Consider the following 57,671-nt stretch of genomic DNA (forward strand, 5'->3'; position numbering starts at 1 on the left):
GTTCTACTCACTGTTGTTACATATAATACTTTTTTCAAATTCCCCACCTCGTTAGTTCTTAATTAATCATTTATATTAAAAGCATTGTTTGCTTATTTCAACTTGTAATCTGTCACTAATTAGTTGTAAGTTGTAACTCCTTAATAACCTTTGCTGGAACTCCAACTGCTGTACAATATGGTTCAATATCATTTATAACCACAGCTCCAGCCCCTATAATCGCTCCTTGACCTATTATCTTGCCTTGAATTACTGTTGAGCCTGATCCCATAGTTACACCTTCTTCGATTAAGTCATTTCCTGAAACATTAACATTCCATAATAATGAAGCGTAATCTTTAACTACCGAATCATGTCCTATTCCGCATTTAGGACTTACAATTACATGTTTTCCTATTTCAATATTTGATGTTAATATAACACCTTCATAAACTATTGACCCTTCCCCTAATGTCATAAAGTCATGTATCCATACTCTTGGATGAACTATTGTTGCAAATTTATATTTTCCATTTAATTTACTTACTATTCTTTTTTTAACCTTATAATTTGCTATAGCTATTACTACATAAGTATCTTCAGAAAAGAATCCTAATGAATCTAGGCCTCCAATAACTGAATATCCATTAATAACTTTTCCCCAATTATCAACGTTATCATCTATAAATCCAATCATATTCCAGGTTGGCTCTAGCTCATTTATTTGTTGTATCATTAAGGAAACTTCTCTACCTACACCACCTGCTCCTATAATAATTAAGTTCTTCATATTATCTACCTTGCTATTCTAAACTTCTTTTTGCTACTCTCAGAATAATGTTTGTAATATCCATATTTTTCCTTAAAATCAGAGCCATTTAATATACTTCCTATAATATTAGCTCTAACTTTTTCAAGCTCATTATATGCATGCTTTATATACTTTCCTTTAGTTTTTTTTGCTCTTACAACTAATATAGTTCCATCACATTTTGCCGCTAATAACTGTGCATCAGTAACAGCCATCACAGGTGGTGTATCTATCACTATATAGTCATACCTTACAGACATTTCATCTATAAATTTTTTCAACATATTTGATCCTATAACTTCTGCTGGATTAGGTGGCAAAGTTCCAGCTGTAATTAAATCTACTCCTTCCCCTACTGATATTATTACCTCTTTTTCTGTACATTTATCTACTAATAAATCTGTTATTCCTACCTCATTAGAGACTTTAAATTTTTTATGGAGAGAAGGCTTTCTTAAATCACAATCAATTATAAGTACCTTATTCTTATTTTCACTTAAAACATAAGCTAAATTTCCTGAAACTGTAGACTTTCCTTCTCCTGCTATTGAACTTGTAACTACTAGAGTTTTGATTCTTTTGTCAACAGAAGAATAATTAATGCTAGTTCTTATTGATCTATACGATTCAGCCGATATTGACCTTGGCATTTTGTTTGCTATGAACATAATTATCCTCCTTTACGAATTCTTTTTCATGTTTAGGTATATCTCCTAATACTGGTATTGGTAACAATTTTTCTAAATCTTGTTTATTTTTTAATGTATCATCTAAGTAATCTATAACTAAGATTAGCCCAATAGATGCTATTATTCCAAATACTACTCCAACTTGAACAACCCTAACTTTGTTAGGAACACTCATACTTTCGTAAGCATTATTTACTATTCTTGGACTTAAATTTGGTATTATCTCCTGTAATCTTTTAATAAATTCCTCTGCTACAACATCAAGAGTTTTTGCATTTCCACTTGTAACTCCTCCGTAATATCTCATAGTTACTATAGGAGAATCCTCTGAAGATTGAACAGATATGGAACCCATGACTTGACCTGGATCTTTATCTATATTATTTTTTTTAAGCACATCTGCTAAAAACTCTTCTGTCATAACCATATCTTTTAGAGTTTGAATATTTTTCCCATAAAAATTCATTTCTTGCATTATTGAATAATCCAATCCTTCTTCTTCTACTCCCATAAAAACACTTAGCATAGCACTATATGACGGTTGCATTTTAGAAGCTTTTAAATATGATACTCCAGTTGTTATCATCGTAATAACTATAATTATCCAAAACTTCTTTTTAAATAAAGTAAATAACGATTCAACATCAATTAACTTATCGTCCATACTAATCCTCCTCTAGCCTTTGTATACCACTTTATTAGCCTAATTGTTGCCATTAAAATATTCCATTGTAATGCTTTCATTTTGATTTATTCCATCTCTCTTCACAACCTTATATATCGTTAAAAAAAGTATCTTTAAATCAAGTAAAAATGATCTATTATCTACATACCAAACATCTAGTTCAAACTTTTCATTCCACGTTAATGAATTTCTTCCATTTACCTGAGCCAATCCTGTAATACCAGGCAATACATCATGCCTTCTAATTTGCTCATCATTATATATACTTAAATATTGTTTAAGTAATGGTCTTGGACCAACTAAACTCATCTCTCCCTTTATTACATTTATTAATTCCGGAAGCTCATCTAAGCTTGTAGCTCTTAAAAATGAACCTAGCCTTGTGACCCTGTCAAAGTCAGGCAAGTCATCTCCATACTTATCTTTTACATCCTTCATTGTTCTAAACTTTATTATCTTAAATACCTCATTATCTTTCCCTACCCTTTCTTGAAGAAATAGCACCGGAGTTCCTAGGCTTATTTTTACCAAAAAGTAAATAATTAACATTATAGGTGATAAAAAAAATAATAATACCGTTGAAATCAAAATATCAAATACTCTTTTAATAAACATATCTTAAATCTCTCTAAATAAATCTTTTATAATTTCTATTACGTATTCTTGCTCTTCTATAGTCATCTTTGTATCTGAAGGTAAACATACTCCTCTATTAAATACGTCTTCTGATACACTTGTTTCATCTTCTTCATTATGCTTAAAGAATCTATATTCTTCAAAATAAGGTTGAAGGTGCATAGGCTTCCAAACTGGCCTTGATTCTATATTTTCTTCTTCTAAAGCTAAAATTATATCAATAGGTTTTACCTTTGAATCATTAGATAAAATAATAACACTTAACCAATAATTAGGTTCACCATAATTTCTTACTGTCGCCATTTCTATATCTTCTATTTCAATAAAGCTACTTTTGTAAAATTCATATATTTCTTTTTTCTTTTTTATCCTATCTTCTATAACCTTTAGTTGTCCTCTTCCTATTCCAGCTACAACATTACTCATCCTATAGTTATATCCAAGCTCACTATGTTGATAATATCTTGTATTATCTCTTGATTGAGTTGCCCAAAATTTTGCCTTTTGAAGTCCATCTATATTATTTGATACAAGCATACCTCCACCAGAAGTAGTTATTATCTTATTTCCATTAAAAGAATAAATACCATATTTACCTATAGTCCCTGTTTGAACTCCCTTATAAGTTGCACCTAAACTCTCTGCTGCATCCTCAATAACTGGAACATTATATCTATTACAAATTTCCATTATTGGATCCATATCTGCACTTTGTCCATAAAGATGCACCACTATAACAGCCTTTGGCGATTTACCCAATTCTTCATAATATTTAAAGGCATTTTCTAAAGCTATAGGTGACATATTTAAACTTCCTGGTTCCGAGTCAATAAATACTGGTTCAGCGCCTTCATAAATTATTGGATTGCATGTTGCTACAAATGTTAAACTTGAACAAAATACAATGTTTCCTTTAGTTACATCTAATAATTTTACAGCCATATGAACTGCTGCAGTTCCTGATGATAATGCTAGTCCTCCCCCTGAACCAACATAATCTGATAATTCTTGTTCAAAGCTTTCGACATTTGGTCCTAACGGAGCTATCCAATTGCTCAAAAATGCTTCATCTATAAACTTTCTTTCATACTTTCCCATATGTGGTGATGATAAAAATATTCTCTTATCGATCTTAGGCTTAATCCTTCTGCGCGTTAACTCCATTATCTTCCCCCCTAAAGATAGGATAATCCCACCTCTCTACTAAAATTATTATTTAAATATACTTTAATCTTCACCCTATAGTATTCTTATGTTTTATATTTTACCATTTATTTACACAATACAAGAGAACTTTTTGTCGTCTTTTTCTTACTCTAATCTTCTATATTTTTAATATTTTTAGCACTTTAAAAAATATTTATTGAATTTCTTCTAATCTTGTCTTTATAAAATAATTTTTTCATAAATTTTAAGAATATAATTATACTTTTCATTTAAATATTACTTTTTTTTAATTACTTTAGTAGGAGATTATATTTTCTGAGAAATTTTCTCTATAATTTGAGTTTTTTCTTAACATAATAAATAATTGTTTAATCCAAATGTCTAGCCATAGATTAAATAGTTATTTTTATATGACCTACAAAATAAAAAAAGACAGACTTCTACGTCTATCTTTCTAAATCATCTAAATTATTTACTATTCTCAGACCTTTTATCACATTTTATTTATTATATCTTTAAATTAAACATCTATTTATACCGATGTAAATACCAATAATTATAACTAATGGCACTATCCAAGATAAGCTTCTCTTATTCTATCATCCTTGAGTAATACCTCTGCTTTCCCATCAATAACTATAGTTCCTGTTTCAAGTACATAAGCCCTATCAGCTATTGAAAGTGCCATATTAGCATTTTGTTCTACAAGCAACACCGTAGTACCTGATTTATTTATTTCAACAATAGTATTAAATATATCTTTTACTACCATAGGAGCTAATCCCATCGAAGGCTCATCAAGTAAAAGCATCTTAGGCTTACTCATTAAAGCTCTTCCTATAGCAAGCATCTGTTGCTCCCCCCCTGATAATGTTCCAGCACTTTGATTCTTTCTTTCCTTTAATCTTGGAAACTTTTCAAAGACCATTTCATAATCCTTTTTAACTTGTGCCTTATCCTTTCTTAAATATGCCCCAAGCTCTAAGTTTTCCATAACTGTAAGGTTGCCAAATATCTTTCTACCTTCAGGTACATGACTTAATCCCTTTGATACCAACTTATTTGCACTAACTCCATTTATATTTTCACCATAAAAATATACTTCACCTGATTTAACCTTTTCTAATGAAGATATTGCTCTTAAAGTTGAAGTTTTGCCAGCTCCATTTGCTCCAATAAGAGTTATTATCTCTCCTTCATTAACATTCAAGCTTATTCCCTTTAAAGCATGAATTCCACCATAAAAAAGATTAAGATCTTTAATTTCTAAAACACTCTTTCCCAATATTTAAGCCCCCTTTCATTTCTAACGAAAAAAATTGCTTCATTAATATATGTAATTTATTAAACCAATTTAACTTTAATTCATTATATATAAAATACTAATTTTTATATAAATACATATCTCCTCTTAATATAGTAATAAGTCTTAATTAACACCCATGAACCGATAAAAATTCATGAGTATTAATTAAGCTAATATATTAAGTGGGAGAAAACTTATTCTAGTTAAGAGTTAAGAGTGAATAGTTAACAGCGATTTTAAAAAAATTATAAATCATCCTTGCTTCAGCAAAACTATCCCTGTGCCATCAAGCACCCAAATATGCTTCTATAACTCTCTTATCTGTTTTTATATCTTCTGGAACTCCTTCTGCAATCTTCTTTCCATAATCTAATACAGAAATCCTATCACATATTCCCATAACAAGCTTCATATCATGCTCTATTAATAAAATTGATATATTAAACTTGTCCCTTATATTCTTAATTAATTCTGATAATTGCATTGTTTCTTGTGGATTCATACCAGCTGCAGGTTCATCTAAAAGAAGTAGCTTTGGACTTGTTGCAAGTGCTCTTGCAATTTCAAGTCTTCTCTGTTCTCCATAAGAAAGATTTCCCGCTTTTTCATTTGCCTTATCTAATAGATTGAAGGTATCCAATATATTTCTTACCTCTTCATCCATTTTATTTTCAATCTTTCTAAATTTCTTTGTTCTAAATATAGCATCAAAATAACTATATTTAACTCTATAATCATAGGATATCTTTACATTATCCATAACTGTCATCTTTTCAAATAATCTTATATTTTGAAATGTTCTTGCTAACTTTTTTGAAGTAACAACATAAGGCTTTAACCCATGAATAGGTTCCCCAAGATAGCTTATAGTACCTTCTGTTGGTGCATAAACTCCTGTTAGCATATTAAATATTGTAGTTTTTCCTGCTCCATTAGGGCCAATCAGTCCTACGACTTCCTTGTCCCCTATTTCAATAGAAAAATCTGAAACAGCAACTAATCCACCGAATCTAATTGTAAGCTTGTCAGCCCTTAACATATTCCCTCCTTGCTCATGTTAGTATTATTGAAAATATATATTTGCTTTAGCACCGATTCATTTCGTATATAATTTCTATTATTCCTTCCATTAAAATTACTAAGGTTTAATAACTCGTACCTCAAACAATTAAACCTCTTAACGCAATTTTAATTCCAGAAATAATGAAATTATAGTTACTCATTTATATGTGCTTCCACAAATATATATTTTCAATCTTACTACTAACATAATCTTTTAATTTTTTACCATACTGAATGATGAAACTACTACGTACTTTCTAAAAAATAAATTTTCAAAACCATATCTGCTGATTTTTTAATTATTACTTATCGCTTGTCATTTGAACTTTATCGTATTTCTTGATCTTTTTATTTTTAAATTTTGCTATAATATCTGTAATTTCTAGTGTTCCAAATAGGCCTTGTGGTCTAAATATCATTAATATAACTAATGTTATTGAATAAAATATCATTCTTAAATCTGCGAATTCTCTTAATGCTTCCGGTAAGATTGTTAGAACTATTGCTGCTATTACTGAACCTGTTATTGATCCCATTCCTCCTAATACTACAAAGGTTACTATTTCTATAGATTTTAAGAAGTTAAAGGTTGTTGGTTGAATAAATGCTGTATAGTGTGCAAATAACCCTCCTGCAAATCCTGCTATTAGCGCTGATATAAAGAATGCTACCACCTTGTATTTTGTTGTATTAACCCCCATAGCCTCTGCTGCAATTTCATTTTCTCTTATTGCAAGCATTGCCCTACCTTTTGTAGATTTGACTATGTTCACCACAACTACTATTACAAGAACTACTGCAAAGTAAGCTATTGTAAATGTAGTCTTTTTAGGTATTCCGGTGAAGCCTCTAGCCCCACCTACTATGTCCATATTGGTTATTAAAACTCTTATTATTTCACACACTCCTAATGTAGTTATTGCAAAATAGTCTCCTTTTAATTTTAATGTTGGAATACCTACAATTACCGACATAGCAGCTGCTGTCACTGATCCAGCTATTAAAGATACAACAAATGGCATCCCTAAATTTACTGAAAAGAATGCTGAAACATAAGCTCCAATTGCCATAAATGCTGCATTTCCTAAACTTAATTGACCTGTTATCCCTGTAATTAAGTTTAATGAAATGGCTAAAATTATATTAATACAGCTAAGTATCATTAGCCTTGTGATATATCTATTTATTATATTTGCCCCAATAAGTGAATTAATGATGATGAAGGCTCCAAATACTAGTGCTATGGTAATTATCTGATTTCTATATTTTTTCATCTTCATCACCTACACTTTCTCATTTACTTTCTTCCCTAATAAACCTGTTGGCTTAACAAGAAGAATTATTATAAGAATTCCAAACACTATTGCATCTGATAAAGTTGTAGATATATATGCCTTTGTCAATGTTTCTGTAAGTCCTATTAATAAACCTCCAACTAATGCTCCTGGTATACTACCTATCCCTCCTAAAACAGCTGCAATAAATGCTTTTAATCCTGGAATTGTACCCATATAAGGTTCTACTACTGTAAATGCTAAGGATACAAGTACCCCTGCTGCCCCTGCAAGAGCTGATCCTATAGCAAAGGTAAGTGAAATTATATTGTCAACATTTATCCCCATAAGAGATGCTGCTTCAATATCATGAGAAGCTCCTCTCATCGCCTTACCTACCTTAGTTTTATATACAATAATTTGAAGGAGAAGAACTAAGACTATTGATACAGCAAGCATTAATATTTTTGATGTTTCTATAGATAAAGCCCCTATTTTTATTACTTCCTTGCTTAATAACTTTGGAAATGCCTTAGGTGAAGGTCCCATTAACAACCTCATCCCGTTTTGTAATAATAACGATACCCCAATCGCTGTTATTAATAATGTTATTCTTGGTGAATTTCTTAATGGCTTGTAAGCTATTTTTTCAATAATTACTCCTACCAATGCTGCCCCAAGCATTGATACTATTAATGTTGGAATAAGAGATAATTTCAAAGTTGACCCACAGTACAATCCTACAAAAGCCCCAATCATGTAGATGTCTCCATGAGCAAAATTTATTAATTTAATAATTCCATAAACCATGGTATACCCCAAAGCTATAAGTGCATAAATAGACCCCAATGATAATCCATTTATGAGTTGCTGTATAAACTCCATACATCTTTCCCCCCTTCAAATAAATTGTTACATTTAGTTTATATGTGTTTCTATAATTCATTAAACACTTTATTGATATGAGATACTTACGTAGGCACATATGAGCTAGTATTTAGAGTTTCATTATTTCTTGAATTAAAAGTGCGTTAAAAAGTTTGTTCTGTCTGAACGTAGTGAGTTCACAAACTTTAGCAATTTTAATGTGAGAAATAATAGAAACTCTTTTGCTAGTGAATTAGTGCTGAAGTAAGTAGGTCATATTAATATCAGTTTTATGGATTAACCTTAGTTTCAAGTTTTGCTTCTCCATTTTCTATTTTTATTATTGATACTGATTTTTGTGGGTTTCTATTTTCATCAAATTTTATATTTCCTGAAATTGTTTCACCCTCTATATTCTTTAATGCTTCTTTAACTGCTTCTCCATCAGTTGAACCAGCCTTAGTTATAGCTTCTTCAAAAAGTTGTAATGTACTATAACTTAATGCAGCAAATGCATCTGGAGTTTGTCCATATTTCTCTTTATATGAATTAACAAATTCTTGAACTGCTTCATCTGTATCATTTGGAGAATAGTGATTTACAAAAAATGCACCTTCAACTGCATCTCCACCTATCTTAACTAGCTCTGGTGAATCCCATCCGTCTCCACCCATTAATTGTGAAGTTATTCCTATCTTTCTAGCTTGGTCAGCAATTACTCCTACCACGCTATAATAGTCAGGTAATACTAATACATCTGGGTTTGAACCTTTAATATTAGTTAATTGTGCTGAGAAATCTTTATCACCTTCATTATAAGATACATACTCTACAACCTTTCCTCCATTTGATTCAAATTGTGCCTTAGCAGCCTCTGCAATACCTATTGAATAATCCGAATCTTTGTTATAAAGAACTGCCATTGTCTTCGCCCCAAGGTTTTCCGTAGAATATTTTGCTATAACCTCACCCTGTGTTGCATCTATATAGCATGTCCTAAATACAAATTCTCCGCCAGTTGTGGTTAGATTAGTTTCTGTACCTGAAGGTGTAATCATTGGAACTCCATCAGCTGTAGCATTTGGTCCAACTGCATTAGCTGCCCCTGAAGTTACAGGCCCTAATAAAAGTCCAACTCCATCTTGATTTACTAACTTATCATAAGCATTTATAGCTTTAGTTGGATCTGCTTCATCATCTTCAAATTTTAATACAACTTGCTTTCCGTCTATTCCTCCATTTGCATTAACCTTATCTAAAAATATTTGAGCTCCATTCTTAACCGACTGCCCATATGTTGATGCTCCACCTGATAATGGTCCTATCGCCCCAATAACTATTTCATCTGAATCACCTGATGAACCTTGTCCATTTCCACAACCAACTAGCCCCATAGTTAGCATTGATATAGCTAATATTCCCCCTAATAATCTCTTTTTCATACTTTTTAGCCCCCTTTATTTATTGTTTTCAATACGTTCTAACTCAAATTAACTATTTATCAAATTGGCATTATTTTAGAAAACGTTTTATCAACTTTACAGCTTCATATTTGATAATATATTCAAAATATTGCTTTTTTATTATTAATTAGTTAATGTTGTTTTATATATTAACATCCTTTATTTACCATGTCAATACAATTTTTACAATTATTTAAAATTTGCCATTCTTATGTAAAATAAAAGAACTTTGACCACACTTATAGTTTTCTGCCTCATTAATGTAATTAAAATAATTACATTACTTACAGCTATAAACTATAACCTATCAAAATTCTAACAGTCCCTTAACACTTATGATTTGTAATCAAAAAGCCATATTTCATAACCTTTTTAAGTTACCAATTAAGATAACCTTTGTGTCCTTATATTAATGCAGTATGTTTGTTTTAAGGATTTCCGAGATTATGTCAACATCATATGTGTTGAATGCTTTTGAACCATCACCTCAAATATAAGGCTTATTAAAATATTGATAATTAAAAGATGGAATTATGCCCTAATATAATATTAGGTTCTATGACCCATCTTTATCATGTGAAATCAAAGTTCGTGAAGTAGTTTTATTCTACTTCTTACTTATGTTTTAACCCTTTTATTGTCCTATTATTCTAAATTTTTATTATTTTTTTTGATTTATGTTATAATAAACTTGTACCTATTTTATACTTTGGAGGAAATGTAATGAAAAGAAGAGTTTTATCACTAATTTTAATATCAGCATTATCACTATCTCTATTTGTTGGTTGCGGAGATGATAAGGCAAATAATAATTCTCAAAATTCTAATCAGCAAGAAGCACAACAACAACCTGAAAATAATAATCAACAAGATAACAATAAAGAAGATAATAAAGCTAATGAATCATCTACTGAAAATAACGATAAAGAATCCAGTATTGTTGAAGAAGTTACAAATGAAAAAATAGAAGCTAAATTTACTGAAATTATGGATTTCTTATATAACAGAGATTATTCTAACGAAGAAAAATCTATTGAAGCTGAAAATTACATAAAAGAAAATTTTACACCAGAAGGTGCTAAAAATATGATAAATAAAATAATATCTTATGGTGAAAAGGTTTCTTATTCTGATCTACTTATTACATTAGTAAAAAATATAGAAAATAATGACGATAGGTATGAATCAATGTATGAAATAAGATACAGTGTGTCTATCACTATAGGTAAACCTAGCATTTATTCGGATGTAATAGCTAAAGTTGTAGTCGATAAAGACGGTAAGATATTAATAGAAAGCATAAACGATTTTGAGTTTTAATAAGCTACCATTGGTAGCTTATTTTTTATTTGTTATTAAATATTATTTTTAACAACATTTACGTCCATTTAATTGAATATTTCTTTCTAAAGATGTTCATAATTTTGAGAGTAAGATTCAAAAATGGAGGATAATTATGACTTTAAAACTTAAAATAGAAACTACTCCTAAAAAATCTAAAAAACGCGCATTCACATTAATAGAACTAGTAGTTGTTATAGCAATTATTGCAGTACTTGCAGCAGCCTTCACCCCTAAATTGTCCGGATATATGGATGAAGCTAGAAAAGTCAGTGTTTTAGATCAAGCTAAGAGAGTTCTAACAGCCTATGAAAGTGTAAATCTAAAGACAAATGTATTAACAGAAAGTTCTGCTATAAGCTCAGTTATAAGTTCATCCGGAGGCCTTGTAACTACAGATGAAATAACAAAGATACCATTAACTTTCACTATAGCTCAATGTAGAAATATACTTAATACCGAAAAGTTTAACTTTACCATGACTAATGGTGTTGCTAATGCTCCAACTTCAATAAATTAATATTATTTTAACTCTCTATAAAGCAAAAATAGATTATTGATAAAAAATCAATAATCTATTTTTTTACTTTATTATCAAATATAATTTCTAAACACTAAAAATATTATTCCTTAGGAACAGCCTTTACTTCCATTGAATTAATCTTAATTCCTTCTTGACCTATAATACTGCCTATATTTATATATGCTTTATCAGTACTTTTATATTCTCCACATCTTACTTCAATATCTTCACTACCAACAATATTATTATTTCTATCTCTCATTGAAAACTTTGCATAAACAAAATTATCTCTCTCTATTATTTCTCCAACTAAAGTAATATTTAAAGTTTCTATAGTTTTTGCTCCATTTCTAGCTATATCACTAGGAGATACCGGATTGCTAACGTTTGTAACATTTCCGTATAACTCTTTATTTTCCGATTTATTATCCTTATATAGTTGATATGTTAATCTATTTCTAGCACTTTCATTACTATCTTTAACTCCTACAGCAAAATTTAATCCCTTACCATCAGTTGCATTTGTATTTAATAACTCTATATCTGCATTAAATATTATCTTTTCTTCTTTTAAATCAAAGCTCAAGTTTTCTAATACTGCATTAGCATTAGCTCCCACTATAGTATAATCATCAAATACTTTAATTTTACTCTTATTACCCTCAGTTGTTGCTACCCAGGATATATCTTTCAAGCTTACACTCTTTATATCTTCATTTCCATCATTACTTCCGTTGCCAGGAGTTGTACCTCCATTACCCTCTCCCCCATCGCTATTTCCACCACCAATATTATCATTAGATCCAGAATCTTTATTAGTTAATTGCTTAGCTTTAATATCATAAGTATAGCTAGCAATATTATCTAATATATCATTCTCATATATTTCTATATCATCATCTGTAATCCATTCTATTTTAGCTGAAACAACCTTTTCATTATTAGGATTTACTATAGTTGTATAGTGATTTTTTGACTCTGTTTGATTCACCCCATCTATGGTTAATGTCAAATACTCTATTAAGTCTTTAGCTCCTTCACTTGTTGACTTGTCTTTATTATTATTTTCACTCTTTTCACTTAAACTAATAGTAAATTCAACTGGATAATCATTATCATTTTTTAATTTTATAGTATCTGCCGATAATACATCTCCAGGCTTAATTTCAGATTCTGATACAAATTCACTATCTGCGCTTACTTCAAAAGTTGCTACACTTACCTTCTTATTTACTGTCTCAAACTTCTTTGTAAATCTAGCTAAACTCTCAAAGCTTAACGTACCTCCAATAATGAAACATAATATAATTCCTAAAAGTACAGCTATCTTTTTGTCAAATCTCTTCATTCTTTTCCTCCTCTTTTATATTATTTTTTTCTATTCTATCTATAAATAAATAAAACAAACATATTGATACTAAAATTCCTACCTTACTAATTGGATTCATGTACTTAAAATAATCTAAAATGTATCCTAGCATAGGTACTTTAAATACATATTTACTAACAATATTTTCACTCATTACTGTTGTATCATCTTCAACGTTGTTTCCATCCCCTTTAGTTATAAACATTGTCTCTTCATTTTGGTTAATAATCTCTGATACCCTATGAGTAATTATTGTATTTTCATCTATAAAGGTTATTATGTCACCTACTTTGATATCGTCACTTTTTACTTTCCTTGATATTAAATAATCTCCAGTTTTAATAGCTGGCTCCATACTTCCTGTACTAACTGTAAATCCATACAAGCCTAAAATATTAGGTATAATTTCTTTTCCTTCATAAACTCTATAAGAGGAAATTAAATATGATATAGCGCAAACTAGTACAAAAATCCAAATTATGTTTCCTATTTTTTTATTTAATCTACTTACTATTCTCACCTCCCAATTTATATAATTTTTATTTGGACGTCTTGATTCTAACCTTAAGGAAACACTTCTATTCACCATTTATTTACTTTTTTTATATTTTTATCAATTTTATTGAAATAAAAAAGAGAGTATTTCTACTCTCTTAATAATTATCTATCTAAAAATTGTACTTAGATTAATTTCAAATCTACCTAAAATCCAAACTTCTAGATTAAAGACTAAAGAACTCAGTGAATGCCTTAACAGTGTAGTAGTTGTCTTTAACAGCTGCTAACTCTCTTATAGAGTGCATTCCTAAAACTGGTGCTCCCATATCAATTACAGGAATATTTAATAACGCTGATGTGATAGGTCCTATTGTACTTCCACCTCTAACATCTGATCTATTAACAAACTTTTGGAATGGAACATTGGCTGATTCACAAACTGATGCAAATACTGCTCCATTAAAGCTATCTGTACTATAGCTTCCTGATGCAGCCATCTTAAGAACAGGTCCGTTTCCTAGTACTGGTCTATTTGTCGGATCGTGCTTATCTCCTAAGTTTGGATGTACTGCATGTGAAAGGTCTGCAGAAATCATTATTGAATTTGCTAATGCTCTATAATAGCTCTCTGTATCTTTTCCTAATCCTAATATAATTCTTTCTAAAAGATTATTTAATATTGATGATGAAGCTCCTTGAGCTGTTCTACTTCCTATTTCTTCATTATCTATACATACCATAACTTTAGTTGCATCTGTTGCTTTACTATCTACTAAAGCCTTAACTCCAGCAAATACCATCCATAAATCATCAAATCTACCTGAAGATATAAGCTCTTCATTCATTCCTATTAATGATCCTTTTTCATACTCATATAATCCAAGTTCAAAGTTTAATATATCTGTCTTATCAACATTAAGCTCTTGGGCTAAAATGTTCATTAAGTAATCTTCTCTTTCTAACTTATCATTTATAAGACCTAATAAAGGTAGTGTATCTACTTGTGCATTATATTTATAACCATTGTTTACTTCTCTATTCATATGTATAGCTAAGCTTGGAATTATTAATAATGGCTTATTTATATTAACTAATCTTATTTCTGGCTTTAATGGAGATGAACCTTTTACTGCAACCTTACCGGCAATACCTAATGGTCTATCGTACCAAGTACTTAATATTGGTCCTCCATAAACTTCTGTATTTAACTTTACATAAGTATTTTCAGAAATCATTTGTGGATTTGGCTTTATTCTAAATCCAGGTACATCTGTATGTGCACCTATAAGTCTAAATCCTGCCTCTTCAATATTTTCATTTCCAACTTCAAAAGCTATAAGTGCAGAATCATTCTTTACAACATAATGTCTATCGCCTTTTTTAAGGCTCCATTTATCAGCTTCCTTTATTTCAGTAAATCCAGCTTGGTTTAATATAGTCTTTACAGATTCTACTCCATGAGAAGCAGATGGACTGTTATATAAAAATTCTATAAGTTCTTGAGCTAATGCTTTTTCCATTTAATTCTCTCCCTTTTCAGTTTATTGGATATACTTTATAATATATCCTATTTTTATCTTTTTCTCAATAAGATATGATTGTTGACTTTTAGTTTTGGATAAATTAGGATAGAACTTGTAAGGAAACTCCTTACTAATATATGTTTGTATAAGTAGATTCAAATTACCAAATTTAGATTTGAATTTTAACTTAACGTTTTGCTAAAAATATTTCTGAGGTGTTTTTAATATGATAACAGATTACCTAATTAAAACATTCGTCAAGGATAATGAAAAAGTCGATAATATAAAGGTTAGAAATGCCTATGGAAACCTAGCTGGTGCTATAGGTATAATAGTTAACGTCTTATTATTTGCTATAAAATTATCTGTTGGCCTTTTAGCTGGATCAGTAGCTGTAATGGCTGATGCCTTTAATAACTTATCTGATGCAGCATCGTCTATAATAACTATAATTGGCTTCAAACTGGCTAATAAGCCTGCTGATGCAGAGCATCCTTTTGGACATGGTCGTATAGAATATATATCTGCATTAATAGTATCATTTTTAGTTATGTTAGTAGGACTACAATTTGTAAAATCTTCTCTTGAAAGAATAACTAATCCTGCTACTGTAAAATTTGAAGTTATACCATTTTTACTTCTTCTTGTATCTATATTCTTTAAATTATGGCTATCTAAATTTAATAAGAGTATAGGTCATAGAATAAACTCTTCTGCATTAAAAGCTGCTGCTACTGATGCTTTAGGAGATGTATTTACTTCAAGTACAGTTGTTATTTCATTTTTATTGGCCAAGTTTACTCAATTCCCTCTTGATGGGTATATTGGAGTATTTGTTGCTTGTGCTATCATCTATTCTGGATATGGACTTATTAAGGAAACTTTAAATCCTCTATTAGGAGAAGCTCCGGATCCAGTTTTAGTAAGCAATATTTCAGATATGGTTATGTCTTATGAGAATATTAATGGTATCCATGACTTAGTAGTACATAACTATGGTCCTGGAAGAATTATGGCATCAATCCATGCTGAAATCCCTTCTGATATTGATGTTATGACTATACATCATATAATAGATACTGCTGAAAGGGAAATCTCAAAAAAATTAAATATCTACTTAGTCATACACATGGACCCTATTTGTGTTGATACAGATGAAATTGTTGATGCACGAAAAGTAGTTGAAGATGTTTTAAAAACTTATCCATCAGTTAAATCTCTTCATGACTTTAGAGTAGTTGGGGAGAATGATATTAAAAACTTAATTTTTGATATCGTAGTAAATCCTCAAGACTTAAATGATTGCTTTACTAAAGAAAAACTAGCTAAGTTTATAGAAAGAGATATCAAAAAATTACATCCACAATTTAATTGTGTAATAACTGTAGATATAGAAATGATCTAGTTAATTAATAAAAAATAGTAGTACCACTTATTAGGGTACTACTATTTTTTATTAAAATGCTAATACATTAAAAACATTATATATATTTAATACTATTAATATTACTAAAAAGACATTAAACATTTTTAATATCTCTTCTGATTTCATCTTTTTATTAAGTTTTGATCCTATTAATCCTCCTAGTATTCCTCCAGCAATCATTAATAGTAATATTCCTATATCAACATTATGTATACTTCCAGCTTGTACTATACTTGCTAATTTAGATCCTTGTGAAAATAGCATTATCGCAACTGCATCTACTGCTGCTTCCTTTGGATTCATAGAAAAGAATATTGTTAATATGCATACATTTATAGGTCCACCACCAATACTTAAAAAAGAAGCAATTGTTCCAAGTAATATTCCTATAGATATACACGCTAGGCAATTTTCAACATTATAGCTTTTATACTTCTCTTTATTGTTCATATAAATATATATAAGAATAAATAGGATAGCTAGTATAATACTTTGGGTTATTGATACTATTAATTCATTAAATATAGAAAGTACTAAAGTCATTATTTGATCCCCTAATATCCCTCCAATAATAGCTCCAATACCAATTAAACCAGTCCTTCTAAAGTTTATTTTTGTTTTATTTCTAATTTGGTGTATTACTGAAACTACAGCCATAAAAAATACAGTAAAACATGATAAAACGCTAATAGTTACAACATTATAATGTCCTAAAAAATCAAGTATAGGTTTTATTATTATTCCTCCACCTAATCCTGATGCTGAACCAATTATCGTAGCTCCTATAGCTATTGAAAAATACATTAACGACATACTACTTCTCCTTTGTTATTATTCACAAAAAAATTAGCAGATCTTATATATTGATAAAACCTGCTAATTATATGCTTGTAAAAAACACTAACTTATACTTTTGTTAACAAATTTGTAACAACTATAACTATTATACACGTTATTATTAATTTATCAACGACTATGTTTATTTAATCATTGCATATATCATTATCATAATCAAAATAAATACTGAAATTATAGTAATTACATTAAGTGTTTCTTGCCTTGAAAATTTCTTTTTATATTTTTTCTTAGTTCTCTTGATATTATAGAATACGGCTTGTTTCTTTAGTTCATAATAATTTTTATCATCTGTTTTATCTCTCATATTGTACCATTCTAGTAAATCATTTATTGCTTCATATATCCCCTTATCAACCATATCTCTTAGATCTTTAACGATCATAATCTCTTCTTCAGTCACTATTGAGTTTTCTTCTTTCTTCCTTAATATATCTTTCAGATAAATATAGTTACATTTTTTTATTCCAAGTTCTTTTCCTGCCATAGCTGATTTAAAGTATTCTTCGTATTTTTTATCTTTATATAAATTATTATTATATAAATATACGGCTAAATTTCCATAGCAATCAGGATTTCCTAGGTCTATTCCTTCCATATAGGTGCTTATTATTTCGTCTTGTGACATGGATATTAATGATTTTTCTGCTAATACAGACCTTAAGTTATCAGCTGTTCCTTTATCTATATCTTCTATTTCCTTTATTATTTCTTTTGCTCTATTTTCATCTTTTTCTACGCCAATTCCTGCTAAACAATAATAAGCTAGCTTACATTTACCTTTTAATGCATCTAATTCTATAAGATTAAACACATATTTTAATGCTTTAATATCGCTTTTACTGTTTCCCATTCCTAATTCATATATATTTATAAGATTTTCTATAGCTTCAATATCATTATGCTCTGCTGCTTTTGTGTATAATTTTATAGATTCGTTTATATCTTGTGGTAAAAATTTACCTACCTTATACCAAGAAGCAAGCTTAACTATAGCTTTCACATAATCTTTATCTGCAGCCATTCTATAATATGAATAGGCTCTCTCTAAGTTTTTCTCTACAGCAATTCCTTTTTCATATATATAGCCATACTGAAAAAGTGAACCAACTACACCATTAATAAAGCCAAACTCTAAGTATTCTAATAGCTTCTTTTCATTTATATCCTTACCATCCTTTTTCTCTGCTAACATTAGAAATGCTAAATATTCAGCTGCAAATTGTGATTTTAACTCATAAGCCTCTTCTAATAATTTTTTAACTATTCTTGTAGTATCTTCCCCAAATTTATTAACTCTAAGATATGCTATAGCAAGCATATACATAGCATGTGGTGCCTTGTTTTCTGTTGCTATTTCTATATATTTTATAGCTTTTTCTGTATCTCTTTTTACTAATTCACCATTGTAATACATTATCCCTAATCTTTGTATACACTTTAGATCTCCCTCTTTACTACCCATATCATATAGATCTATAGCTTCATCAATCATATTTTCATCTTCATACATCTTACCAACTTTAAAGAATATATTTGTATTTCCACACTCTATACTTTTGTTATATAAATCTAGTGCTTTCATTACATCCTTATCTACATATAATCCTGAATAATACATATCAGCTAAAGATTCTATACAATCTGTATCAAAAGCTTCATAACCCTTCTTTAAATAATGATATGCCTTTTCATAATTTATTTCAAAGCATATTCCCTCTAAGTAAGATTTTCCTATAATATAATAAGCATCTTCATAATCATTTTCCGCAGCCTTCTCTAGCCAATAATATGCTCTTACTATATTCCTTTCACATCCCTCTCCAGTCTTATACATATAAGATAAAGCATGTTGTGCTGCTGGCAGATTATCTTCTGCAGCTTTCTTGTACCACTTAAATGCAAATTTTAAATTTTTCTCTATTCCATAGCCATTATAATACATTCGTCCCAATTGATAATAAGCAGGACTATACTCACTTTCAGAACTCTTTCCAAACCATATTAGAGCTTTTTGATAGTCCTTTTTTACTCCTGTTCCATTTAAATATAAACAGCCTAATGAATATTGAGCAAATGAATTCCCTTTTACTGCAGATCTGCTATACCACTTATTTGCTAACTCATAATTTCTTTCAACAGCAAAGCCTCTCTCATAAAATAACCCTAAATAAGCTTCTGCTATTTCACTATCATATTTAGCTGCCTCTATAAAATTCTTAAATGCTTCTTTATTATTCTTTTCTACGCCTCTTCCTAGATAATAATTTTCTCCAGCTTCAACTAATCTTGAAACCTTCTCTTTTATTTCATCAGAATCTTTATCTTCACCAGATCCTTCACTTTCATATAAAGCTATTTTATTTTCTTCTTTATCTTCAACTTTATTATTTTCATTATCATTTAAATATTGTGTAAATATACTTTTTTCATCCTCATCTAATCCATTTAATATAAGTGAATAATTTTCTTCACCACATTTTACAGCCATAAATACTAAAACTTCATATATTTTACCCTTGTATTTATCTATAAAATCATTAAACCATTCTATCTCATCTTCATCACTTCTACACTGATAATAAATATTTACCTGAGATAAAATCAATAGTATAGCTCTATAAATTTTTACTGTTATTAACTCCTTATTATATAACCTGGTTATATTTTCATTTAACCCTACCTTATCATCATATAAAATTTTATTTTTATCATAAATAATTAAAATTATATATTCAATTATGCTCTTAAAGTGAATCACTATATCTTTTCCTTTATAGTTGAAGATATTATTAATTTCAGTATATAACTTTCTAAATTCTACCTTCAGAAAATCCAAATTAAGTCTATTTTCCATCTTGCCTCCCTATGCAATATTAATATCTATTACTATTTTATTAGTCAGCAAGTTTATATATGATTATTTGTCTACTTTGTAGAAATGAAAAGCGGACCTTTTACCTTTTGCGCGGCAAAACAAAAAAGAGCGCATTGCGCTCTTCCTATATAACTTTTGATAAAAAGTCTATTGTTCTTGGATGTTTTGGATTATTGAATATTTCTTTAGGGGAACCTTCTTCAACTATCTTCCCGTCGTCCATGAACAATATTCTATCTCCAACCTCTCTTGCAAATCCCATTTCATGTGTTACTACAACCATAGTCATTCCTTCTTTTGCAAGATCTTTCATAACTGATAAAACTTCTCCAACCATCTCTGGATCTAAAGCTGATGTTGGTTCGTCAAAAAGCATAACATCTGGCTCCATACAAAGAGCTCTAGCTATAGCTATTCTTTGCTTTTGCCCTCCTGAAAGTGACCCTGGATAAGCATCTGCTTTATCTACTAGCCCTACTTTTTTTAATAAATCATATGCTTTATTTTTAGCATCATCTTCATTCATTTTCTTTACCATAATAGGTGATATAGTTAAATTTTCTAATACTGTCTTATGAGGGAACAAATTAAATTGTTGGAAAACCATCCCCATCTTTTCTCTTATTTTATTTATATCTGTTTTCTTATCTGTTATATCAGTTCCTTCAAATATTATTTCACCACTTGTAGGAACTTCTAATAAATTTAAACATCTTAGAAAAGTACTTTTCCCTGAGCCTGAAGGTCCGATTATTACTACTACTTCTCCTCTTTTTATATTCTCATTTATTCCTTTTAAAACCTTATTTTCCTTAAAACTCTTGTGAAGATCATTAATTTGTATCACTTACCTTCATCCTCCTCTCAATGTACTTTATAAGTCTTCCTAATGAGAATGTCATAACAAAATAAAATACTGCTGACATTATTAATGTTTCTGTTTTATTAAAACTCTTTGTGCTAACAACATTTGCAGCATACATAAGTTCAGCTACTCCCAAAGTCGATGCCATTGATGATTCCTTAATTATTGCAACAAATTCATTACCTATTGCTGGTAGTATATTTTTTATAGCTTGAGGAATTACTATTTTTCTCATAGCCATAGCTTCAGTCATTCCTAAACTTCTAGCAGCCTCCATCTGACCTTTATCAACTGCTTCTATTCCAGCCCTTATAAGTTCTGAAACATATGCTGATGAATTTAACGATAATGCTATTATTACAGCTAATAATTCATTAATATTAAGTACATTACTTAATCCAAAATAAACTATAAATATTTGTAATAGTAACGGAGTCCCCCTAACTATCTCTACATAAGCTGATGATACAAACTTAAATATCTTAATTTTTGAACGTTTTAATAATGTTAATAAACTACCAAAAATTACTCCTAATACAACTGATGCTAGCGATATTATTAAAGTCCACTTAGCTCCCTGTAAAAAATAAACCATCTGCCCATTTGTTATAAAATCAAAATCCCAATTCATTAACTCTCACCTGCTATCTCCCTGAAAATTTATTGACTAATTATTATGTATATTCACTTACTCTATTTATATGAGACGCATATCTTTAATAAGCGTCTCATATCCTTAAGCTCCATTTTTTATATTTAATATTAATTTCAAATTTAATTATTCAACTTGATTTTTTACTTGTTCTACTGCTTTTTGTACAAATTCATCTATCTTTCCTTCATCTGCTAATTTCTTTAATGTTGAATTAACTTGTGCTACCAACTCTGGTGAATCCTTTGGCATACCTATAGCTGAACCCCCTTCTGAATCCTCTACTATCTCTTCTCCAACAGCTAAATCTGTATTTGCAGTTACTGCTAAATTTGCAACTGGAGCTTCAACTATTAATGCATCAATATTACCATTTTTAAGTTCAAGTATTAACGTATTAACATCAGCTAATAATTTTACATTAGAATCTTTAATTCCTTCAGCTATATCAGCTTGAATAGATCCCATTTGAGCACCTATTTTTTTACCTTCTAAATCAGCTAAAGTTTTGTACTTATCTTTATTTGATGCTTGTACTAAAAATGCTTGTTCAGCTTTATAATATATATCTGAAAAGTCTACAGCTTTCTTTCTATCTGGCTTAGGTGTCATTCCTGATATAGTCATATCAATTTTACCTAATTGAACTGATTCACATAATGCATCAAAATTCATTTCTTTTAATTCTAATTCTACTCCAATATCATCAGCTATAGCTTGTGCTATATCAACGTCAAATCCTATTATCTTATCCTCACCATCAATTAATGCGTGATATTCATAAGGTGCATAATCTGCACTCATTCCTACTACTAACTTTCCATTTTCCTTTATTTGCGTTAGCTTGTCCTTACCTTCTCCATTTGAACTACTACCACATCCTACAGCCGTCATTCCGAATACCCCAACGATAACAACTGCCATTAATTTTTTTATTGATAATTTCTTCATATTTAATCCCCCTTTTAAATTATACAATGCCTTCCGACTTCATGCATAATTATACACCCATCAATCATAAATATGCAATAGTTTTTTTGAATAAATTTTCCTATTTTTATATTTTTCATAAATTTCATAACTTAAGCTCTGTATAACTCCTTATTTTTAGCCATATTTAAAAACTTTTTTATTTGTTACTCAAAAGCATATGCATAAACTTTCAGTCATTATGCATATAGTTTTTCCATTTTTTATTTTCTTTAAAGTCTACATTTATAACTTAGTTGAATAAAATATAATATCAATTTTTATTAGGAGTGATCAAATGGATAATTTGAAAGGGCGACACTATTTTCCTGGAGGTAATACCTCAAGAGGATTCTATTCTTTTTATAGATATATTCTAAGCCAAGATGATGCTAAACGAATTTTATGTCTTAAAGGTGGCCCTGGTACAGGTAAATCTTCATTAATGAAAAAGGTTGGCGATTATTTTTTTAATAAAGGCTATACAATAGAATATCATCACTGTTCCTCTGATAATAATTCTTTAGATGGAATAGTCATAAAAGAATTAGGAGTAGCTTTAATTGATGGTACTTCTCCACATATAGTTGATCCAATAACCCCAGGAGCTGTGGATGAAATCTTAAATATGGGTGATGCTTTAGATATAGATATGTTATCCAAACATAAAAAAGAAATTTTATCTATAAATAAAGATATAAGTAAATGCTATAAAAGAGCTTATAGATATTTAGCTTCTGCAAAATGTATTCACGATGATTGGAGCAACCTTAATTATGAATCATTAGATTCTAATAAAATTTCAGTATTAATTGAAACATTAAAAAATGATATTTTTAGAGCAGATATATCCGGTTATGGTGGAGAACGTAGACTTTTTGCAACAGCTATAACCCCAAATGGAATAATTACATTTGCAGATAATTTAGCAAAGGACTATAAAAATAAATACGTACTAACTGGTGGCCCTGGAATGGGTAAAACAGATATATTAAAATTCTTAGGCACTTGTGGTCAGAAGAAAGGATATTATGTTGAGTACATGTATGATCCATTTGTTCCTGAGCGAATTGAGCATATATTTATTCCTGAAATATCTACTTGCGTAATAACAAATAATGAAATAAATAAAGCAAATTATACAGGTATAAACTATTCTTTAAGCGATTACACAAAACCAAATTCACTTTCTTCTAAAGCTTCAGAAATAGAATATGATAGTCAAATATTCTATGAATTAGTTAATAAAGCTATTTCATTAATTAGTAATTCTCACGCGCTACATGATGACTTAGAAGCATTTTATATAAAAGCTATGAACTTTGATGTTGTTAATAATATATATGAAAATGTAATTAGAAAAATTGAAAAATACGAATAGATTTACAAGGTAATTAATAATATAAAAAATGCCTTCGCATATTGTTTGCGAAGGCATTTTCTTTATATTCATTAATATTATTCTATTCTGCGTATTTCTTAGCTTCCATTCTTTCTGCTGCATATACGAAAGGTAAGTAAATTACTATTGATATAATTATGTTAACTGTCGCTAATATAGCCCCTGAAATATGACCTGTAGCTAAGAATCCTGAAATTATCGGTGGTGTAGTCCAAGGCATTGATGCAACAATTACTGGACTTACTAAACCTGATTTTATTGATAAATATGAAACTATTGTTGTAACAACTGGTGCAATTATAAATGGTATACCGTATATTGGGTTCAATACTATTGGTAATCCAAATATAACTGGTTCATTTATATTAAATATTGCTGGTGCTGTACCTAAAGCAAGCATATCTTTTCTACTTCTACCTGCTATAGCTATAGCTACTAATAAACCTATTATTAATCCTGCTCCACCCATATGAACGAAAGCATCAAAGAATGGTCCTGCTAATGTGTGTAATGGTTCACTAGAACCTGTAGCCATTATTTGAGCATTATCAGCACCTAATTTAGTTAATAGAGTACTTGTTATTGGTAATGCAATGTTTGAACCATGTAATCCAACAAACCATAATCCATGTATAAATAGTGTTATTGCTATAGCTCCACCTAAAGAATCTGTAACTCCTGATAATGGAATACCTACATATTTATTTATTAAATCTGTTAAGAATGCACCATCTGTAATATTTCTTAATACTAATCCAAATATTGCAAATATAAGAACTGTTAACATTCCTGGTATAAGCTTAGCAAATGATCTACTAACAGCTGGAGGAACCGCATCTGGCATCTTAATAACTAATGCCTTAACTTTTCCTAATTTAACAAATAACTCAGTTGATAAAAGACCTACTATGATTGCTGTAAATAATGCTGTTGTTCCTAAATAAGCAACTTGCATGAATCCCCAACCTACTACTGCTTCTGTAGCACCTTCAGGGATTATTGATGCAGTTTGTGGTGCTAAGAAGAAGAATATTGCTGTAGCAATCATTGCTGCTTGTAGTCCATTTTCTTCATATGATTTAGCTAAATTATAAGAAACACCTATAACTAGTAATAATGCCATTATAGCTAGTGTTCCCCACCAAATGTCACCATTAACAGCTTTAATGTACTGCCCAAATGTGTTTTCTGCTAAGAAATTTGATAAACCTTTAAAAGGCATATTATTTATAAGCGTTGCAAAAGATCCTATTATAGTTAAAGGAATCATAGCTATAAATGCATCCCTTACTGCTACTAGATGTCTTTGAGCACCTAATTTAGTTGCATATGGAAGTATATATTTATCCATAAATGCTGAGAATTTTTCCATTTAATCCACCTCATTTTAATATTTTTAAATATCTAATATAATCATATAATTGTGTATTCGTTTTCCGAACTTTATGTATATATATTACACGAGTTGTATATACATTTCAAGATATTTTTTATGTAAATTATATACATCTGAATTTATTTTCTCCTAAAAACTTAAATTTATTATAAAACTACATTCCCGGAAACTCATCTTTATTTGTTTTTTAGTTTTTGATAAAGTTATCTATAGATTATAAAAATTATAATTTCCTAAATAACAAAAAAGATATACTAAATTCTCTTACTATATAAAGATTAAAGTATTACTTACTCTTTATATAAAGCTAATTTAATATATCTATCTTAAAAGCATTTTCTATTTAATTTATAATATAAATCTAATCGTTCTCTACAAGTGCATTTAATGTTAACTTATAGCCATAATGATATGTATGAGAATATTCAAATGATTCTCCTGTTTCAAGAATCCCAACTTGCTCAATATGCAGTATAGGAACTTCTGATTCTAACTCAAGTAAGTTTATTAGCCCTTCATCTGCAATTATAGCTTCTATTATACGATTTGCAGTATGAATATTATAATTGTTATTTCTTATAAAATTATATAAGGACATACAATCATCCTTTTTTAAATTAGGAAACATCTTTACAGGCATATAAGTTATCATATATGATACAGGTTCGCCATTAGCATATCTTACTCTCTTTATTTCCCAAACATTTTCCCCTATCTCAAGATTTAATCTATCTTTTATAGTTTCATTTGCCTCTACTACAAGTAAACTTACAAGCCTAGTTGTAATTTCATATCCTTTTCTTAGCATTTCTTTTGTGAAGCTTTCCATAGCGCCCATATTATCAGAAACTCTATTACCTAAAACTATACTTCCAATTCCTCTTTTTCTAATGATATACCCTTGCTTAACTAAATTATTAAATGCTGATCTCACCGTCATTCTAGTTACATTGAACTTTTCACTTAATTGATTTTCTGATGGCAATAATTCGCCTGGCTTTATTTTCTCTGAATCTATTAACTCTCTTAGGTATTTTTCAATCTTAATATATACTGGTTCATTAACTTTCATATTTTTAAACTAAACTCCTTTAAACGATTACTTTAAGGTCAATTGTATATACATCATTTATTATTGTATATTATCATATTAACATAAATTCAGACAAAGTGCGACTTAATCAATGGCAAATTTAAAATAACAAACCTAAAATTAAATAAGATATTTATATAAACGAATTTCAAAAAAGAAACTGCCTAAGCAGTTTCTTCCTTAATTTATCATTTTAAATTTATAATTTTACATTTCTAAATCTATAACCTTTAATCTATGAAGAGCTCTAGTACACATTATATATTTAACTAAGTTATCTGTATCATTATCAAGATTAACTACTATAACTCCATCAAACTCTAACCCTTTTGCATAATATGATGGAATTATTACTCTTCCGCCTCTATATATTAAGTCTTCTCTATCAAAAGAAAGAATCTTAGTAAATTGCTTTAATTCTGGAGCTATTTCCTTCAGTTCTTCTTTTCCCTTAACTATTATAGCTACATTTTCATAATTTTCATCTTCGTATGCTTCTAAAGTTTCTAATAAAGTATCTATTAAATCTTCCTTATCATTTACCCTAACTTCTTCTACATCATATTTTCCTTCTCTAACAAAAGGAACTATCGCATGTTCATCAAGTAATTTATTAGCATATTGCATAATTTGATAAGTAGATCTATAGCTCTTGTTAAGATCAAAGTATTTAGTAAATCCACCAAACAGTGGTTTTAAATTAAGCATTGCAGCTTCTTCTGTAGCTTTTATTAACCTCTGATTTGCATCACCAACTATAGTATAACTTCTACATCCTGTTAATTCTTTTAATACTATAAATTGAAGCATGTTATAATCTTGAGCTTCATCAATAACTATATGCTTAATGTCGCTCTTACACTTCTTCCCATCAAGCTTAATCATAAGATATAAAATAGGAGCTAAATCTAAGTAAGATAGAATCTCCGTATCCATCATTTCTTTATAAATATCTACTATATTTTTATGATTTATCCAAGCAGCTAATTCAGCTTTAGCCTTCATAACCTCTCTTACTATTTCTCTTACTTTAATCCTTCTTGTAAATTCAATGTTATTTTGTTCTATTAACAATTCATCTTCAGAAAGACTCGCAAGCTTTTCTTTAACCGCTGCATTAAGTTCTCTTACTTTTTCATCTCTCTTATCCTTTATTTTAGATATAATAACTCTCTCAATCTTTTTGCTTCTTCTAAATAAAGGCATATACTTATAATGCTTTTCAAATAATTCCTTTATTTCTTCTATAGAAACTATCTCTTCACCAAAACACTTTATTGGTTTAATATTAAAGTAGTTTTCCTCAAACTCAGTACATTTCTTATCTAATAAATCTATAAATTCCTTTGAAGATTTATATTTTATTTCATCAATTACTTCATTATTACCTCTTAATGCTTTTTCTAAATACTCAGTAAAATCTACAACATGTTGATCTAATCCAATTTCACTTATTGCAAAGTTTACAAAAGTCTGTTGTCTTACTCCACCTTCTCCTAAAGTCGGTAAAACCTCTCCAATATAATCTATAAATATATCATTTGGTCCTAAAATAAGAACCTTATTTCCTAATTGCTCCCTGAAGTTATATAATAAATAAGCTACTCTATGAAGAGCTATTGTAGTTTTCCCTGAACCTGCAACTCCATTAACTACAACAACCTTTTGTCTATCTTCTCTAATAATTTCATCTTGCTCTTGTTGTATAGTCATTACTATATCTTTAAGCTTTTCCCCTGTGTTTGATGAAAGTATCATTTGAAGTATATCATCTTTAACATCTACTTCAGAATCAAAAAATCCTTGAAGCACGCCCTTTTTTATCATTATTTGTCTTCTTGATAAAATATCAACTGGGACTTCTCCATTTGGAGATTTATAACTACTTTCTCCTACAGTTCCTTTATAGAATAAAGATGATACTGGTGCTCTCCAGTCAACTATAACTGGTTCGAATTCACCTTCTCTATTTAATCCATATCTTCCTATATAGATAGTCTCTTGAAGACCATCATCTGCAAAAGCAACCTTCCCAAAGTAAGGAATTTCCTTAAGCTTAGTATATTCAGTTAACTTTTTATCTATAGTCTTATATGACTCTTCCTTAACGTACTTTTCATGATCAAAATACTCAATTAGTTTATCTTCATCATCTCTATGCTCTTCAATAAACTTCTTTCTATACTCAAGTATATAATCTGCTATACCTTTTCTCTTTTCTATATAATTAAGAATTTCTTGATTTAATACCTTAAGAGTGTAATCTAAATTCTGCTCCTCTTGTAAAAACTCAAATTTATTCATTAAAAAACCTCCTGTTTAGTGCCCTACGGCAGGATAAATGTTCAGCTAACCTGAAGAGAAATATGAGCCTTGCTCGGATAAATATTCAACTATATTGAAGAGAAATATGCCCTTAGCACAGATAAATATAAGTTTCATTCGGATAAATTTTCACTTCGTGAAGATAAATATGCCTGACGGCAGAGTCAACTCTCTTGCCGCCAGGCAATATTTATCTATGTATCGGCATAGATTTCTCCACGTCGTAGACGTATATTTCTCAACTCCGTAGGAGTACATTTCTCTTTTGCATTAGCAAACTATTTTGTTTCTTCGTCATCCACTGTTACTGTTGTTTCATCAACTTTTGTAACTTCCTCTTCAACATCACTGCTTACTAAAATATCATCTTCTTCTGAAGCCTCTTTATTTTCTTCTATAACTTCAGTAGTTATTGTTTCCGCTTCAGCAATTACTTCTTCTACTAAAGTATTTTTATCTGCTTCTACTACTATTTCATTATTTTCTTCTTTTTTATCTTTCTTTAACTCTGGATATTTTTCATGAACAAACTTCATGAATTCATCTCCATATATAGTTTCTTTCTCTAATAGATATTCAGAAATTTTGTCTAATAAATCTCTGTTTTCATTCAATAAAGTTCTAGCCTTTTCGTGGCAATTTCTTATTATTTGTAATATTTCCTTATCTACTAAAGTTGAAGTTTCTTCACTACAGTTTCTTACAGCTCTACCGTCTAGGTATCTATTTTGGATTGACTCTAAAGCCATCATATCAAATGAATCTGTCATACCATAAACAGTTACCATACTTCTTGCAGTTTGACTAGCTCTTTCAATATCATTAGATGCCCCTGTTGAAACAAGGTTAAATACTTCCTCTTCAGCAGCTCTTCCTCCAAGCATAACTGTTATTTGATTTAATAACTCATCCTTTGATACTAAGTATTTTTCCTCTTCAGGTAATTGCATTGTATATCCTAAAGCTCCCATAGTTCTTGGAACTATAGTAATCTTATGTACTGGGTCAGTACCTTCTAAAAGTCCAGCTACAAGTGCATGACCAACTTCGTGGAAGGCTACTATCTTTCTCTCTTGAGCTGAAAGTATTCTATCCTTCTTTTCCTTACCAGCAATTATAACCTCAACTGCTTCTTGTAAGTCTTCTTGAATTACTTCATCTCTCTTATGTTTAACAGCTCTTAATGCTGCTTCATTAACTATATTTGCAAGGTCGGCCCCTACAGCTCCCGGAGTTCCTTTAGCTATTTCATCTAAGTTAACATCTGGTGACATTTTTACATCCTTTGAGTGAACTTTTAATATAGCTTTTCTACCTATTAAGTCAGGTCTATCAACTATAACTCTTCTGTCAAATCTACCTGGTCTTAAAAGAGCTTTATCTAATATTTCTGGTCTATTTGTTGCCCCTAAAATAACTATTCCTTTAGAAGTATCAAATCCATCCATTTCAGTAAGTAATTGATTTAGAGTTTGCTCTCTTTCATCGTTACTTTGCATTTGATTATCTCTGCTCTTACCTATAGAGTCTATCTCATCTATAAAGATTATACATGGAGCGTTTTTTTCTGCTTCTTTAAATAAATCCCTAACCTTAGCAGCACCCATACCAACAAACATCTCAACAAAGTTTGATCCTGATACAGTTAAGAATGGAACCTTTGCTTCTCCTGCAACAGCTTTTGCAAGTAAAGTCTTACCTGTTCCTGGAGGCCCTACTAATAAAGCTCCCTTAGGTAATTTTGCCCCTATTTCTGTATATCTCTTTGGATTATTTAAAAAGTCTATTATTTCTGTAAGTGACTCTTTAGCTTCATCTTGACCTGCAACATTGTCAAAAGTAATCTTTATATCATTTTCCATGTATATCTTAGCATTGCTTTTACCCATTCCCATTGGGTTACCGCCCATTTTTTGCCCCATCTTATTAAAGATGAATTTAACCGCAAAGAACATTAGTACAAACGGTAATACATTTATTATAATGAAGTCCATTATAACTGAATTTTGTTTAATTATCTCTGGAAAATAATCAACATTATTTTCAGTTAATAAAGTGATTAAATCTGGATTCTCAACATTTCCTGTATAAAGGACTTTACCTTTATAATCGCTAGTATCCTTAGGAACTATTACTAATGCATTTCCTTCAGTACTAACTTTTTCTACCTGCTTATTTTCTACTAACTGAATAAATTCATTATAAGATATTTCTGTAGTTGTAAGCATATCCTTTGCAGTACTGAAAGAGTATAAGAATAGGAATGCTATAACAGCATATATTATAAGAAATTTATTATTTTTCTTTTTGGGCGCATTGTTGTTATTATTCATATTATTATTGTTCTTATTATTTTTATTTGGTCCATTTTCACTCATATGTTTTCTCCCTAATTTAACATTATTTAATCATACCAAAATCATCAAATGGATATACTTTCAATTGTGCTTTTCCCATAATATCACTACCATCTATATATGGAGTATCCCAATATCTTGAATCACTTGAGAAGAAACGATTATCTCCTAAAAAGAAGTATTGTCCCTCAGGAACCTCGTATGTCCCATTAAATTTATCTGGTGTTCCAATATAGTTCTCATAAAGAGTTTCACCATTTACTGTAACAATTCCATCATTTATTACTATAGTATCTCCCGGCTTTCCTATTAATCTCTTTATCATATCTTCATTTTTTTCATCAGAATGGAATACAACTACATCTCCACGTTCTAAATTTTCAGGATTATATACCCTAGTTACAAATAGTCTATCACCTACATTTAAAGTTGGAACCATAGATTCTGATGGTATCTTAACTTTAAACACTATAAACTTATTTATTAATACAGCTAAAACTACAGCTATAAGTATAGGAACTACCCAATCATAAAAGAAACCAGTCTTCTCCTTTTTCTTAGCATTCCTATCACTACGCTTTTCTAGCTTTGAATTTTCAACATTGTTATCTACATTAGAACTATTATCTTCTTCATGTATATATACATCATTATTATTGAATTCATCCATATTTAAGCCCATATACCTTTCGTGATATTTTTTATTTTTTCTTTTCTTTTTATTGTCTCATCTTTGTCTATATAAAAGAAATCATTATCCTTTATTAATACATCACCCTCATTAGGCAACTTATTAACTTTTCCTTCTTCTATTACGATTATTTCCCCATTATAACTTTCTAATACAATAGCTTTTCCTTCTATTCTATCAACAACAAAAAATTCTCTACCCATATAGAATACTCCCTATATATAATTATTTATAGATAAACATTATTATTAACACATAATAAATGAGTAACTATAAATTTACCAATATGACTTTGGATTTTTTATCAAAACTTACTATTCGCATACGCTCATAGGAGTAACTTCAAATAGCCAAATTAAAATTTGGATTTTCAGTTATATTACAGTATAGCACAACTAATTAGTTAAATCTATTATTTTACCAAATTAAGTAGTAATAAATACTCTATAAAGCAAAACAAATTAGCTTATAATATTATTTTACAATAATTCTATACTATATTTATGTCATTTCTGTTTCAAAATTATTTCCTTTTAATTAAAGTAAAATGAATAAAGACAAACAGCAAATTGAATATAAAATCAAATTTGCCATCTGTCACAATATTATAAGTCACTTTATTAACCTAAATGTACTTTTAACCTTTGTCATAATTCAAACCTCTCATCTCAGCGAAGCTGACATTTCCCCTTTTACGTAAGAAAAACATTTCACCTCGCGTAGCGACCTAAACCCCTCTATATCTGTCCATAAGTTCGCTCATTACATCTCCAGTAGGAGCTGGTGTATATGTTATAGCATTTGCTCCAGCCTCTATAGTTTCCCTTATAGTTTCTTCTGTTGGGCCTCCAGTAGCCATCACTGGGAAGTCAGGGAACTCTTCTCTTATTTTTCTTACTATCCTAGCTGTATCCTTACCACCAGATACATTTAATATAGTTGCTCCTGATTCTATTCTTTCCCTTATATTTTCACATTCAGATACAACAGTTACTATAACTGGAATATCAATTGTCTCTCTTATCTTTCTCAATATATCATTTGAAGTCGGTGCATTTACTACTACTCCCATAGCCCCTTTAAACTCTGCATCTAAAGCTAAGTTAACTACTCTTTTACCTTGAGTTATTCCTCCTCCAACACCACAGAATATTGGAACATCTGCCGCCATAACTAAAGCTTGAGTAATTAATGGTTGTGGAGTAAATGGATATACTGCAATTATTGCATCTGCGTTTGTGTTTCTTATTATTGCAACATCAGTTGTAAATAATAGTGATTTTATTCTTTTTCCAAATATCTTAATACCTGAACAATCTCTTATACAAGGTGGAACCTCTACTACATGACTTCTTAATACTCCCTTAATTTCAGGTACATTTTTAATCTTCTTTGTCACCAAATTCACCTCAATCAAAAATTTTACTTATACATTTATAACTAATCATATTATACTCTTATAATATATATTTTTTATAGTACTTTCTCAAAAATTTTACACTATTTTTTTTATAAATATATCATTAATTAAAGAATTATTTCAATAGGTTTATTTATCTCTATTCCATCCTCTGTAACAATGCAACTATAAGCAAAAATATCAACTCCATTATTTGCTGCAAATCTTAATGCTTCTCCAAATTTAGGATCTCTTTCATCGTGTGGTGAAAATTTTTCTACATCCTCTATTTGTATTAAGAACATAACACCAGCACCATATCTTTGCTTTTTAGCTTCAACTAATTCTAAAAGATGTTTTGCCCCTCTTTCTGTAGGTGCATCAGGAAATCTACAATATCCTTCATCTTCTAATGTAACACCCTTAACTTCTAAAAAATACTCTTCCCCATTTTCCTTTGATATCTTAAAATCAAATCTACTTTTACCAAAAGTTTTTTCTCTTAATATATTAGTATAATCCTTTAACTTTTCAACCTTGCCATTATTAAGAGCTTCTTCAACAACCTTATTGGGTATATGAGAATCTATACTTATAAGCATATCTCCTTTAAGAGCTGCTACTAAATCATAGGGGGTCTTCCTAGTAGGATTATTTTCTTCTCTCAAATATACTGTGCATCCTGGTACAAGTATTTCTCTGCAACGTCCTGTATTAGGAACATGAACCTTTATCTCTTCTCCATTAACAATAACATTAGCATGAAATCTATTAGGCCTATTTATAAACTCAGCCTTTAAAATATTCTTATTATATTTCATAAATTTCTCCTCCATAGTAAATACTAAATTTGTCTAATTATAGAATTAAAAAGCTATGAATTAATAATAGTTATCCACAACTTTTCATTTTTTATTAGATTTTAAATAGAAATCATTCACAAAATCAATGCTTATCCACAGTTTTTATCCACAATAGTGTTGATTCTGTTGATAACTTTGTAATTTGTGTTTTTTATTAATTTACATTATGCAACAAATTATGTGTTTTTTCAACGAAACCCATTATATAGGGTTTGTCTACTTTTTATGCATAATATATTGTGTCAATAAATTTTATAAAGTTTTCAACAGTTTTTAATATTTATCCACATTTTGTGGATAACTTTTAACAGTTTTAACAGAACTTTAGTTCTTTTTTGCCTTTTTATTGAAATTTCCCTAATTATAAGGCTACTTTCTGTGGATAACTTTTAATTATTTTTCTAATATTAAACAAATTTTCAATATTACTAACAACAAATTTTATATTTAAAACGTATTTGTGTATAACTAATAAAAAAGGAAAAGCTTTTGTACAAACATCTGCTTTTCCTTTCTATTATTTACGCAATTTTTCTTTTATCTGTAAAAACTGATACTAAATATTGAATTATAAATATTCCAGGTCCAATTAATAAAGTAATTGCTGGCCATATTATTTTATTTTGCTGTTTTTCTAGAGCTAATTTATATGATGCAAATACTGCTGCTACTAAAAGTGCTAATACTATAAAAACTTGCATTGTTTACTCCTCCTAGATATTATAGGTTTATTCTATATTAATTTTTATTTACACTCAATAGAATGTTGTTGGAAGTCTTCACTAATCCTTCATATTTAATATTTTATTAAATATTAGTTTACATCTTATTTATAAAAAGGTTAAACACCTTCTAATTTAGGGAAACCACTACCCCTTACTTCGTCAACTTGTCCTATTGTTATAAATGCTTTTTCATCAACCTTATCTATGAAGTCTTTTAACTTATTTAACTCTTTTTGTTTTACTATTGCATAAATTATTTCCTTAGATTCTCCACTATTTGCACTTGCTCCTTTAAAGTAAGTACATTTTCTATCTAAAGTTTCTATTATAAACTTAGATATTTCTTCGTTTCTATCGCTTATTATAGTTACTTGCTTTGTCTTATTAAACATAGCAATAAAACTATCTATTAAGAATCCATTTAATATAACACATAAAAATGCATAGAATCCTGTATCAAGTCCAAAAACAACAGCTGCTGACAAAGTAACTAATATATCTATTATTATTAATGATATTCCTATATTAAATGTTGTGTATTTGTTTAATAGTTTTGCTACTATATCTGTTCCACCTGTAGATGCATTTGCATTAAATGCTAGCGCCATACCAAAAGCTATTATAGCTGGTCCAAAAATAGATGCTAACATTAAATCATTTGTTAATGCCGTAGGATTTAAAAACTTTTCTATAAACCACATTATAAAAATTAATCCGTATGTTCCATAAAGTGTCTTTATTCCAAAATCTCCTCCAATTAAAAAGAATGCTAGAATAAACAATAATACATTAACAAAGAAACAAAATACACTTGGCGTTAAAAATGGTACAAAGTGATTTACTACTATACCTAATCCGCTTACTCCTCCAGCTGCTAGGTTATTAGGGGCATAAAAATACTCTATACCTATAGCTACTAAAATTAATCCTAAAGTAATTATGAAATACTCTTTTGCTACTGACTTCCAATCAACAGCCTTAAAATCAAACTTTTTCATTTGTTCATCTCCCCAAATTATAATTTGTAGATAAGCTATCTATTACATAATTATTCATTTTAGCTTATTAACAACATAAATTAGAATATCAAATTTTTTCGGGATTATAAAGAATTATTTTAAGTTTTTTTGCACTATTATTTATGCATATTATCATCTTATTTATGCAAGTAGTTATTTTATATAAATTACTTACTATATTAACGTGTATAATTATTTATTTTTAAACAAATATATAAAAAATTGCTATGGTAAATTAAATATAAACTCTACCATAGCAACTTTATTCTAATTTAAAATTTTTATTAACCTCTCTTTTGCTTCTTCTTCTGACTTATCTTTCATATTATCAATATCAAAATAATAATTAGCTAAAGCTATTTTAAGAGATCTAGAGATATTGAATTTTTCTGCGACTTCTTCTAAGAAATCAACTTCAGAATTTTCATAATCTCCATCAATTAAGGCAACCCCTAAAAGTTCGAAATATACCATCTTCTTAATATTTTCTTCTGATCTATTTAATACTTCCATAGCTTCTTTATGTGAAAGTCCATCTATCTCTTCTTTACTAACATTTAATTTACTTATATATTTATCTATTATTGATTTTTCTTCTCTTTTAATCTTATTATCTATACTTACAAATTCAGATATTACTCTCATAAAAGCTCTTGCTTCATCTTTGTTTAATTCAAATAACAACATATACGCACTCCTCTCATTTATATGGTTTATATTATACTACAAATTTTATTTTATGGAAAATTCTATTTATTGATAAGTCTACTAATAATATTACTTCCTTTGGGAAAATATAGTTTTAAATACTTTTATTTAAAGGAGATAGCTATGAAAAATCTTAAAAGTTTCTACCTTCCACTATTTTTCTCAACCATAATAATCATAATATATATTATGGTAAAACCTTATTCACAGTATACTTCAAAATTATCTTTTACAGACAATATAGAGTGCAAAGATGAGTTAACATTTTATATAGCTAGCGATATTCATTATTTATCTAACAAACTAACAGATTACGGGCCAGCCTTTAATAAATTTAATAAAAGTGGAGATGGAAAGCAAATTGAACATATAAACGATATAGTAAACCAATTTTCTAAAGAAGTGAAAGTTAATAAACCTGACTTTCTAATTTTAAGTGGTGATTTGACTTTAAATGGTGAAAAACAAAGCCACTTAGATTTGTCAGAAAAGCTTTCTGAGATAAAAGCTTCTGGAGTAAATATATATGTTATACCAGGAAATCATGATATAAATAACCCTTGGGCGCGTGAGTTCAAAGGAGAAAGTATGTTAAAAACAGACTACATATCTAAAGAAGACTTTATAGATATTTATAAAGATTTCGGATTTAATGATGCTATATCAAAAGATAAAGCTTCACTAAGCTATTTATTAGCCCCATCTGATAATCTTTATATACTTATGTTAGATGATAACTTATATGAAAATAATATCTCTATGAATTATCCTGAAGTTAATGGCTTCATCTCAAAAGAAACCTTAAAATGGATAAACCATTGTGGAAAGTTAGCAAAAGATAATAGTGCTAAAATAATAGCTGTATCTCACCATAATATAACTAATCACAGTAATTATATCTACGATGGCTTCACTATAGACAATAATGATGAAATTTTAAGCGCTTTTAAAAAGAATGATATAACTTTATGTTTTAGTGGTCATATTCACTTTCAAAGTATAAATGATTCTACTTTGGATAATCATATTGTAAAAGATATAGCAACTAGCTCCTTAGCCATGTATCCTCAAAAATATGGAGTTGCTAAATTTAGTAAAGATAATTCTTTATCATATGCCACATCATCAGTAGATATGAATAAGATTAATTCTTCATTTAAATCTGATTCAAGAAAAGCATTTATAAAGTTTGTTTATAATCAAAATTTTAATGGTTTATCTTATTGTAATGATTATACATCAGAAGAAATTAAATCTATGTGTGAGACTGTTTGTAATATTAGACTTAAATATAATGATGATTCTGAATCAATATCATGGGATGAAATAGTATCGTCAAATGGATTTAATCTATTAAAGACATCTTCTTCACCTTTTATAAAGCATTATATTGATATAGCTTTAAATAGCACACAAAATAATCATAATAGCTTAAAAATACAACTATAAATTTTTAAAAAAACCTTTACAAAGTATTTTCTCTATGATAGTATAATTTTCGTAAATTAAATAATTAGCGTGTTACTGGTTATGCAGGCAAGGCTTAGATATGTATAAATATTACTTATAGAGAAATACTAATATTTTCTTTATATTTAAATGTATATTTATAGATATTTAGGCCTTTTTATTTTTTTAAGGCTATTGTAATACTTTAATTAATTATAATTATAACTTTTTAAAATGGATATAATAATATTGTCTAAGGAGGAATAATAAAATGATGCAATTTTTACAAAGAATCGGTAAAGCAATAATGCTTCCAATCGCTGCTCTTCCAATAGCCGGTATATTACTTGGTGTTGGTGGTGCATTATTAGGTATCGGTGGTTTATCAAACCCACCAGCAGTTTATCAACCATTAATATCTTTTGTTAGTATTCCAGCAGTTACTGCTGTATTAACAGTTATGAAAAATATAGGTGACATAGTATTTGGTAACTTACCACTATTATTCGCTGTTGGTGTTGCTGTTGGTCTTGCTAAAAAAGATAAAGGTACTGCTGCGTTAGCTTCAGTATTTGGATTCATAGTTATGAACCAAGTTATTTCAACACTTTTAGGATTAGGTGTTACTCAATTAGGAGTTTTAACTCCAGATAACGTTGGTGAATATGGTACTTACGTTACTACTAACCTTGGAATATTCACATTAAACATGTCAGTATTCGGTGGTATTATAGCTGGTATTGTTACTGCAAGTTTACATAATAGATTCCATACAGTACAATTCCCTCCAGTAATCGGATTTTTCTCTGGATCAAGATTTGTTCCAATAATAACTTCAATTGTTCTAGCTTTAGTTGGTGCTGTTTTAGCATTTATTTGGCCTGTAGTTCAAGATGGAATTTCAGTTATAGCTGATTTTGTTAGAAATGCTGGTGCTGCTGGTACATTCTTATATGGTTTAATCGAAAGATCATTAATACCATTTGGTTTACATCACGTATTCTATACTCCATTCTGGTTTAGTTCTTTCGTTGAAGCTGAAGTTTTAATAAACGGATCAGTTCAAACTATAGCTGGTGCTAATACTGCTTACTTTGCTCAATTATCAAGTATGACTGATTTAGTAGGTGCTTCTGCAGCAACAATGAGTAATATAGTTAGCGGTACTACAAGATTCATGGCTGGTAAATTCCCATTCATGATGTTTGGTCTTCCTGCTGCTGCATTTGCAATGTATAGAGCTGCTCTTCCAAGTAAGAGAAAAGTTGTTGGTTCTTTATTATTAGCTGCTGCTGTTACTTCATTCTTAACTGGTATAACTGAGCCATTAGAATTTACATTCTTATTCGTTGCTCCAGTATTATACGTAGTTCACGCAGTATTAGCTGGTTTATCATTCATGTTAATGGATATATTCAATGTATTTATAGGTATGACTTTCTCTGGTGGTGTAATCGACTTTGCATTATTCGGTTTACTTCCAGCAGGTGCAGGTGTTGCTACTAACTGGATTTGGGTATTAGTTGTTGGTGCAGTTTATGCAGTAATTTACTACTTCGTATTCTACTTCATGATAACTAAAATGAACTTAAAGACTCCAGGTAGAGATGAAAGCGAAGAAGAAACTAAACTTTACACTAAAGCTGATTTCCAAGCTTCAAAGGGTGGAAACACAGAAGCTACTGCTACATCTACTGGTAAAGGTGAAATAGCTGAAAAAGCTCCAGCTGTATTAGCTGCTTTAGGTGGAGAAGAAAACATAGTATCTGTTGATGCTTGTATCACAAGATTAAGAGTTGAAGTTAAAGATAAAGCTAAAGTAAACAAAGATGAATTAAAATCTTTAGGCGCTGCCGGTGTTATGGAAGTTGGTAACGGAGTTCAAGCTATCTTCGGTGCAAAAGCAGATGCTTACAAAAATGAAATAAATCACATATTAGGTATTAGCTAATAAATAAAAAAGAGGCATTATGCCTCTTTTTTATTTATAACCTTTTATAGTGTAGTTCATCACTAAGTAAGTTATAATAAATATTCATTATTATTATTTTCACTTTTATCTAACTCTTTTCCGAAAAGCACTACTATCTCTCTACATATATTAGGATGGGCTTTAAGTAAATCATAATCATAATCCTTATCTAATAACTCTAGTATCCTAACAGCTTTTCTTAAAGCTAAGATATCTGTGATATCTATTATTTTACCCATAGATTCCCTCTAAAACGTTCTCTATACTAGATTATTCCTAGAATATTTATAAGTTCAAATTACTTATAGTCCTTTATCGACTAATATCCCATTTATATAAATATATTTTACAATTATAATTATCCTATCTTATTAAGCATATATAAATTATAATATTTTCCGCCTTTAGCAATAAGTTCTTCATGACTTCCAAATTCAATTATTCTTCCATCTTCTATAACCATAATATTATCTGCATCTCTTATCGTACTTAACCTATGAGCTATTATAAAGCTTGTTCTCCCTTTCATTAAATTCAGCATAGCTTGCTGAATTCTAAGCTCTGTCCTAGTATCTACATTACTAGTTGCCTCATCTAATATTAATATTGAAGGATTTGATAATACAGCTCTAGCTATGGCTAATAATTGTTTTTGTCCTGCACTTAAGTTGCTACCACCTTCTGAAAGAACTGTGTCATACCCATCTGGTAGCCTTGATATAAACTTATGAGCATTGGCTATCTTTGCTGCAGATATTATTTCTAAATCTGTTGCATCCTCTTTTCCATACATAATATTTTCCTTTATAGTTCCAGAAAACAAATAGGTATCCTGGAGTACTATCCCGAAGTTGCTTCTCAAGCTATCTCTTGAATAATCTCTTATATCAACTCCATCAATAGTTATTGATCCTTTAGTTATTTCATAGAATCTAGTTAATAAATTTACTATTGTAGTTTTCCCTGATCCCGTAGCTCCAACTATAGCTAAAGATTTACCCTCTTCAACTTTAAAGCTTATATCATGTAATACTATATTATCCTCATTATAACCAAAGCTTACATCCTTAAACTCTACATTTCCTCTTACATTTGCTAACTCTTTACATTCTTTCTTATCTTCTATTTCTTCCTTTTGATCTAATACTTCAAATACTCTTTCTGCTCCTGCTAATGCTGATTGCAACGTATTAAATATATTTGCAATATCATTTAGAGGTCTTACAAACTGTTTACTATAACTTATAAACGAAGCAATTATACCTATTGTTATCATGTTATTAACAGCTAAAATTCCTCCTAATAGAGCTACTAATGCAAATCCAAAATTATTTATTACATTTATTAGTGGCATTAAATACCCAGTCCAAATTTGTGCCTTATATCCCTTTATTCTTAAATCTTTATTTAAATCTTCAAAAGTAGATTTTATTTTTTCTTCATGATTAAAAGCCTTAATAACTTCTAATCCAGAAATACTTTCCTCAATATGTGCGTTCAAATTTCCTAAAGCAACTTGTTGCTCCCTAAAATATATCTTAGTTCTTTTAGCAATAGTTTTTGATAATATAAGAACTAATGGCGCAGTAATAAGTCCTGCTATAGTTAATATAGGACTTAATAAAATCATCATTATTAATGAACCTATTATACTTATTGAACTACTCATAAGAGTTGATATTGAAGATGATATTGTAGTACTAATGTTATCTATATCATTAGTTAATCTACTCATAATATCCCCATTTAAATTAGCATCAAAATATGATGTAGGCAATTTTTGAAGCTTATCAAAAAAGCCTTTTCTTATATTTTTTACTATTCTTTGAGATATACCTGCCATGGAAAGTCCCTGCATAAGATTTATACTACTATCAATAACATAAACAGATATCAATATATAAATTATTCTTTTTACAATTGTAAAATCTACATTATTAACACCAACTGATATAACATCTACAGCTTTTCCTATTAAATAAGGAACTAAAAGTAATATTAATGTATCCGCTGCTATTAATAAAAATATTAGTATAAAAAATCTTTTTTCTTTTCCAAATAATCTCCATAACCTAGATAATGTATCTTTTAAATTTTTAGGTTTTTCATTATTACTCATAAATCTACTTGCTTTAGATGTTCCTGAAGCAAAAGTCTTATAATTGGGCATTTTATTCACCTCACTTATTGCTGTGATTTATAAATATCTTTATAAACTTCACAATTACTCATTAATTCATCATGGGTACCCTCTCCAACAATATTCCCATGATCTAATACAATTATCTTATCTGCATTTATTACAGAAGAAACTTTTTGAGCAATTAATATTGTTGTCATATCCTTTGAGTATTCCTTTAATGATTTTCTTATTCTATATTCTGTATCTGTATCTAATGCTGAGGTGGAATCATCTAATATTAATATCTCTGGTCTTTTTATAAGAGCTCTAGCTATAGCTATCCTTTGCTTTTGTCCTCCTGAGAGATTTGAGCCACCTTGTCCAACAATAGACTCATATCCTTTATTAAATCCACTTATAAAAGAATCAGCATCTGCAATTTTACATGCTTCTACTATTTCATCGTCTGTTGCATCCTCTTTACCCCATTTTATATTTTCCTTTATAGTTCCTGAAAAAAGTACTGTCTTTTGTGGAACTATTGAAATCTTAGCTCTTAATTCTTCAAGGGTATAATTTCGTATATCTATTCCATCAATTAATATCTTTCCTGACTTAGCATCATAAAATCTAGGAATTAAATTTACCAATGTAGTTTTTCCACTTCCTGTAGAACCTACAATACCTAATGTCATACCTTTTTCTAAAGCAAATGATATATCATCAATTATAGGATCACCTTTTAATCCTTTATATGAAAATGTAACATTTTCAAATTTTATATTTCCTTTTTCTGAATAATTATATTTTTTATCCTTTACCTCTTTAATATTATTTTCTTCTAAGAATATCTCATTAATTCTTTCTGATGAAGTTTTAGCACGTATTAGACTTGAAAAAATCATCGACGTTGCCATTAATGCAAATAAAAGCTGTGTCATATAATTAGTAAAAGCTACTACCTTACCAACTTGTATAGTTCCTAAGTTTACTCTTGTGGCTCCACTCCAAATTATAATAGCTATTGCTACGTTTACTATAAGTGTAATTATAGGATTAAATACAGCCATAAATCTCATAGAAGCTACAGATTTATAAGTCAAATCATCATTAACATTTTCAAATCTCTCTTCTTCAAAATCGAAACGATTAAAGGCTTTAACAACCCTTACGCCTCTCAGATACTCTCTAATAACTCCATTTACCTTATCTATAGCTCTTTGAACCTTAAGGAAATAAGGGTACCCATATCTTAAATTTAAATATATTAATCCACCTACTATTGGAACTATAGTTAATACTATTAATGCCATCTTAAAATCCAATCTTATAGACATTATTATGCATCCTATAGCTAACAAAGGTGCTCTAACAAATATCCTCATTAAGCCATATATAAAATTTTGTATATTAGTTACATCATTTGTAAGCCTTGTTATTAATGAACCTCTTTCAAATTTATCTATGTTATCGAAATCAAAGCTTTGTATCTTATTAAATACATCTAATCTAAGCTCTGCTCCAAAATCTTGAGCAACTGTGGTTGCAAATCTATTTCTATTGATAGCTATAAAGGCTCCAAAAATACTTACTCCAATCATTATAAATCCGTACTTTAAAACCATATTCATATCATTCGTAGAAATACCACTATCAATTATAATAGACATTAATGTAGGTTGAAGTAAGTCACATAAAACTTCAAGCATTACACAGCCTACTGCTAAAAAAAACATCTTATAATATTTCTTAAAATACTTATATAAAAAACTCATTTCTTCTCCCTTCTTATTTAATATTTCTATAAATATATTATTCTTCAAATTCCTTTAGTTTACAACTGATATTAAATATAGTTTTAAAATATTATTGACACTTTTAAAAACCTATTATATATTGTTATCAATAGGATACCTTTAAGATAGTCCTGAGAGACTAATAAGGAAAAGTACGGTTTATAAATTAATTAATACTTTACTATTTTTATATAGTAAAATTAAACTTCAGTATATTTTGCCTTAATATCTTAAAGGATATTAAGGCTTTTTTTATGGTGTCCTATAAAATACATAAACTTGGAGGACATTATGAACATAAAAACTAAAAAGAATAACTCTAATAAATTAGCCATAAATATGGCAATATCTCTTATAATCGGATTAATAGTAGGAACTGGATTTCTTCTATTAAGAGAAAACTTAATAGCTAACGGAAATGCTGGATTATGGCAAACTATAAACAAAATATTATTCCAAGATATAAGTGTTGAAGGAGCTAATGATGCTATAGGTATATTCTACATCCTTGGACAACTTTTCGTTAACTCTCTTCAATTAGTAATAGTACCAATGGTATTTACATCAATAGCTTTAGCTATGTGTAGAATTACTGATACTAAAAAGCTTGGTAGAATATCTTATAAGACTATATTAGGATTCTTAGCTACATCTGTTTTTGCTTTAATTCTTGCTGGTATATTTGGAATGACAGCTCATAAGCTTGGATTCTTTAACGTAAGTATTGAAAACATAGCTTCTCAAACAGGTTCAACTGGAAGCAATCCATTACTAGTATTTGTACAAACTATTCCAAATAATATAGCATCAGTATTTACTCAAAACGGAAGAATACTTTCAATAGTATTCTTAGCTGTTGTAACTGGACTTTGCTTAAATAAATTAGAAGGTCAAATTCAAGTTTTAAAGAAATTATTAGAGGACGTAAATCAAATAATAACTTTATTCTTATCATTTGTAATAACTAAATTTGGCCCAATAGCTATATTCGTTCTTATAACTAGAACATTTGCAATATATGGTGTTGAACATTTAAAACCAGCTTTAGCTTACGTAGTAACAGTTGTAGTTGCATTATTAATATTCTTAGTATTTGGATATGCTCTATTCATATTAATAGCTGCTAGATTAAATCCATTTATATTTGTTAAGAAGATTTCTAAAGTTGCTTTATTTGGATTCTCAACTTCTTCATCAGCTTCATCATTACCTTTAAATACAAAAACAACTGTTGAAGAATTAGGAGTAAGTGAAGAAATAGCTTCATTCACACTACCATTAGGAATGACTATAAACATGAATGGTACTGCAATAATGCAAGTTATAGCTGCAATATTCATAGCTTCAAGCGCTGGATATGAAATAACAGTTGGAAATATAGCAATAATATCATTATTAGCTCTTATAGCTTCTATAGGTACACCTGCTGCCCCTGGTGCTGGAGCAATAATACTATTCACAGTATTAACAGGAATGGGATACCAAAATGATGCTGCATTACTTGCATACTCATTAATACTAGCTATAAACAGACCAGTAGAAATGCTTGTAACTTCACTTAATGTAGTTGGAGATGCTGCAACAGCTGTAGTAGTAGCTAAATCAGAAAATGCTTTAGACGAAGAAATTTATAACAGCACAGAAGCTGTTTTAGAAAATGCATAATAACTTAAAAAATCACTTCTAAATTATATAGAAGTGATTTTTTATTTTTTTATATAGTATTTATGGATATACACATATAAAAATTATTATTTAATTTTTATTATTCTAAAACATCATTTTTATCAACTTCTTTTTCATATACTAATTTGCCTTTATTTTTACTCTCTACATTTTCCTTCCATAATGGCTCTGCTCTCTTAGCCCAAGTCAATCCATAGTTTATAGTTTTCTTACATAAATCATCTACATCCTCTGGATCTATAAATTCTGTTGACTTAGCTCCTGACTTCTTAACCATTTCTGCAATCTTAGGTGCATTATCTAGTATTGGGCAAGGCCTAAATTGATTACAATTGAATGGTTGATTTTTTTGATACTCTCTAAATAAAGGTTGTCCTAAAGCTTCAAGTAAAGATACTTCTTTTATGTTAGCATTTGAATAATGACAGAAAACGCAAGGTTCAACATCACCATTAGCATTTATATGGCAGTATCTTCTTCCCCCTGCAACACATCCACCAACATACTCTGCATCATGCCAGAAATCCATGTTAAATATAGCTTTATTCTCTCTCCATCCTCTTATAGTTCTATATAATTTTTCTCTTTGATCTGGGTTTGCCATTAATGATGTATCTGTCTTGCATCCTATTGGCATAAAAGTAAAATACCAAGAGAAATATGCCCCCTTATCCATCATTAGATCTATAAATTCTTCTGATAGTACGCTGTCACAATTTGCTGTCGTAAAGCATGTTGAGAATCCAAATGGTATTCTATTAGATTTCATTAGATCCATAGCTCTCATAATATCATTCCATGAACCTTTTCCTCTTCTATCATCTGTGGCATCATCAAAGCCTTCAACACTTATAGTAGGTACCAAGTTACCAACTTCTATTAAGTCTTCACAGAACTTTTGGTCTATTAATGTACCATTTGTAAAGAACATAAATACGCAATCATTATGTTTTTTAGCTAACTTTAGTATGTCATTCTTTCTAACTAATGGTTCTCCTCCAGTCATTATATAAAAGTATATCCCTAACTCTTTACCATCATTGAATAACTTGTCCAATTCTTCATAACTTAGATTTAATGCTTTATTATAATCAGCAGCCCAACACCCTATACATTTTTTATTACAAGCTGTAGTTGGATCTACTAATATTGTAAATGGTGTTTCATACCCGTATTTTTCCTTACTTTGTGCAACTACTGACCATCCTTTTATTGATGCATTTAATAAAAAGTTAGTAAATACAGTTTCAACAATATTAGGATCTACATTATTAACTAAATTACACATTAGTTTTGTCCAGTTGTTATTTTGATCTTTTAAGTATTCATCCACCATATCATATTGCGCACTATATAAATTTTCAGTATCAAATTTTCTAAGCCATGATACAACCTTTGGTAAATTCTTTTCAGGGTCCTTCCTTAAATATCCTAAAACTTGCTTTATAGCTAATTGTTGAATTTTAAATTTTGGACTTATCATATAAATACCTCTCCTTTAAATAATTTGAAAATAATTTAAAATTACCTTTATACCAATGCTTAACAATATAATTCCTCCACAGGTATCAATCTGCTTTTTATATTTATTACCGATACAATAACCTACCCATAATCCAGAAGCTACTAATATAGCTGTTATTATAAATTGAATAAGTATAGTACTTACAAATTTAGTTTGTAATAATCCTAATCCAACCCCTAACATAAATGCATCTATACTTGTTGCTAATGCTAAGGTTACACTAGCTTTATAACCAAAAAACTCTTCACGCCTCTCATCTATATCAGTATTCAAAAATGAATTTTTAAATAATCTAAAAGCTAAGAAAAATAAAATAATTGCTGAAAACCATTGATTCATAGATATTATCTTTTGATTTTCTATGTTTAGCATAGGAAATATAGCTATTAACATTCCTATAATTAGCATCAAAGTCTGAATTACACCAAATATAATACCTACTATAACAGCATTTGATTTCTTTAACTTTCCTTGATTAGATCCTCTGCATATAGTTACCGTAACTGAATCAAGGGCTAATCCAATGGCTACAACAATAACTTCCCATAAACTCATCTCATCTAATCACTCCCTTCCATTTCATTATAGATAGAGCCCTCTATTTTCTATACATATGATTTCTTTAAAATGTATTTAAAAATAAACAAAAGGACGGCTTTGTAGCCGTCCATATACAAAAACACTAAATTGTATTATCTTTGATGGTCAATTTTTCCCTATTAGTACATTCAATCCTCTTATGTATGATGTCATCTAATGAATTAGTAACTAATATCTCATATTTTTTAGTTAAAGCCTTTGCTGATACTTTTATTCCATCTTCAATCCATCTCTTTATTATAAAAGTTAATCCTCTTGAATAATATTCAGCTATATCATCTATAGAAAACTGTTCCTCATAATTTCTTGGATTATTCCCATATTGATCAAATAATTCTTTAAACATATTTGTTAGATTACTGCTTATTATTTCCTCAAAAGAATTTTGTCCAGTTACTTTTATTGCTTTTAGATAAAACTCCTTGTTATTTTCTATCCTTGAAAACATATAATGAATAGCTTCATATGGCATTTTATTATTTATAAGCATTTCACTACCTTTAAATATATCGTTATAACATATCTGTTCTAAAACTTCATATTTATCAGCAAAATGATTATAAAATGTTGGTCTAATAAGACCTGCCCCGTCAGTAATCATTTTAATAGTTATTTTATCAAAATTATTTTTCAATATTAACTTTTTAAAACTTTCTAACAATGCTTCATGAACATCCTCTCGTTTGCTATTCATATCTCACCTACACAAATATAAAATCTAATTCTTATATAATTAAAGTTTACTTATTAAATATTATTTGTTTATATTAAACCATATTTTGTAATTAATAATCAATATTTTAGTAAATTAAATCACCTCAAATATGAGCGTGGCAATTATTTATTATTAATATAATACTTATTAAATTCCAATTAATTTTATACTTAGAATGCTGTAAATCCAACATCTACTGACATCAAAGTCTCTGTAACATTACTACCTTCTACTTATTATAAGAATAATATAATACATTTTACAAATTCAATATTATAAAAATAGAGCGTTGAAATTTTATATTTAATAAAATTTCAACACTCTTATATTACAGCTTAAAATCTATGCTTTTATAATTATTTTAAGATATATTTTGCAGCTTCTTCTCCTGATATTCTTCCGAATACTACAGATGCACTGTAAGCAGCACTTGAGTTAGCAACTTCACCAGCAGCATATAAACCTTCAATAACTTGGTCGTCATTGTTTAATACTTCTGCCTTTTCGTTAGCAGCAACTCCACCCTTAGTCATATGAACACCAGCTTCGAATTTAACTCCGTAGTATGGTCCCTTATCAATCTTATCACCTAAAGCTTTTTCTCTAAATGGATCAGCTATTTCACCATCAACAGCTTTGTTTGCAGTTTCAATAGTCTTAACTAAGTTTTCAGCATTTATTCCTAATTTTTTAGCTAATTCTTCTAAAGTATCAGCTTGAACATGATATCCTAAGTTGTTGTGTTTTTGTAATCTGTATGATTTTTCATATAAATCTTGATCGTATATGTAGAATGCTCCACCTTCTTGATCTAATACAGCATTACCTAAAGTTAATCCACCTTTAGTTTCGTCGATGAATCTTTCACCGTTCTTATTAACATATATAGTAGATCCACCACCAGTTAAATCTCTTCTTCCGCTAATTATATTAGGGAATATTCTTATGTTGTCCATCTTTTCTAACTTAATATCGTTAGCCTCAAATACTGGAATAAAGTCACCAGTAGTACCCATTTGGTTGGAAGTTTCTAATCTTTCTGTTCCTGGAGCATACTTAGCTAATAACTCTTTATTGTTAGAGAATCCACCAGTTGCCATTATTACAGCATCTGCCTTTATGTCATAAGTTCCTTCTTTACATTCAACCTTAACACCAGTAGCTTTTCCATTTTCCATTATTAAATCAAGACCTTTAGTTCCTGTTCTAACATCTATTCCTAATTCATTAACCTTTTCTTCCATCTTAGCTTGGATATGTTCACCAGCGTAAGCATCAGCTTCTGCCATGTGACCTCTTCCACCGTAGTTATAGTTTAAGTTTATTCCCATTGCTCTTAACCATTGATCAAGTTCCATTTCGCCTTCAGCTTGAGCCATTAATCTTTCATCTGTATCCCAAGCACCTTCAGCCTTTAAATCAGCAACTAAAGCTTCTGCTGAATCTTCTATACCGTTAGCTTTTTGAGCTTCTGAATTGATTAAGTCATAGAAGTTCATATCGAACTTACCATTACCACTTAATATATCTAATTTTTCTATTACTATTACCTCTTCAACGCCGTTTTGCTTAGCTTCTATAGCAGCAGAAAGACCAGCAGGACCTCCCCCTACAACAACTAATTGTGTTTTAACTTCTTCTAAATCCTTCTTTTCAACTGCAGGCCCTTGAGTATCGAATGATATTTCGTATTCTCCAATTCCAGCTTCTTTCATAGCTTCAGCTACAGCTTTCTTAACACCAAATGATGTAAATGTAGCACCTGATACGCTATCAACTACCGGGCTTTGAGCTTCAATTATTCTTTCTGTTAATATTGGTAAAGCTCTGTCGTACACAACTGAAGTTTCATGGTTAGATACAACATTAATATTTGTTATCTTTCCATCTTCAGTAGATAATTCAACCTTAATTTCTCCACCATAACCGTGTCCAGTTCCTTGGCTTGTCTTAGCTCCTTTGTTAGTTGTTGAACAACCAGCTAATAATAAAGAAGCCATTGTTACTAAGCAAATAATTTTTTTCATTTGTTCCCCCTAAAAAATACCTTTTTTCTTTAATTTACGTTAAATCATTAACAAATAATTGTAACGCATTTCACAATTTATATTATCATATAATTCGACAAAGTCAACTTTTTTTCCACTTAGAACACATTATCTCTTCATATTAAATTTAGATTTATACTTCTTTTTATATAAATTTTTATTAAAATATCATCATCGTTAATTATTAAATTAACATTTTGTCACAACACATCTCATTTCTTTATCATAATGAAAAAGAGTATGAATTGCCTTCATACTCTTTTCAATACTGTAAATTATTTATTTAAAATATGTTTTGCAGCTTCTTCTCCTGATATTCTTCCGAATATTACTGATGCTGAATAAGCTCCACTTGTATCAACAACTTCACCTGCAGCATATAAACCATCTACTACTTTACCATCATTGTTTATAACTTGTGCTTTATCATCTGCTACAACTCCACCCTTAGTCATATGGATAGCTGTTTCAACTTGAACTCCATAATAAGGACCTTCTGCTCCAAATGTTTCAGTAAATGCCTTTTCTCTAAATGGATCAGCAGCTTCACCAGTTACACCTTTGTTATATCCTTCAACAGACGCTTTTAATCCTTGTGCATCAACACCTAATTTTTCAGCTAATTCTTCTAAAGTATCAGCTTTTACATGGTATCCTAAATCATTATGTTTCTTTAATCTGTAAGATGAATCATATAATCTTTGATCATAAATGTAGAATGCTTTTCCACCTTCTTGATCTAATATAGCATTACCTACATCCATAGATGCAGCACTTTCATCAACAAATCTTTCACCAGCTTTATTAACTAATAAGAATCCATCTCCTGCACCAGTTAAATCTCTTCTTCCACTTATTATAAGCTTAAATACGCTTAACTTATCCATGTGATCCATTTTTATATCATGATCTTGGAATACTGAAACGAAATCTCCTGTAGCACCCATTTGGTTAGATGTTGCAAGTCTTTCTGCTCCTGGAGCATACTCAGCTAATAACTCTTTATTATGAGAGAATCCACCAGTTGCTACTATAACAGCATCTGCTTTTATGTCATAAGTTCCTTCTTTACATTCAACCTTAATACCAGTAGCTTTTCCATCTTCCATTATTAAGTCAAGACCTTTAGTTCCTGTTCTAACGTCTACACCTAATTCTTGAACTTTCTTTTCTAAGTTATCTTGAATATGCTCTCCAGCATAAGCATCAGCTTCTGCCATGTGGTTTCTTCCACCATAGTTGTAATTAAGATTTATTCCCATTCCTCTTAACCAAGAATCTACTTCTGCAGCACCATTTGCTTGTGCAGTAAGACGTTCTATAGAATCAACTACTGAATCTTTTTTATCTTCTATAAACTTTTCAACTGAATCTTCAACCCCATTTGCTTTTTGAGCTTCAGTGTTTATTATGTCAAAGAAATTCATGTCAAACTTACCATTACCACTTAATATATCTAATTTCTCAACTAATATTACGTCTTCAACCCCATTTTCTTTAGCTTCTATAGCAGCTGAAAGACCTGCAGGACCTCCCCCTACGATAACTAATTGAGTCTTAACTTCTTCTAATTCTTTCTTTTCAACTTCTGGACCTTTAGTATCCATTGATATTTTTTCAACCTCTACACCAGCTTGTGTTAAAGCATCAGCAACTGCGCTTTTAACAGCAAATGACGTGAAAGTTGCTCCTGATACGCTATCTACAACTGGAGTTTTAGCTTCTACTATTCTATCAACTATTATTGGTAAAGCTCTATTACTTACTGGAGCTGTTTCGTGATGTTCTACTACCTCGATCCCTGTTATAGTTTGTCCATCCATTTCAACAGCAACCTTAACTTCTCCACCGTAACCATGTCCAACACCCTCATAAGTAGCGACTCCTGTTGGTGTACCTGTAGCTTCTCCACTTTCAGTCTTTGCACATCCAGCTAATACTACAGAACTCATAATTAATAAACAAATAAGTCTCTTCTTCATAATTATCCCCCTAAAATACTGTTCTAAATTCTCAAATTTATTTTACTTTTAGAACCACCTTTGTTAATTATTATACAAATATGCTTGCAAATAATCTTTTGCTTTCCATAACTAATATTACATTGTTTATTTTTAAATTTGTACCTGTCAAAAGTCCTTATTAAACGACAAAAGTCCCTTAAAATAGGGACTTTTGTCTCACCCAATACATAGCAGCTTCCGTTCTATTATCTACATTAATTTTCTTTAAAATAGTACTAACATAGTTTCTAACTGTCTTCTCTGCCACATACAATTCACTTGAAATCTCTTTATTTGTCTTACCTTTACTTATTAATTCTAGTATATTTCTCTCTTGTTTTGTTAATAAAATATCATCATTATCAGTATTTTTGTCCTTATTTTTAACCATGTCAATAAATTTATTTAGGACTTTTTGATCTAATATTTTATTACCATTTGCAACGTCTCTTATAGATGAAATAATCTTTTTACTATCTATATTTTTTAATAAGTATCCATCAGCACCTACTTTAATAACTTCTACTATTAATGAATCCTCGCCATAAGCAGTAAGTATAATAACCTTCGATTCTGGTGAAAGTTTTTTAATTGTCCTACATCCTATTATTCCATCACCATCAGGTAATTTCATATCTAGTAAAACAACATCTGGCTTTATATCTTCAATAATCTTATACCCACCTTCTAAAGTCCCACTTTCTCCACATACTATCATATCTTCATTTTTTTGAATTAAAGTTCTAATTCCTAATCTTACTATATCATGATCGTCTATCAATAGAACCTTTATTAAATTATCTGTCATCCTCTATATCCTCCCACGGAACTATTAAGCAAACTGTTACTCCATTTTTTCTTCCATCAATATTTAATACCCCATTAATCGATGTAGCCCTTTCATTCATGGATAGTATGCCACAATGCCCATATTCTCTTACGTTATTATTATGTAATCCAATCCCATTATCCTTAATCGTTATCACTAATTCTTCTAATGTAGACTGTAATTTCACACAGATCTTACTTCCTTTTGAATGTTTAATTGAGTTACAAATTGACTCTTGAATAATATAATATATCTGATCTAATGCATTTGATGATAAATTTCCTATAGTTACTTCAGAAACTTTATAATTAAGCTTTATTTCCATATCGCTAATATTACTCATTTTTTCAATAAGTCCCGATATCTTAATTTTAAAATCATTAATTTCAAGCTTTTCTAATGATGATTTACTAATAAATCCTCTTATTTCACCTATTACATTATTGAGAGTTGATTTAATACATATTAAACTTTCTTTCTCTATTCCATCTTTATCTTCTATTATACTTTCCAAAGCTAATCCACTTGCAAATAAATCCTGAATAACTCTATCATGCAATTCATATCCAACTTTTCGTCTTTCTTGCCATATCAGCTTTTGTTTAGTTAGCTTTTCGATTTTATATTCCGCTTCCCATATAAAAATATCTATTATATTTATAAATAATATTGCTATTACTACTGCCACAATAGTTCTAGCTAATTCTAATCTAAATCCATATCTACAATAAAAGGTTTCAGTATTTATTAGTCTAACTGGATATAAATCAACATTAGATACTATTAGCCCCGCTAATATACTGTATAATCCAAAAGATATAGATAAAATTTTAAACTTAATTACTACTTTCTTAGCCTTTAGCTTATTCATTATCTGACCATTTCTATAAAGTCCTATACAAACAGTCAACCCTGCTGGCAATCCAATAAAATATCTACTAATAACTCTAAACACATATATATAATCCACATTATTATGGTATTTAAACTTGTAAAATAATAAATATAACATTGTCCATATTCCCATAACTATAAATGGTACAAATCTATAATAATTTATTCTGTTATACTTCCTCTTAAAAAGTCTTGTGCCAAATATCCATAACAAAGTAAATGATATGGAATTTAATAAATTTGCAAAGAACAGCATGTACATAGCTAAACTATTATTTTTATCTATCATAATAAAAATTAGCAACCATTCTCCCAACCCATGAATTACTCCAAAGGCTCCTAATATATTAATAGAATTTAGCAAAGGAATATCTGTATCTTTAAGAATTCTTTGTTGAAGCGCTGAAATTCCTAAAGAAAAGAATGATAATCCATATATAAAGAACAGTATACTATAAATGTCTCTATCAATCATATAATCCCCCTAAGCTGATTATTACAAATGAAAAACCATGCCTTAACATGGTTGAATATCTAAAATGATAGAGATACATTCTTCTAAATTATTAATTACATGTTTTGTTTCTTTTTGTACATCTACTGGTGAATAAGTAAATGTAAATGAATTTTCTATACTTTTAAACATAGGTAAATCATTCCAAGAGTCACCTATGCAATTCATATTATCTTTATCAATTTTATAATAATCCATTATCATTTTTAAAGCATTACCTTTTGAGCACCCTTTAGGAGCAAAATCTAGATTATTAACATTTTGATAGACATCAATTATATCATTATATTTTTCAACTATCTCATTATAGACCTTAGTAGTCTCATCTATATCTTTAAAGTGAAATGACAATCCTTCAATTTCCGATTCATTAATCTCATCCATCGATGAAACTTCAATAATTCTCATAGGCCAATCATTTTTTCTATTAATTGCGTAAAATTGATTATCTATAATAAATGTAACTTCAACTGACTTATCTATTTTACTAACAACCTTCTTTGCTACCTCAGTTTTTATCATATTCTTTTGAATTACATTTTTATTCTTATCTAAAATAACTGCCCCACTGTTTACTATATAAAAGTCATAATTAACTCTATCTCTTGTAGGATCTATTATCCCTTTCAAATGTCTTCCAGTACAAATTCCAAATAAATTTCCTTCATCTTGAAATTTTCTTATAGCCTCTAAATCTTTAATTCTCATATCATCTTTTTCACTATGGAAAAATAGTGTTCCATCAAAGTCACTTGCCAATAACTTCATATTCATCCCCCTTATATGTTAATACCATTTACTTATATACTATCATTTATTAAATAGATTTCGCTAGAACAACTTATCCTTGATTATATTAACAATCAAATCTCTAAATTACTTCTTAGTTAAAAGAGCTACGTTCTCAATATGAGCAGTATGAGGAAACATATCTACAGGTTGAATAATTTTAGTCTCATATCCGTTTTGATCTAGTATAGCTAAATCTCTAGCTAAAGTGCTTGGATCACAGCTTACATATACTATTCTCTTAGCATCTATATTACTTATAGCATCTAATAATTTTTTATCGCAGCCTTTTCTTGGGGGATCTACAACTACCACGTCAGATTTTACACCTTTGTTTATTAAATCAGGAATGACTACTTCTGATTCACCAACAAAGAATTCAACATTATCTACATTGTTTTCTTTAGCATTTATCCATGCATTATCTATAGCTTGAGGTATTATCTCTACCCCGTAAACCTTCTTTGCTTTTTTTGATAAGAATAATGTTATAGTACCTGTTCCACAATATGCATCAAATACAGTTTCTTCTCCAGTTAATTCAGCATACTCTAATGCCTTTGAATATAACACTTCTGTTTGAATAGGATTAACCTGGAAGAATGATAATGGAGATATATTAAACCTAAACTCTCCTATATAATCTGATATTGTATCTTCTCCCCAAAGAGTTTTTGACTCAAGCCCTAATATAACATTAGTAGGTTTAGAATTTATATTTTGAATTATACTTTTAATGCCTGGTATGTTTTCGCTAATCATAGATACAAACTCATCTTTATATGGTAATTTATCTCCATTTGTAACTATAACAACCATAACTTCATTAGTTATAAATCCACGTCTTATCATTATATGTCTTAATATTCCACTATCATCATATTGGCCATCTACATTATATGGTTTTATATTATGTTTAATTATCCATTCTCTAGTTAATTCAACTACTTTATCCGCTATATCATCTTGAATAAGACAATTTTGCATATCTATTATTTCATGACTTCTCTCTGCAAAGAATCCTATCTTTATTTCTCCATTAACTAAACCTATAGGTAATTGCACCTTATTTCTATATCTCCAAGGTTCATTCATTCCTAATGGGTACATTACTAAATCAGGATTTAACTTTCCTATCTTATCTATACAATCTTTAACTCTCTCATATTTGAAATCTAATTGAGACTTATATGTACTATGCTGAAGCTTACATCCTCCACATCTCTTATATACATCACATTTTGGAGTACATCTTTCACTAGAAGATTCTAATACTTCTACCAACTTTCCATATGCATAACTTTTCTTAGCTTTAATTATTTTTACCTTTACTTTTTCACCAACTAAAGCTCCCTGAATAAATACAGGAAAAGTCCCATTAATTTTAGCAACTCCTTCGCCTTCATACCCTTGAGACATTATATCTAAAATATATTCCTTATTCTTCTCGATCATATATAAATTTCTCCTTTGAAAAAAGTGCAAAGCACTTTTATTAATGGCAAATTATAAACTTATAATTCTAAATCTAGTTAAAAAACTAATACTATAGTTTCTCTTTTTTAAAATTCATATCAATGAATTTCTTCCTTTAATCTTTCATTTATAATTTATAACTTAGAATTTTTAATTGAATTTATTTGCAATATTATTCTATCATATACTAATATCCTTCTCTACTCAATTTACACTATTCTAAATTTTGCATAAAAAAAATACACCCTACGGTGTATCTTTCGGAATCAGTTGCCACACTGTTACCATTTTAATCTCTCTCGAAATTTCAATGATATTAACATTATAGCCTAAAATTACACTTTAAATTGTTAACATTTTGTTAACTTTTTATATTTTTAATATTTTTGACGTTTAATCCTTCATTTTTAAATAACATTAACTCGATTTATGAAATA

General features: G+C 29.3%; 49 protein-coding genes (1 of these 49 only partly in view). 7 read left to right on the top strand and 42 right to left on the bottom strand.

Annotation, left to right across the window (positions count from 1 at the left end):
- The 11 genes from H8S20_RS15555 to H8S20_RS15605 all read right to left on the bottom strand — a co-directional run.
- Positions 1 to 47: the 5' portion of a glycosyltransferase family 4 protein gene (locus H8S20_RS15555; protein ID WP_366456402.1), read on the bottom strand. Its footprint begins 1,108 nt before the window's first position; only the first 47 of its 1,155 coding nucleotides appear in the window; it begins with the start codon at positions 45 to 47; the stop codon falls past the left edge of the window.
- Positions 48 to 115: 68 nt separating this feature from the next.
- The gene (locus H8S20_RS15560; protein WP_186860662.1) at positions 116 to 769 is read right to left on the bottom strand and encodes an acetyltransferase; all 654 of its coding nucleotides are present in this window, start codon (positions 767 to 769) and stop codon (positions 116 to 118) included.
- A gap of 5 nt (positions 770 to 774) precedes the next feature.
- Positions 775 to 1,458 carry a CpsD/CapB family tyrosine-protein kinase gene (locus H8S20_RS15565; protein ID WP_186860663.1) on the bottom strand — a complete coding sequence of 228 codons (684 nt, stop codon included), beginning with the start codon at positions 1,456 to 1,458 and terminating at the stop codon, positions 775 to 777.
- Positions 1,418 to 2,143, bottom strand: a complete 726-nt coding sequence (locus tag H8S20_RS15570) for a YveK family protein (protein ID WP_032120289.1) — start codon at positions 2,141 to 2,143, stop codon at positions 1,418 to 1,420. Before H8S20_RS15570 ends, H8S20_RS15565 begins: the two co-directional genes overlap by 41 nt.
- A 39-nt stretch (positions 2,144 to 2,182) precedes the next feature.
- A complete protein-coding gene (locus H8S20_RS15575) occupies positions 2,183 to 2,779 on the bottom strand; it encodes a sugar transferase (RefSeq protein WP_032120290.1) in 597 nt (198 codons plus the stop codon).
- Positions 2,780 to 2,782: 3 nt separating this feature from the next.
- A complete protein-coding gene (locus tag H8S20_RS15580; RefSeq protein WP_207725342.1) occupies positions 2,783 to 3,964 on the bottom strand; it encodes a DegT/DnrJ/EryC1/StrS family aminotransferase in 1,182 nt (393 codons plus the stop codon).
- Between the two features lie 574 nt (positions 3,965 to 4,538).
- Positions 4,539 to 5,252, bottom strand: a complete 714-nt coding sequence (locus tag H8S20_RS15585) for an ABC transporter ATP-binding protein (RefSeq protein ID WP_186860664.1) — start codon at positions 5,250 to 5,252, stop codon at positions 4,539 to 4,541.
- 307 nt (positions 5,253 to 5,559) lie between these two features.
- Positions 5,560 to 6,312 (bottom strand): ABC transporter ATP-binding protein, encoded by a 753-nt coding sequence (locus H8S20_RS15590; protein ID WP_186860665.1) that lies wholly within the window; start codon positions 6,310 to 6,312, stop codon positions 5,560 to 5,562.
- Between the two features lie 325 nt (positions 6,313 to 6,637).
- Positions 6,638 to 7,615 (bottom strand): branched-chain amino acid ABC transporter permease, encoded by a 978-nt coding sequence (locus H8S20_RS15595; RefSeq protein ID WP_243177716.1) that lies wholly within the window; start codon positions 7,613 to 7,615, stop codon positions 6,638 to 6,640.
- A gap of 3 nt (positions 7,616 to 7,618) precedes the next feature.
- Positions 7,619 to 8,494, bottom strand: coding sequence for a branched-chain amino acid ABC transporter permease (locus tag H8S20_RS15600; protein ID WP_186860666.1), 876 nt, complete (start codon positions 8,492 to 8,494; stop codon positions 7,619 to 7,621).
- A gap of 272 nt (positions 8,495 to 8,766) precedes the next feature.
- Complete coding sequence (locus H8S20_RS15605; protein WP_032120294.1) at positions 8,767 to 9,918, bottom strand: ABC transporter substrate-binding protein; 1,152 nt, start codon at positions 9,916 to 9,918, stop codon at positions 8,767 to 8,769.
- A gap of 744 nt (positions 9,919 to 10,662) precedes the next feature.
- On the opposite strand from H8S20_RS15605, the gene H8S20_RS15610 reads away from it, so the two are divergent.
- Positions 10,663 to 11,259 carry a hypothetical protein gene (locus H8S20_RS15610; protein ID WP_186860667.1) on the top strand — a complete coding sequence of 199 codons (597 nt, stop codon included), beginning with the start codon at positions 10,663 to 10,665 and terminating at the stop codon, positions 11,257 to 11,259.
- A 136-nt stretch (positions 11,260 to 11,395) separates the two neighbouring features.
- The gene (locus tag H8S20_RS15615; protein WP_186860668.1) at positions 11,396 to 11,800 is read left to right on the top strand and encodes a prepilin-type N-terminal cleavage/methylation domain-containing protein; all 405 of its coding nucleotides are present in this window, start codon (positions 11,396 to 11,398) and stop codon (positions 11,798 to 11,800) included.
- Positions 11,801 to 11,903: 103 nt separating this feature from the next.
- Here H8S20_RS15615 and H8S20_RS15620 read toward each other — a convergent pair whose 3' ends face one another.
- From H8S20_RS15620 to H8S20_RS15630, 3 genes are all read right to left on the bottom strand, one after another.
- Entirely contained in the window at positions 11,904 to 13,151 is a 1,248-nt protein-coding gene (locus H8S20_RS15620; protein WP_186860669.1) for a hypothetical protein, read from the bottom strand.
- A complete protein-coding gene (locus tag H8S20_RS15625) occupies positions 13,138 to 13,761 on the bottom strand; it encodes a signal peptidase I (RefSeq protein ID WP_186860670.1) in 624 nt (207 codons plus the stop codon). Before H8S20_RS15625 ends, H8S20_RS15620 begins: the two co-directional genes overlap by 14 nt.
- 133 nt (positions 13,762 to 13,894) lie before the next feature.
- A complete protein-coding gene (locus H8S20_RS15630) occupies positions 13,895 to 15,190 on the bottom strand; it encodes a M18 family aminopeptidase (RefSeq protein ID WP_186860671.1) in 1,296 nt (431 codons plus the stop codon).
- Between the two features lie 229 nt (positions 15,191 to 15,419).
- On the opposite strand from H8S20_RS15630, the gene H8S20_RS15635 reads away from it, so the two are divergent.
- Entirely contained in the window at positions 15,420 to 16,598 is a 1,179-nt protein-coding gene (locus H8S20_RS15635; protein ID WP_032120299.1) for a cation diffusion facilitator family transporter, read from the top strand.
- A 51-nt stretch (positions 16,599 to 16,649) separates the two neighbouring features.
- Here H8S20_RS15635 and H8S20_RS15640 read toward each other — a convergent pair whose 3' ends face one another.
- The 5 genes from H8S20_RS15640 to H8S20_RS15660 form a co-directional block, all read right to left on the bottom strand.
- Entirely contained in the window at positions 16,650 to 17,432 is a 783-nt protein-coding gene (locus H8S20_RS15640; protein ID WP_186860672.1) for a sulfite exporter TauE/SafE family protein, read from the bottom strand.
- A gap of 166 nt (positions 17,433 to 17,598) precedes the next feature.
- On the bottom strand, positions 17,599 to 20,331 hold the full coding sequence (locus tag H8S20_RS15645) for a tetratricopeptide repeat protein (RefSeq protein WP_186860673.1): 2,733 nt from the start codon (positions 20,329 to 20,331) through the stop codon (positions 17,599 to 17,601).
- A 145-nt stretch (positions 20,332 to 20,476) separates the two neighbouring features.
- A complete protein-coding gene (locus H8S20_RS15650) occupies positions 20,477 to 21,199 on the bottom strand; it encodes an amino acid ABC transporter ATP-binding protein (RefSeq protein WP_186860674.1) in 723 nt (240 codons plus the stop codon).
- Positions 21,186 to 21,848, bottom strand: coding sequence for an amino acid ABC transporter permease (locus H8S20_RS15655; protein ID WP_032120302.1), 663 nt, complete (start codon positions 21,846 to 21,848; stop codon positions 21,186 to 21,188). The genes H8S20_RS15650 and H8S20_RS15655 overlap by 14 nt, the downstream gene beginning before the upstream one ends.
- A 147-nt stretch (positions 21,849 to 21,995) precedes the next feature.
- On the bottom strand, positions 21,996 to 22,820 hold the full coding sequence (locus tag H8S20_RS15660; protein ID WP_186860675.1) for a transporter substrate-binding domain-containing protein: 825 nt from the start codon (positions 22,818 to 22,820) through the stop codon (positions 21,996 to 21,998).
- A 316-nt stretch (positions 22,821 to 23,136) separates the two neighbouring features.
- On the opposite strand from H8S20_RS15660, the gene H8S20_RS15665 reads away from it, so the two are divergent.
- The gene (locus H8S20_RS15665; RefSeq protein ID WP_186860676.1) at positions 23,137 to 24,219 is read left to right on the top strand and encodes a PRK06851 family protein; all 1,083 of its coding nucleotides are present in this window, start codon (positions 23,137 to 23,139) and stop codon (positions 24,217 to 24,219) included.
- Between the two features lie 82 nt (positions 24,220 to 24,301).
- Here the strand turns inward: H8S20_RS15665 and H8S20_RS15670 are convergent, their stop codons facing one another.
- From H8S20_RS15670 to H8S20_RS15720, 11 genes are all read right to left on the bottom strand, one after another.
- Positions 24,302 to 25,612: a PTS sugar transporter subunit IIC gene (locus H8S20_RS15670; RefSeq protein ID WP_032120304.1), complete on the bottom strand. Its 1,311-nt coding sequence runs from the start codon at positions 25,610 to 25,612 to the stop codon at positions 24,302 to 24,304.
- 385 nt (positions 25,613 to 25,997) lie between these two features.
- Positions 25,998 to 26,708 carry a GntR family transcriptional regulator gene (locus H8S20_RS15675; protein ID WP_186860677.1) on the bottom strand — a complete coding sequence of 237 codons (711 nt, stop codon included), beginning with the start codon at positions 26,706 to 26,708 and terminating at the stop codon, positions 25,998 to 26,000.
- 228 nt (positions 26,709 to 26,936) lie between these two features.
- Positions 26,937 to 29,033 (bottom strand): HelD family protein, encoded by a 2,097-nt coding sequence (locus H8S20_RS15680; RefSeq protein ID WP_186860678.1) that lies wholly within the window; start codon positions 29,031 to 29,033, stop codon positions 26,937 to 26,939.
- A 299-nt stretch (positions 29,034 to 29,332) separates the two neighbouring features.
- Positions 29,333 to 31,387 (bottom strand): ATP-dependent zinc metalloprotease FtsH, encoded by a 2,055-nt coding sequence (ftsH, locus tag H8S20_RS15685; protein WP_186860718.1) that lies wholly within the window; start codon positions 31,385 to 31,387, stop codon positions 29,333 to 29,335.
- 67 nt (positions 31,388 to 31,454) lie between these two features.
- The gene (gene lepB, locus H8S20_RS15690; RefSeq protein WP_243177710.1) at positions 31,455 to 32,093 is read right to left on the bottom strand and encodes a signal peptidase I; all 639 of its coding nucleotides are present in this window, start codon (positions 32,091 to 32,093) and stop codon (positions 31,455 to 31,457) included.
- The gene (locus tag H8S20_RS15695) at positions 32,084 to 32,305 is read right to left on the bottom strand and encodes a DUF3006 domain-containing protein (RefSeq protein WP_032120307.1); all 222 of its coding nucleotides are present in this window, start codon (positions 32,303 to 32,305) and stop codon (positions 32,084 to 32,086) included. Before H8S20_RS15695 ends, lepB begins: the two co-directional genes overlap by 10 nt.
- Before the next feature lie 524 nt (positions 32,306 to 32,829).
- Complete coding sequence (locus H8S20_RS15700; RefSeq protein ID WP_436231601.1) at positions 32,830 to 33,501, bottom strand: beta/alpha barrel domain-containing protein; 672 nt, start codon at positions 33,499 to 33,501, stop codon at positions 32,830 to 32,832.
- A gap of 128 nt (positions 33,502 to 33,629) precedes the next feature.
- The gene (sfsA, locus tag H8S20_RS15705; protein ID WP_186860679.1) at positions 33,630 to 34,322 is read right to left on the bottom strand and encodes a DNA/RNA nuclease SfsA; all 693 of its coding nucleotides are present in this window, start codon (positions 34,320 to 34,322) and stop codon (positions 33,630 to 33,632) included.
- A 563-nt stretch (positions 34,323 to 34,885) separates the two neighbouring features.
- Positions 34,886 to 35,065, bottom strand: a complete 180-nt coding sequence (locus H8S20_RS15710; RefSeq protein ID WP_032120310.1) for a hypothetical protein — start codon at positions 35,063 to 35,065, stop codon at positions 34,886 to 34,888.
- Positions 35,066 to 35,205: 140 nt separating this feature from the next.
- Entirely contained in the window at positions 35,206 to 36,087 is an 882-nt protein-coding gene (locus H8S20_RS15715) for a YitT family protein (RefSeq protein WP_032120311.1), read from the bottom strand.
- A gap of 288 nt (positions 36,088 to 36,375) precedes the next feature.
- Positions 36,376 to 36,795 carry a hypothetical protein gene (locus H8S20_RS15720; protein ID WP_186860680.1) on the bottom strand — a complete coding sequence of 140 codons (420 nt, stop codon included), beginning with the start codon at positions 36,793 to 36,795 and terminating at the stop codon, positions 36,376 to 36,378.
- Between the two features lie 144 nt (positions 36,796 to 36,939).
- On the opposite strand from H8S20_RS15720, the gene H8S20_RS15725 reads away from it, so the two are divergent.
- Both H8S20_RS15725 and H8S20_RS15730 read left to right on the top strand, forming a co-directional pair.
- Complete coding sequence (locus H8S20_RS15725; RefSeq protein WP_186860681.1) at positions 36,940 to 38,265, top strand: metallophosphoesterase; 1,326 nt, start codon at positions 36,940 to 36,942, stop codon at positions 38,263 to 38,265.
- Between the two features lie 271 nt (positions 38,266 to 38,536).
- Positions 38,537 to 40,216 (top strand): PTS transporter subunit EIIC, encoded by a 1,680-nt coding sequence (locus H8S20_RS15730; RefSeq protein WP_186860682.1) that lies wholly within the window; start codon positions 38,537 to 38,539, stop codon positions 40,214 to 40,216.
- Positions 40,217 to 40,287: 71 nt separating this feature from the next.
- Here H8S20_RS15730 and H8S20_RS15735 read toward each other — a convergent pair whose 3' ends face one another.
- From H8S20_RS15735 to H8S20_RS15745, 3 genes are all read right to left on the bottom strand, one after another.
- Entirely contained in the window at positions 40,288 to 40,476 is a 189-nt protein-coding gene (locus H8S20_RS15735; RefSeq protein ID WP_186860683.1) for a hypothetical protein, read from the bottom strand.
- 119 nt (positions 40,477 to 40,595) lie between these two features.
- Complete coding sequence (locus tag H8S20_RS15740; protein ID WP_186860684.1) at positions 40,596 to 42,407, bottom strand: ABC transporter ATP-binding protein; 1,812 nt, start codon at positions 42,405 to 42,407, stop codon at positions 40,596 to 40,598.
- A gap of 14 nt (positions 42,408 to 42,421) precedes the next feature.
- Entirely contained in the window at positions 42,422 to 44,134 is a 1,713-nt protein-coding gene (locus H8S20_RS15745) for an ABC transporter ATP-binding protein (protein WP_186860685.1), read from the bottom strand.
- Between the two features lie 312 nt (positions 44,135 to 44,446).
- On the opposite strand from H8S20_RS15745, the gene H8S20_RS15750 reads away from it, so the two are divergent.
- The gene (locus tag H8S20_RS15750) at positions 44,447 to 45,820 is read left to right on the top strand and encodes a dicarboxylate/amino acid:cation symporter (protein WP_032120317.1); all 1,374 of its coding nucleotides are present in this window, start codon (positions 44,447 to 44,449) and stop codon (positions 45,818 to 45,820) included.
- A 100-nt stretch (positions 45,821 to 45,920) separates the two neighbouring features.
- On the opposite strand, the gene H8S20_RS15755 is transcribed toward H8S20_RS15750, so the two are convergent.
- The 9 genes from H8S20_RS15755 to rlmD all read right to left on the bottom strand — a co-directional run bounded on the left by H8S20_RS15755 (position 45,921) and on the right by rlmD (position 57,213).
- The gene (locus H8S20_RS15755) at positions 45,921 to 47,324 is read right to left on the bottom strand and encodes a radical SAM/SPASM domain-containing protein (RefSeq protein WP_186860686.1); all 1,404 of its coding nucleotides are present in this window, start codon (positions 47,322 to 47,324) and stop codon (positions 45,921 to 45,923) included.
- A 15-nt stretch (positions 47,325 to 47,339) separates the two neighbouring features.
- Positions 47,340 to 47,921 carry a manganese efflux pump MntP gene (locus tag H8S20_RS15760; protein WP_032120319.1) on the bottom strand — a complete coding sequence of 194 codons (582 nt, stop codon included), beginning with the start codon at positions 47,919 to 47,921 and terminating at the stop codon, positions 47,340 to 47,342.
- Positions 47,922 to 48,048: 127 nt separating this feature from the next.
- Entirely contained in the window at positions 48,049 to 48,660 is a 612-nt protein-coding gene (locus H8S20_RS15765; RefSeq protein WP_186860687.1) for a TetR/AcrR family transcriptional regulator C-terminal domain-containing protein, read from the bottom strand.
- A 377-nt stretch (positions 48,661 to 49,037) separates the two neighbouring features.
- The gene (locus tag H8S20_RS15770) at positions 49,038 to 50,708 is read right to left on the bottom strand and encodes an FAD-dependent oxidoreductase (protein WP_186860688.1); all 1,671 of its coding nucleotides are present in this window, start codon (positions 50,706 to 50,708) and stop codon (positions 49,038 to 49,040) included.
- A 296-nt stretch (positions 50,709 to 51,004) separates the two neighbouring features.
- Positions 51,005 to 52,711 (bottom strand): FAD-binding protein, encoded by a 1,707-nt coding sequence (locus H8S20_RS15775; RefSeq protein WP_186860689.1) that lies wholly within the window; start codon positions 52,709 to 52,711, stop codon positions 51,005 to 51,007.
- Positions 52,712 to 52,889: 178 nt separating this feature from the next.
- Positions 52,890 to 53,540, bottom strand: a complete 651-nt coding sequence (locus H8S20_RS15780) for a response regulator (protein WP_186860690.1) — start codon at positions 53,538 to 53,540, stop codon at positions 52,890 to 52,892.
- Positions 53,530 to 54,930, bottom strand: a complete 1,401-nt coding sequence (locus H8S20_RS15785; protein WP_186860691.1) for a sensor histidine kinase — start codon at positions 54,928 to 54,930, stop codon at positions 53,530 to 53,532. The genes H8S20_RS15780 and H8S20_RS15785 overlap by 11 nt, the downstream gene beginning before the upstream one ends.
- A 42-nt stretch (positions 54,931 to 54,972) precedes the next feature.
- Complete coding sequence (locus H8S20_RS15790) at positions 54,973 to 55,737, bottom strand: HAD-IIB family hydrolase (RefSeq protein WP_186860692.1); 765 nt, start codon at positions 55,735 to 55,737, stop codon at positions 54,973 to 54,975.
- 108 nt (positions 55,738 to 55,845) lie between these two features.
- The gene (gene rlmD, locus H8S20_RS15795) at positions 55,846 to 57,213 is read right to left on the bottom strand and encodes a 23S rRNA (uracil(1939)-C(5))-methyltransferase RlmD (protein WP_186860693.1); all 1,368 of its coding nucleotides are present in this window, start codon (positions 57,211 to 57,213) and stop codon (positions 55,846 to 55,848) included.
- Positions 57,214 to 57,671 lie beyond the last annotated feature (458 nt).

It is taken from the genome of Clostridium hominis, from assembly GCF_014287825.1.
Lineage (GTDB): Bacteria > Bacillota > Clostridia > Clostridiales > Clostridiaceae > Clostridium > Clostridium hominis.

Coding starts and splice junctions, on each gene's coding strand:
- H8S20_RS15560 (WP_186860662.1), bottom strand. CDS start 769: ATGAAGAACTTAATTATTATAGGAGCAGGTGGTGTAGGTAGAGAAGTT.
- H8S20_RS15565 (WP_186860663.1), bottom strand. CDS start 1,458: ATGTTCATAGCAAACAAAATGCCAAGGTCAATATCGGCTGAATCGTAT.
- H8S20_RS15570 (WP_032120289.1), bottom strand. CDS start 2,143: ATGGACGATAAGTTAATTGATGTTGAATCGTTATTTACTTTATTTAAA.
- H8S20_RS15575 (WP_032120290.1), bottom strand. CDS start 2,779: ATGTTTATTAAAAGAGTATTTGATATTTTGATTTCAACGGTATTATTA.
- H8S20_RS15580 (WP_207725342.1), bottom strand. CDS start 3,964: ATGGAGTTAACGCGCAGAAGGATTAAGCCTAAGATCGATAAGAGAATA.
- H8S20_RS15590 (WP_186860665.1), bottom strand. CDS start 6,312: ATGTTAAGGGCTGACAAGCTTACAATTAGATTCGGTGGATTAGTTGCT.
- H8S20_RS15595 (WP_243177716.1), bottom strand. CDS start 7,615: ATGAAGATGAAAAAATATAGAAATCAGATAATTACCATAGCACTAGTA.
- H8S20_RS15600 (WP_186860666.1), bottom strand. CDS start 8,494: ATGGAGTTTATACAGCAACTCATAAATGGATTATCATTGGGGTCTATT.
- H8S20_RS15605 (WP_032120294.1), bottom strand. CDS start 9,918: ATGAAAAAGAGATTATTAGGGGGAATATTAGCTATATCAATGCTAACT.
- H8S20_RS15610 (WP_186860667.1), top strand. CDS start 10,663: ATGAAAAGAAGAGTTTTATCACTAATTTTAATATCAGCATTATCACTA.
- H8S20_RS15615 (WP_186860668.1), top strand. CDS start 11,396: ATGACTTTAAAACTTAAAATAGAAACTACTCCTAAAAAATCTAAAAAA.
- H8S20_RS15620 (WP_186860669.1), bottom strand. CDS start 13,151: ATGAAGAGATTTGACAAAAAGATAGCTGTACTTTTAGGAATTATATTA.
- H8S20_RS15625 (WP_186860670.1), bottom strand. CDS start 13,761: ATGGTGAATAGAAGTGTTTCCTTAAGGTTAGAATCAAGACGTCCAAAT.
- H8S20_RS15630 (WP_186860671.1), bottom strand. CDS start 15,190: ATGGAAAAAGCATTAGCTCAAGAACTTATAGAATTTTTATATAACAGT.
- H8S20_RS15635 (WP_032120299.1), top strand. CDS start 15,420: ATGATAACAGATTACCTAATTAAAACATTCGTCAAGGATAATGAAAAA.
- H8S20_RS15640 (WP_186860672.1), bottom strand. CDS start 17,432: ATGTCGTTAATGTATTTTTCAATAGCTATAGGAGCTACGATAATTGGT.
- H8S20_RS15645 (WP_186860673.1), bottom strand. CDS start 20,331: ATGGAAAATAGACTTAATTTGGATTTTCTGAAGGTAGAATTTAGAAAG.
- H8S20_RS15655 (WP_032120302.1), bottom strand. CDS start 21,848: ATGAATTGGGATTTTGATTTTATAACAAATGGGCAGATGGTTTATTTT.
- H8S20_RS15660 (WP_186860675.1), bottom strand. CDS start 22,820: ATGAAGAAATTATCAATAAAAAAATTAATGGCAGTTGTTATCGTTGGG.
- H8S20_RS15665 (WP_186860676.1), top strand. CDS start 23,137: ATGGATAATTTGAAAGGGCGACACTATTTTCCTGGAGGTAATACCTCA.
- H8S20_RS15670 (WP_032120304.1), bottom strand. CDS start 25,612: ATGGAAAAATTCTCAGCATTTATGGATAAATATATACTTCCATATGCA.
- H8S20_RS15675 (WP_186860677.1), bottom strand. CDS start 26,708: ATGAAAGTTAATGAACCAGTATATATTAAGATTGAAAAATACCTAAGA.
- H8S20_RS15680 (WP_186860678.1), bottom strand. CDS start 29,033: ATGAATAAATTTGAGTTTTTACAAGAGGAGCAGAATTTAGATTACACT.
- ftsH (WP_186860718.1), bottom strand. CDS start 31,387: ATGAATAATAACAACAATGCGCCCAAAAAGAAAAATAATAAATTTCTT.
- lepB (WP_243177710.1), bottom strand. CDS start 32,093: ATGGGCTTAAATATGGATGAATTCAATAATAATGATGTATATATACAT.
- H8S20_RS15695 (WP_032120307.1), bottom strand. CDS start 32,305: ATGGGTAGAGAATTTTTTGTTGTTGATAGAATAGAAGGAAAAGCTATT.
- sfsA (WP_186860679.1), bottom strand. CDS start 34,322: ATGAAATATAATAAGAATATTTTAAAGGCTGAGTTTATAAATAGGCCT.
- H8S20_RS15710 (WP_032120310.1), bottom strand. CDS start 35,065: ATGCAAGTTTTTATAGTATTAGCACTTTTAGTAGCAGCAGTATTTGCA.
- H8S20_RS15715 (WP_032120311.1), bottom strand. CDS start 36,087: ATGAAAAAGTTTGATTTTAAGGCTGTTGATTGGAAGTCAGTAGCAAAA.
- H8S20_RS15720 (WP_186860680.1), bottom strand. CDS start 36,795: ATGTTGTTATTTGAATTAAACAAAGATGAAGCAAGAGCTTTTATGAGA.
- H8S20_RS15725 (WP_186860681.1), top strand. CDS start 36,940: ATGAAAAATCTTAAAAGTTTCTACCTTCCACTATTTTTCTCAACCATA.
- H8S20_RS15730 (WP_186860682.1), top strand. CDS start 38,537: ATGATGCAATTTTTACAAAGAATCGGTAAAGCAATAATGCTTCCAATC.
- H8S20_RS15735 (WP_186860683.1), bottom strand. CDS start 40,476: ATGGGTAAAATAATAGATATCACAGATATCTTAGCTTTAAGAAAAGCT.
- H8S20_RS15740 (WP_186860684.1), bottom strand. CDS start 42,407: ATGCCCAATTATAAGACTTTTGCTTCAGGAACATCTAAAGCAAGTAGA.
- H8S20_RS15745 (WP_186860685.1), bottom strand. CDS start 44,134: ATGAGTTTTTTATATAAGTATTTTAAGAAATATTATAAGATGTTTTTT.
- H8S20_RS15750 (WP_032120317.1), top strand. CDS start 44,447: ATGAACATAAAAACTAAAAAGAATAACTCTAATAAATTAGCCATAAAT.
- H8S20_RS15755 (WP_186860686.1), bottom strand. CDS start 47,324: ATGATAAGTCCAAAATTTAAAATTCAACAATTAGCTATAAAGCAAGTT.
- H8S20_RS15760 (WP_032120319.1), bottom strand. CDS start 47,921: ATGAGTTTATGGGAAGTTATTGTTGTAGCCATTGGATTAGCCCTTGAT.
- H8S20_RS15765 (WP_186860687.1), bottom strand. CDS start 48,660: ATGAATAGCAAACGAGAGGATGTTCATGAAGCATTGTTAGAAAGTTTT.
- H8S20_RS15770 (WP_186860688.1), bottom strand. CDS start 50,708: ATGAAAAAAATTATTTGCTTAGTAACAATGGCTTCTTTATTATTAGCT.
- H8S20_RS15775 (WP_186860689.1), bottom strand. CDS start 52,711: ATGAAGAAGAGACTTATTTGTTTATTAATTATGAGTTCTGTAGTATTA.
- H8S20_RS15780 (WP_186860690.1), bottom strand. CDS start 53,540: ATGACAGATAATTTAATAAAGGTTCTATTGATAGACGATCATGATATA.
- H8S20_RS15785 (WP_186860691.1), bottom strand. CDS start 54,930: ATGATTGATAGAGACATTTATAGTATACTGTTCTTTATATATGGATTA.
- H8S20_RS15790 (WP_186860692.1), bottom strand. CDS start 55,737: ATGAAGTTATTGGCAAGTGACTTTGATGGAACACTATTTTTCCATAGT.
- rlmD (WP_186860693.1), bottom strand. CDS start 57,213: ATGATCGAGAAGAATAAGGAATATATTTTAGATATAATGTCTCAAGGG.